The sequence below is a fragment of the Myxococcus sp. AM009 genome, from assembly GCF_013372605.1.
In the GTDB taxonomy this organism is placed as follows: domain Bacteria; phylum Myxococcota; class Myxococcia; order Myxococcales; family Myxococcaceae; genus Myxococcus; species Myxococcus vastator.
The window spans coordinates 1-45,904 of the sequence record NZ_JABXEP010000061.1 but is presented as its reverse complement, the minus strand read 5'-3'; the positions used below and the strand labels follow the sequence as shown (position 1 = coordinate 45,904).

At 70.2% G+C, this 45,904-nt stretch carries 45 protein-coding genes and 1 pseudogene; 14 read left to right on the top strand and 32 right to left on the bottom strand.

Annotated elements, in window-relative coordinates; all coding sequences use genetic code 11:
* The 5 genes and pseudogenes from HV824_RS17130 to HV824_RS17110 form a co-directional block, all read right to left on the bottom strand.
* Positions 1–395, bottom strand: a pseudogene (locus HV824_RS17130) (potassium transporter TrkA); the annotation flags it as partial.
* A gap of 13 nt (positions 396–408) precedes the next feature.
* The gene (locus tag HV824_RS17125) at positions 409–1,614 is read right to left on the bottom strand and encodes a twin-arginine translocase subunit TatC (protein WP_176419989.1); all 1,206 of its coding nucleotides are present in this window, start codon (positions 1,612–1,614) and stop codon (positions 409–411) included.
* A 48-nt stretch (positions 1,615–1,662) separates the two neighbouring features.
* Entirely contained in the window at positions 1,663–2,199 is a 537-nt protein-coding gene (locus HV824_RS17120; RefSeq protein WP_176419988.1) for a twin-arginine translocase TatA/TatE family subunit, read from the bottom strand.
* Between the two features lie 132 nt (positions 2,200–2,331).
* A complete protein-coding gene (locus HV824_RS17115) occupies positions 2,332–3,609 on the bottom strand; it encodes an MFS transporter (protein WP_176419987.1) in 1,278 nt (425 codons plus the stop codon).
* A 10-nt stretch (positions 3,610–3,619) separates the two neighbouring features.
* On the bottom strand, positions 3,620–5,668 hold the full coding sequence (locus tag HV824_RS17110) for a HAMP domain-containing methyl-accepting chemotaxis protein (RefSeq protein WP_176423771.1): 2,049 nt from the start codon (positions 5,666–5,668) through the stop codon (positions 3,620–3,622).
* A gap of 111 nt (positions 5,669–5,779) precedes the next feature.
* On the opposite strand from HV824_RS17110, the gene HV824_RS17105 reads away from it, so the two are divergent.
* The 3 genes from HV824_RS17105 (at position 5,780) to pyrF (ending at position 8,549) form a co-directional block, all read left to right on the top strand.
* The gene (locus tag HV824_RS17105) at positions 5,780–6,805 is read left to right on the top strand and encodes a histone deacetylase (RefSeq protein ID WP_255208104.1); all 1,026 of its coding nucleotides are present in this window, start codon (positions 5,780–5,782) and stop codon (positions 6,803–6,805) included.
* Positions 6,806–6,894: 89 nt separating this feature from the next.
* Positions 6,895–7,656 (top strand): SDR family oxidoreductase, encoded by a 762-nt coding sequence (locus HV824_RS17100; protein WP_176419984.1) that lies wholly within the window; start codon positions 6,895–6,897, stop codon positions 7,654–7,656.
* 26 nt (positions 7,657–7,682) lie between these two features.
* The gene (gene pyrF / locus HV824_RS17095; protein WP_176423770.1) at positions 7,683–8,549 is read left to right on the top strand and encodes an orotidine-5'-phosphate decarboxylase; all 867 of its coding nucleotides are present in this window, start codon (positions 7,683–7,685) and stop codon (positions 8,547–8,549) included.
* On the opposite strand, the gene HV824_RS17090 is transcribed toward pyrF, so the two are convergent.
* Together HV824_RS17090 and HV824_RS17085 are read right to left on the bottom strand one after the other, a co-directional pair.
* Positions 8,530–11,103, bottom strand: a complete 2,574-nt coding sequence (locus HV824_RS17090; RefSeq protein ID WP_176419982.1) for a penicillin-binding protein 1A — start codon at positions 11,101–11,103, stop codon at positions 8,530–8,532. The two genes, pyrF and HV824_RS17090, sit on opposite strands and share 20 nt — an antisense overlap.
* Positions 11,104–11,130: 27 nt before the next feature.
* Positions 11,131–12,087: an RluA family pseudouridine synthase gene (locus tag HV824_RS17085; RefSeq protein WP_163785589.1), complete on the bottom strand. Its 957-nt coding sequence runs from the start codon at positions 12,085–12,087 to the stop codon at positions 11,131–11,133.
* Between the two features lie 44 nt (positions 12,088–12,131).
* Here HV824_RS17085 and HV824_RS17080 point away from each other — a divergent pair, with 44 nt between their 5' ends.
* Positions 12,132–13,598 (top strand): pentapeptide repeat-containing protein, encoded by a 1,467-nt coding sequence (locus HV824_RS17080; protein ID WP_176419981.1) that lies wholly within the window; start codon positions 12,132–12,134, stop codon positions 13,596–13,598.
* Between the two features lie 98 nt (positions 13,599–13,696).
* On the opposite strand, the gene HV824_RS17075 is transcribed toward HV824_RS17080, so the two are convergent.
* From HV824_RS17075 to HV824_RS17060, 4 genes are all read right to left on the bottom strand, one after another.
* Positions 13,697–14,290: an MOSC domain-containing protein gene (locus HV824_RS17075; protein WP_176419980.1), complete on the bottom strand. Its 594-nt coding sequence runs from the start codon at positions 14,288–14,290 to the stop codon at positions 13,697–13,699.
* 37 nt (positions 14,291–14,327) lie between these two features.
* Entirely contained in the window at positions 14,328–15,305 is a 978-nt protein-coding gene (locus tag HV824_RS17070; RefSeq protein WP_176419979.1) for an MBL fold metallo-hydrolase, read from the bottom strand.
* A 119-nt stretch (positions 15,306–15,424) separates the two neighbouring features.
* The gene (locus HV824_RS17065; RefSeq protein WP_176419978.1) at positions 15,425–16,366 is read right to left on the bottom strand and encodes a DMT family transporter; all 942 of its coding nucleotides are present in this window, start codon (positions 16,364–16,366) and stop codon (positions 15,425–15,427) included.
* 116 nt (positions 16,367–16,482) lie between these two features.
* A complete protein-coding gene (locus tag HV824_RS17060) occupies positions 16,483–17,457 on the bottom strand; it encodes a GNAT family N-acetyltransferase (protein ID WP_176419977.1) in 975 nt (324 codons plus the stop codon).
* Positions 17,458–17,584: 127 nt separating this feature from the next.
* On the opposite strand from HV824_RS17060, the gene HV824_RS17055 reads away from it, so the two are divergent.
* Positions 17,585–18,127 carry a cytochrome c oxidase assembly factor Coa1 family protein gene (locus HV824_RS17055; protein WP_255208103.1) on the top strand — a complete coding sequence of 181 codons (543 nt, stop codon included), beginning with the start codon at positions 17,585–17,587 and terminating at the stop codon, positions 18,125–18,127.
* Between the two features lie 84 nt (positions 18,128–18,211).
* Here HV824_RS17055 and HV824_RS17050 read toward each other — a convergent pair whose 3' ends face one another.
* The 4 genes from HV824_RS17050 to fsa form a co-directional block, all read right to left on the bottom strand.
* Positions 18,212–19,177: an electron transfer flavoprotein subunit alpha/FixB family protein gene (locus HV824_RS17050; protein WP_176419975.1), complete on the bottom strand. Its 966-nt coding sequence runs from the start codon at positions 19,175–19,177 to the stop codon at positions 18,212–18,214.
* Between the two features lie 36 nt (positions 19,178–19,213).
* A complete protein-coding gene (locus HV824_RS17045; RefSeq protein WP_176419974.1) occupies positions 19,214–20,011 on the bottom strand; it encodes an electron transfer flavoprotein subunit beta/FixA family protein in 798 nt (265 codons plus the stop codon).
* A gap of 117 nt (positions 20,012–20,128) precedes the next feature.
* A complete protein-coding gene (locus tag HV824_RS17040) occupies positions 20,129–21,265 on the bottom strand; it encodes an acyl-CoA dehydrogenase family protein (RefSeq protein WP_176419973.1) in 1,137 nt (378 codons plus the stop codon).
* A 188-nt stretch (positions 21,266–21,453) separates the two neighbouring features.
* A complete protein-coding gene (gene fsa / locus HV824_RS17035; RefSeq protein WP_176419972.1) occupies positions 21,454–22,125 on the bottom strand; it encodes a fructose-6-phosphate aldolase in 672 nt (223 codons plus the stop codon).
* A gap of 132 nt (positions 22,126–22,257) precedes the next feature.
* Here fsa and HV824_RS17030 point away from each other — a divergent pair, with 132 nt between their 5' ends.
* Positions 22,258–23,316: an SIS domain-containing protein gene (locus HV824_RS17030; protein ID WP_176419971.1), complete on the top strand. Its 1,059-nt coding sequence runs from the start codon at positions 22,258–22,260 to the stop codon at positions 23,314–23,316.
* Between the two features lie 70 nt (positions 23,317–23,386).
* Here HV824_RS17030 and HV824_RS17025 read toward each other — a convergent pair whose 3' ends face one another.
* From HV824_RS17025 to mutM, 9 genes are all read right to left on the bottom strand, one after another.
* The gene (locus HV824_RS17025; protein WP_176423768.1) at positions 23,387–24,727 is read right to left on the bottom strand and encodes a hypothetical protein; all 1,341 of its coding nucleotides are present in this window, start codon (positions 24,725–24,727) and stop codon (positions 23,387–23,389) included.
* Positions 24,724–25,248: a 2-amino-4-hydroxy-6-hydroxymethyldihydropteridine diphosphokinase gene (folK, locus tag HV824_RS17020; RefSeq protein ID WP_176423767.1), complete on the bottom strand. Its 525-nt coding sequence runs from the start codon at positions 25,246–25,248 to the stop codon at positions 24,724–24,726. Before folK ends, HV824_RS17025 begins: the two co-directional genes overlap by 4 nt.
* On the bottom strand, positions 25,245–26,015 hold the full coding sequence (locus HV824_RS17015; protein ID WP_176419968.1) for a fumarylacetoacetate hydrolase family protein: 771 nt from the start codon (positions 26,013–26,015) through the stop codon (positions 25,245–25,247). The genes folK and HV824_RS17015 overlap by 4 nt, the downstream gene beginning before the upstream one ends.
* Entirely contained in the window at positions 26,012–26,827 is an 816-nt protein-coding gene (dapB, locus tag HV824_RS17010; RefSeq protein WP_176423766.1) for a 4-hydroxy-tetrahydrodipicolinate reductase, read from the bottom strand. The genes HV824_RS17015 and dapB overlap by 4 nt, the downstream gene beginning before the upstream one ends.
* 39 nt (positions 26,828–26,866) lie before the next feature.
* Positions 26,867–27,754 (bottom strand): 4-hydroxy-tetrahydrodipicolinate synthase, encoded by an 888-nt coding sequence (gene dapA / locus HV824_RS17005; RefSeq protein ID WP_176419966.1) that lies wholly within the window; start codon positions 27,752–27,754, stop codon positions 26,867–26,869.
* Between the two features lie 16 nt (positions 27,755–27,770).
* On the bottom strand, positions 27,771–29,012 hold the full coding sequence (gene lysA / locus HV824_RS17000; protein ID WP_176423765.1) for a diaminopimelate decarboxylase: 1,242 nt from the start codon (positions 29,010–29,012) through the stop codon (positions 27,771–27,773).
* Positions 29,009–29,257 carry a lipoprotein gene (locus HV824_RS16995; RefSeq protein ID WP_176423764.1) on the bottom strand — a complete coding sequence of 83 codons (249 nt, stop codon included), beginning with the start codon at positions 29,255–29,257 and terminating at the stop codon, positions 29,009–29,011. The genes lysA and HV824_RS16995 overlap by 4 nt, the downstream gene beginning before the upstream one ends.
* A 2-nt stretch (positions 29,258–29,259) precedes the next feature.
* On the bottom strand, positions 29,260–31,071 hold the full coding sequence (locus tag HV824_RS16990; protein WP_176423763.1) for a TIGR04551 family protein: 1,812 nt from the start codon (positions 31,069–31,071) through the stop codon (positions 29,260–29,262).
* Positions 31,072–31,147: 76 nt separating this feature from the next.
* Complete coding sequence (gene mutM / locus HV824_RS16985; protein WP_176419962.1) at positions 31,148–32,020, bottom strand: bifunctional DNA-formamidopyrimidine glycosylase/DNA-(apurinic or apyrimidinic site) lyase; 873 nt, start codon at positions 32,018–32,020, stop codon at positions 31,148–31,150.
* Positions 32,021–32,225: 205 nt separating this feature from the next.
* Here mutM and HV824_RS16980 point away from each other — a divergent pair, with 205 nt between their 5' ends.
* The gene (locus HV824_RS16980; RefSeq protein ID WP_176419961.1) at positions 32,226–33,050 is read left to right on the top strand and encodes a M48 family metallopeptidase; all 825 of its coding nucleotides are present in this window, start codon (positions 32,226–32,228) and stop codon (positions 33,048–33,050) included.
* 10 nt (positions 33,051–33,060) lie between these two features.
* Here HV824_RS16980 and HV824_RS16975 read toward each other — a convergent pair whose 3' ends face one another.
* A complete protein-coding gene (locus HV824_RS16975) occupies positions 33,061–34,107 on the bottom strand; it encodes a YihY/virulence factor BrkB family protein (RefSeq protein WP_176419960.1) in 1,047 nt (348 codons plus the stop codon).
* A gap of 122 nt (positions 34,108–34,229) precedes the next feature.
* Positions 34,230–35,117 carry an MTAP family purine nucleoside phosphorylase gene (locus tag HV824_RS16970; RefSeq protein WP_176423762.1) on the bottom strand — a complete coding sequence of 296 codons (888 nt, stop codon included), beginning with the start codon at positions 35,115–35,117 and terminating at the stop codon, positions 34,230–34,232.
* Positions 35,118–35,210: 93 nt separating this feature from the next.
* Between HV824_RS16970 and HV824_RS16965 the strand changes: the two genes are divergently transcribed.
* Positions 35,211–36,035, top strand: a complete 825-nt coding sequence (locus HV824_RS16965; RefSeq protein WP_176419958.1) for a hypothetical protein — start codon at positions 35,211–35,213, stop codon at positions 36,033–36,035.
* 6 nt (positions 36,036–36,041) lie between these two features.
* Here the strand turns inward: HV824_RS16965 and HV824_RS16960 are convergent, their stop codons facing one another.
* The 6 genes from HV824_RS16960 to HV824_RS16935 form a co-directional block, all read right to left on the bottom strand.
* The gene (locus tag HV824_RS16960) at positions 36,042–36,890 is read right to left on the bottom strand and encodes an ATP-grasp domain-containing protein (RefSeq protein ID WP_176423761.1); all 849 of its coding nucleotides are present in this window, start codon (positions 36,888–36,890) and stop codon (positions 36,042–36,044) included.
* 9 nt (positions 36,891–36,899) lie between these two features.
* Positions 36,900–37,553, bottom strand: coding sequence for a DNA oxidative demethylase AlkB (alkB, locus tag HV824_RS16955; RefSeq protein WP_176423760.1), 654 nt, complete (start codon positions 37,551–37,553; stop codon positions 36,900–36,902).
* A gap of 9 nt (positions 37,554–37,562) precedes the next feature.
* Positions 37,563–38,252, bottom strand: coding sequence for a 2OG-Fe(II) oxygenase (locus HV824_RS16950; protein WP_368738070.1), 690 nt, complete (start codon positions 38,250–38,252; stop codon positions 37,563–37,565).
* Between the two features lie 67 nt (positions 38,253–38,319).
* On the bottom strand, positions 38,320–39,297 hold the full coding sequence (locus tag HV824_RS16945; protein WP_176423758.1) for a DMT family transporter: 978 nt from the start codon (positions 39,295–39,297) through the stop codon (positions 38,320–38,322).
* Complete coding sequence (gene queG, locus HV824_RS16940; protein ID WP_176423757.1) at positions 39,270–40,289, bottom strand: tRNA epoxyqueuosine(34) reductase QueG; 1,020 nt, start codon at positions 40,287–40,289, stop codon at positions 39,270–39,272. Before queG ends, HV824_RS16945 begins: the two co-directional genes overlap by 28 nt.
* Entirely contained in the window at positions 40,286–40,864 is a 579-nt protein-coding gene (locus tag HV824_RS16935; RefSeq protein ID WP_176423756.1) for a cob(I)yrinic acid a,c-diamide adenosyltransferase, read from the bottom strand. The genes queG and HV824_RS16935 overlap by 4 nt, the downstream gene beginning before the upstream one ends.
* 148 nt (positions 40,865–41,012) lie before the next feature.
* Here HV824_RS16935 and HV824_RS16930 point away from each other — a divergent pair, with 148 nt between their 5' ends.
* From HV824_RS16930 to HV824_RS16905, 6 genes are all read left to right on the top strand, one after another.
* Positions 41,013–41,807 carry a thymidylate synthase gene (locus HV824_RS16930; RefSeq protein WP_176423755.1) on the top strand — a complete coding sequence of 265 codons (795 nt, stop codon included), beginning with the start codon at positions 41,013–41,015 and terminating at the stop codon, positions 41,805–41,807.
* Positions 41,804–42,283: a dihydrofolate reductase gene (locus HV824_RS16925; protein ID WP_176423754.1), complete on the top strand. Its 480-nt coding sequence runs from the start codon at positions 41,804–41,806 to the stop codon at positions 42,281–42,283. Before HV824_RS16930 ends, HV824_RS16925 begins: the two co-directional genes overlap by 4 nt.
* A 75-nt stretch (positions 42,284–42,358) precedes the next feature.
* A complete protein-coding gene (locus HV824_RS16920) occupies positions 42,359–42,592 on the top strand; it encodes a hypothetical protein (RefSeq protein ID WP_176419949.1) in 234 nt (77 codons plus the stop codon).
* A gap of 100 nt (positions 42,593–42,692) precedes the next feature.
* The gene (locus tag HV824_RS16915) at positions 42,693–43,052 is read left to right on the top strand and encodes a hypothetical protein (protein WP_176423753.1); all 360 of its coding nucleotides are present in this window, start codon (positions 42,693–42,695) and stop codon (positions 43,050–43,052) included.
* Positions 43,053–43,119: 67 nt separating this feature from the next.
* A complete protein-coding gene (locus HV824_RS16910; RefSeq protein WP_176423752.1) occupies positions 43,120–44,973 on the top strand; it encodes an FTR1 family protein in 1,854 nt (617 codons plus the stop codon).
* Positions 44,974–45,009: 36 nt separating this feature from the next.
* Positions 45,010–45,774: a GlsB/YeaQ/YmgE family stress response membrane protein gene (locus HV824_RS16905; protein WP_368738069.1), complete on the top strand. Its 765-nt coding sequence runs from the start codon at positions 45,010–45,012 to the stop codon at positions 45,772–45,774.
* The last annotated feature ends 130 nt before the right edge of the window (positions 45,775–45,904 follow it).

Sequence of the window (45,904 nt, the reverse complement as noted above, 5' to 3'; positions counted from 1 at the left end):
GCCCCACACACCACGACGTGGCCCTTCATCGTCTCGGAGACCACTTCAATCCACTCCTTGTCGTTCTTGTGCCGGGCAAAGAAGAGGTAGGCGAAGCGCACCACGCCGTCCGCCACCAGGACGATGCCCGCGGGTGGAATCACCAGGTTGAGCAACTCCAACAACCAGTCGTCCACGTAGGGCAGCGACGGCTCGCCGTAGAGCAGGAAGTAGGTGTGGTGCAGCGCCTCGCCAAACTTGAGTTGCTCGCCGCCCGGCCCCCGGAACCGCCAGTGGAAGAGCAGCGGCCCGCCCAGGAACAGCACGGCGGACAGCAGCAGCGTGGTGCGAAAGCGCCGCACCAGCGCCCGCAGGTAGCGCAGATTGGCCCGGAAGTGCCGGCGGGACGGCTTCATGGAGGCTCCTCGACTACGACGCCGGGGTGATGCCCGTCTCCGCCGAGCTCCGCGCGCGACGCCGCTCCACCATCCACACCAACAGCACGCCCAGCTCGTAGCAGAGCAGCATGGGGCCCGCCATCAGCGACAGGTTCACCACGTCTCCCGTGGGAGTGATGATGGCCGCCGCGATGAGGCACACCACGAAGGCGTGGCGCTGGTACTTGAAGAGCCAGGACGACTTCACCACGCCCACCACGCCCAGCAAGGCCATGACGAGCGGCAGCTCGAAGATGATGCCAAAGGCCAGGATGAGCAGCAGCACCAGCGAGAGCTGCTCGTGCATGGACAACATGGGCCGCGTCCACCGCGCCGCCTCGTGCGCCGCGTGCGCCGTGGCCAGCTCCTTCTCCAGCCGCCACAGCCCCGCCAGCTCCTCGGTGCGCGCGGGGGCGATGTCCGCCAGCCGGCTCGCCGAGCCGTCCATGGCCACCGCCGCCGCCGCGAAGTCCTTCTTCCCGTAGGCCGTCACGGCCTCCATGCGCTTCTCCACCGCCTGCCGCAGCACGCCACGGGACTGCGCGCCGTAGCCCACCGACGCCGCGTCCAGGAGCCGCCCCAGGCCCTCCAGCCGCCCCGTCATCTCCACGCTGGCGGCGGGCGCGGCCTCCGGCGCGGGCGCCTGCCCCTCGCCCTCCGCGCGCAGCTGGGTGCTCGTCTCCTTCGCGATGCGTCCGGCCTCCTCCACTTCACCCAGGCGCAGGAAGCGCAAGGCGTCGTCCGCGCGCAGCCGGGCCGTGTCCAGGCGCTGCTCCAGCGCGAGCGTCTCCTCCTCGTTGAGGAGGAAGGTGAACATGGAGGGCAGCACCGCGAAGTAGCAGAAGGCGGCGCCGAGGAGGAAGGCGATGGAGCCGAACGCCACGAAGGGCGCGGCGAAGCGGCGCTCCTCCGGATACAGGCCGGGCGAGACGAAGCCCCAGATCTGCATCAGGATGACGGGCGTGGTGAGGAAGATGCCGCAGTACACGCCCACCTTCATCAAGACGTTCAGCTCTTCGATGCCGGACGTGTAGATGAGCGAGCGATTCTCGGGCGGCAGCGCGTCCAGCACCGGCTGCATCAGCAGGCCGAAAATGGGCTTGGCGAAGACGAGCGAAATCGCCCCCAGGACGAGCACCGCGAGGGTGCACCGCACGAGGCGCGAGCGGAGCTCCGTCAGGTGGTCCGACAGGCTCATGCGCAGCTCGGAGTCGGCGCCGGGGTTGATGGGCGGGGGGCTCAGGGCTCAGCTCCGTTTCGGGGCGTTGCGCGCCACCGTCCCCGGGATGGGCGACAGCGTGGGCGAGGTGGCGGAAGAAGCAGCGGGCTCGGGCGACGGCTCGGCGGCGGGCTCCGCGCCCGGCTCCCCCGCCTGCACGTCCGCGGAGGACACCTCGCGAGGCCCCTGCCCGTCCAGCTCCAGCACCTGCGTGGACGACGAGGGCGGAGGGGGCGCCGCATCGGCCGGGGGCGCCGCATCGGCCGGGGGCGCCGCGCCGTCCGTGGCGGGAGGCAGGCTGGCCTCGGGCCCACCCACGGCCTGCGGCGGCTGAGGCGCGAAGCGCGTCCCGGGCCTCACGGGCGCGGTGGGAGGCTCTCCGATTTCCTGGTCCATGGCGTAGAACTCACGCTCCACGACGTTGCGGACCTCATCCGTCTGGCGGCGGAACTCGCGCAGGAACTTGCCGATGCCGCGCGCGAGCTCGGGCAACCGCTGCGGCCCCAGAATGAGCAGCGCGGCCACCAGGATGAACACCATTTCGCCTGCGCCGATGTTGAACATTTTTCCTGACGCGCTCCCCGGAGCAGCCCGGTTTATCGCGCCCCGGGGAGGCAGGCGCAACCGTTCGTCGCGCCAAAGCATCCGCCCGCCACCCGGAATGGGCGGCAGGCAACCCGAAGGCGCCCTTTCATACTACGCGTGAGGATCCGCTCCGGGCGAGAGCGGAACCGCCATTCCTCGCGGGGGAGCGACCGCCAACGCCCGCGCCTGCTCCCGGCTCTGCACCCGCCGCTCCACCACCCACAGCAAGACGGGCAGCAACAGCGTCAAAACCATGGACACTCCAGCCATCTGCGGGATGCCGCCCAGGGTGCCGTCTGGCAGGTCTGTCAGCAGCCGAGCGCTGAGGAAGGCCCCCACGGCGGCGGCCATGTGCTGGACGGCGGACTGGAGGGACATGAACCGCGCGCGCACCGGGTTGTCCGGCACCCGCGACGTCAGCGTGTTGTACGCGACGTTGCGCGTCCCCATGGCGACCATGAAGAGCGTGAAGATGACGGGCACGGGCATCCACCGAGGCAGGTGGACGAAGCCCACGTAGGTGGACAACAGCACCAGCGTGGAGCCCACCGTGCCCACCACGAAGGCGCCGTACCGGTCCACCATGGGCCCCGCCACCCGCAGCGTCGCGAAGCTGGCGATGCCGCCAATGAAGTACGGCAGCCAGAGCAGCTCGCGCGGATAGCCCACGTTCTGCTGCAGATAGGCGGACAGGTTGGGGATGAGGACGAAGCCCGCCATCATCACCAACGCCGTCATCACGTACGACAGCTGGATGTCCCGGTTGCCCAGCAGCTCGAGCACGCCGGCCTGCTGGCGGGGCCCCGCGTCCAGGTGGCCGCGCACGGGGGGCAGGGAGAAGATGGCGCCCAGCACCACCAGCAGGCCCATGGCGGCCACCGCGAAGAAGGGCACGCGCCAGCCGCCGAACTCGGCCAGCTTCAGCGCCATGGGCACCCCCGCCACCGAGGCCACGGAGAAGGCCCCCATCACCGCGCCTAGCGCGCGTCCGCGCCGCTCCACGGGGACCAGGTCCGCGATGATGGACAGCGACAGCGACGTGGCCGGCCCGCCGAAGACGCCCGCCACCACGCGCGCCAGCAGCAGCGTGGACATCCCCGTGGCGAAGCCGCCCGCCGCCGTGGCCACCACCAGGCCCAGCATGGACACCGCCAGCGCCTTGCGCCGGTCGAAGCGGTCCAGGAAGTAACCACCGGCCAGCCCCGCCACGCTGGCGGCCGCCGTGTACGCGCCGCCAATGACGCCGATGTGCGACGACGCGATGCCCAGCCCCTTCGCGAAGTCCGGGCCCAGCGGCATCACCATCACGAAGTCCAGGATGTTGACGAACTGGACCGCGCCGATGAGGGCCACCACGGCGCGCTCGGAGACCTGTCGTTGTGTCGGCATGAAGAGGTGTCTACACCCGGAAGCGGCGAACCTCCGCACGGAGGATTTCCGCCTGCCGCTGGAGGTTGTCGATGGCCTCCTCCAACTGCTTCACGGAGCGTGTCTGGTGCTCGGACACGCCCTTGATGGTCTCCACCGCCTTGAGCACCTGCTCGCTGCCCTTGGTCTGCTCCTTCTGGGCGCGGTTCAGGTGGGTGACCATCTCGTTGATGCTCTCGATGGAGCGGGTAATCTGCTTGCTCCCGTGCGCCTGCTCCTGGCTGCTGCGCTGCACGTGGGCGGTGAGCGCCTTCATCTTCTCCGCGCTCTTCATGATCTGCTCGCCGCCGCGGGCCTGCTCGTTGGAGGCCTTGGAGATCTGCTGCACCGTGTCGCTGATGCGGTGGATGGAGGCCGTCACCTGCTTGCTGCCGCGCGCCTGCTCCACGGTGGCCCGGGCAATGGCCTTCACCATCTGCGTGGACTTCTGGGTGCTGTCGTTGATTTTTCGCAGCGCCCCCTCCGCCTCCCGGCCCAGCTGCACGCCCTCCTCCACGCTGCGCACGCCCTGGTTCATCACCACCACGGCGTTGCGGCTCTCCTCCTGGATGCTGCGGATGAGCTCGGCAATCTCCTTCGTGGACGCGCCGGTGCGCTCGGCCAGGTCCTTGATTTCCTCCGCCACCACCGCGAAGCCCTTGCCGTGCTCCCCCGCCTGCGCGGCGATGATGGCCGCGTTGAGGGCCAGCAGGTTCGTCTGCTCCGCCACGTCGTCGATGACGTTGAGGATGTTGCCAATCTCGGAGATGCGCCGGCCCAGGCTTTCAATGACGCTGGCGGCGCTGCGGCTCGTGTCCTTGATGCGGTCGATGCCGGTGAGCGTCTTGCGCAGCGCCTCCACGCCCGTCTGCGCCTCGTCGAAGACCTGCTCGGACAGGCGGGCCGTCTCCTTCGCGTTGGCCTCCACCTGGCCAATGGCGGCGTCCATCTCACTGATGGCCGAGGACGTCTCCTCCGTGGAGGCGGACAGCTCCTGGATGTTGGTGGCCACCTCCTTGATGGAGAACGTCATCTGTTCGATGGCGCTGGTCGTCTCCTCCACGCTGGCGGCCATGGCCTGGACGTTCTCCGCCACCTCGTCGTTGGTGGCGGCCATCTCCATGATGGAGGAGCTGCTCTCCTCGGCGCTCTGGTAGAGGACCTCCACGTTCTCCGCGATGCCGCGCAGCGAGGCCATCATCTCCACCATGGAGGAGGACGTCTCCTCCACGCGCGCCTGCACCGTGCCCGCGCCGGACGACACCGTGGTGCCGGTGCGGTGAATCTGCTCCACCACGCCCGCCACCACGTCCGACACGCCGCGCACCCGGCCCAGCGTGTCGCGCCAGCTCTGGGCGATGCGGTTGAGCGCCTCGGCGAGCTGGCCCAGCTCGTCCCGCGTCCCCACGTCCACGCGGCCAGTGAGGTCCGCCTCCGCCAGCCGCCGCGCCATGCCCATCATCGCGTCCAGCGGCACCAGGATGAAGGCGCGGGAGATGAAGAAGGCCACCACCAGGAACAGCGCCAGGCCGATGCCGAACGCGAGCATCACGACGCGCTGGAGCTCGGTGACGACCGCGTCCAGCCCGGTGTTGTCGAGCACCAGCAGCACCTGTCCCACCACGCCGCCCGACAGCGTCACCGGGCGCGCCACGGAGCGGTCGCCGTTGGCGAAGCGGAAGCCATTCAGCGGTCGCCCCTGCCGGGCCTTCAGCTCCGCCTGGAACCACGCGGGCGGCTCGGCCGGGTGGGTGGCCAGCACCTGACCCTCGCTGGAGAGGACGGCCAGCACCTTGAAGTCGTCGTCGCCCGCGCGCAGCCGCTCCAGGCTGTCGGGCAGGGCCGCGGCGGGCTGGCTCGTGAGCATGCTGACGGCCTGGCTGGCACGGGCCTCGCCCCGCGTCTGCAGGCGCTGCTCCAGGTGGGCCTCCACGCGCGAGGGTACGACGAAGAAGAGCGTCCCCAGGATGAGGGCGAGGACGAGCGCGAAGGAGCCCAGCAGCAGGCTGCGCAGGCCGGGTTTCTTGAACCGGAGAGCCAAGACGAGGCACTGTAGGAAGGGAAACACCGGCAGGGCAAGAACAGGGCGCCGGCGCGGCCTGTCCCCCAGGGGTGCTGACTTCCCGTCTGGCGGATGCGTAAGGTCTCCTTGATGTCCTCCACCCTGCTCCTGACGGATCCGCTCTTCTTCCAGCACGACCCCGGGCAGGGCCACCCGGAGTCGCCCTCCCGGCTGCGCCGCATCCTCGGGGTGCTGGCCAGCGCGCCGGTGAAGGGCACGGTGATGACCGCCCCGCGCTCCGCCACGGAGGCGGAGCTGGCGGCGGTCCACACGCCGGAGCTGCTGGCGTACCTCGCGAGCCTGAGCGGGCACGTCTCGCAGCTGGACCCGGACACCCACGTGTCGCCGGACAGCATCGACGCGGCCCGGCTGGCGGCGGGCGCCTCCGTGCAGGCGGTGGAGGCGGTGATGAAGGGCGAGGCCCGCAACGCCTTCGCGCTGGTGCGCCCGCCCGGGCACCACGCCGAGCCCGACAAGGCCATGGGCTTCTGTCTGTACAACAACGCGGCCATCGCCGCGGAGGCGGGCCGGAGGCTGGGCGCCGAGCGCGTGCTGGTGCTCGACTGGGACGTGCACCACGGCAACGGGACGCAGGCGGCGTTCTGGTCGCGCCGGGACGTCATGTACCAGTCGGTGCACCAGTTCCCCTACTACCCGGGCACTGGCGCGGCCCAGGAGACGGGCAAGGGCGAGGGCGAGGGCTACACCGTCAACGTGGGCCTGCCGGGCGGCAACTCGGACGCGGACTACGGGATGATTTTCGAGGAGCTGCTGCTGCCCGTGGCGGAGGCGTACCGGCCCCAGCTCATCCTCGTCTCCGCGGGCTTCGACTCGCACCAGCACGACCCGATTGGCGGCATGGACGTCAGCGAGCGCGGGTTCGCGGCCATGTGCTCGGCGATGAAGGCCCTGGCCGACAGCGTGTGCCAGGGCCGGCTGGTCCTGCTGCTGGAGGGCGGCTACTCGCTGGAGGGCCTGTCCCAGTCCGTGCATGCCTGCGTGGAGGTGCTCGCCGGGCGCAAGGACGGCTTCCCCACCGGGGACACCCACGCGGACGCGAAGCACGCGCTGCGGGTGAGCCGCGAGGCGCTGCGGCCGTACTGGCCTCGCGTGTAGAGCGTTGGCTGGATGGCGCGCCGCGTCTCGCGCCGCTGTTCTTCCCCTGGCAACCGTGCGAGAAGCCCGGCAGCACACGGGAGGACTGCATGGTGGAGCTGAACTACCGGACGGCGTTGGTGACGGGTGCATCCAGCGGCCTGGGACGCGGGCTGGCGCTGTGGCTCGCCAAGCGGGGCGTCCGCGTGTTCGCCGCCGGGCGCCGCCTGCCGCAGCTCCAGGCCCTGCGGGACGAGGCCCAGGCGGCCGGCGTCACCGTGGAGCCCGTGGCGCTGGACGTCACCCAGGCGGACGCCACGCTGGAGCGCATCCGCGCGCTGGACGCGGAGGCGGGCGGGCTGGACCTGGTGGTGGCCAACGCGGGCGTGGGCGGCACGACGAACGCGAAGCGCCTCCCATGGGAGCGCGTGCGCGGCATCATCGACACCAACGTCACCGGCGCCGCCGCCACGCTGAGCGCCGTGCTGCCCCAGATGGTGGAGCGCCAGCGCGGGCACCTGGTGGGCGTCTCCAGCCTCGCGGGCTTCCGCGGGCTGGCCGGCCACGCGGCCTACTCCGCGTCCAAGGCCTTCCTGTCCACCTTCATGGAGAGCCTGCGCGTGGACCTGCGCGGCACCGGCGTGCGCGTCACCTGCATCTATCCCGGCTTCGTGAAGAGCGAGCTGACGGCCAACAACAGCTTCCCCATGCCCTTCCTCATGGAGACGCATGACGCGGTGGAGCTGATGGGCAAGGGCATCGTCCGGGGCGACGCGGAGGTGTCCTTCCCCTGGCAGCTCGCGGTGCCCACGCGCCTGGCGAAGGTGCTGCCCAACCCCCTCTTCGACGCGGCCGCGCGGCGGCTGCGCTGACCTTCCCCTTCCCACGGAGACGCCCGGTGACGACGCCACAGCCCTTCGCCCACCGCTTCAGCCTGCTGGCCGAGCAGCGCTCGCCGTTCTGCCTTGGCATTGACCCGTCGAGAGACTTGCTGACGCGCTGGGGCCTGCCCGACAACGCCCAGGGCCTGCGCGACTTCTGCGAGCGCGTGGCCGACGCGGCGAGGAGCGCCGTCGCCGTGGTGAAGCCGCAGAGCGCCTTCTTCGAGCGCCACGGCCCCGCGGGCCTCCAGGTCCTCCAGGAGCTGCTGCGCCGCTTCAAGGCCGTGGGCACCCTCACGCTGCTGGACGTGAAGCGCGGCGACATCGGCTCCACCATGGAGGCCTACGCCGAGACAGTCTTCGGCGAGGGCAGCGCCTACGAAGCGGACGCGGCCACCTTCACCGCCTACCTGGGCCTGGGCGCGCTGCGGAAGACGCTGGAGCGGGCGCGCGCGTCCGGCGCCGCCGCCTTCGTGGTGGTGCGCTCCTCCAACCCGGAGGGCAGCTCACTCCAGACGTCGCGCGGCGAGGACGGCCGCACCGTGGCGGAGGCCCTGGCGGACGGCTTGCGCGCCTTCAACGAACAGCCCGGCCAGGACGCGGCGCCGGTGGCGGGCGCCGTCATGGGCGCCACCCTCCCCGGCTCGGACCGCGGCGTCATCGAGCGGCTGGGCGGCGCGCTGCTGCTCACGCCCGGCATCGGCGCGCAGGGCGCGGGCTTCGACGACTTGAAGCGCCTGTTCGCCGGGCGCGAGGCGCAGGTCATCCCCACCGCCACGCGCTCGGTGCTGGAGGCGGGGCCGGACACCGCCGCCCTGCGCCAGGCGCTGGAGCGGCACCTGGCGCCGGCGCGCGCCTTCCGCGCTACTGCGCGCCCATCATGAACTGGTCGACGTCGACCGTGTTCTTGTCGGGCACCGCGTCCTTCGGCTCGGTGCCCTTCTTGAAGAACATCAGCTCCGAATCCCTGGCGCCCGCGGGGGCAATCTTCCCCGTCTTCCTGTCGATGTGGAGCCGCACCAGGTTCATGGACTGCCACGGGTAGAACTCGGACTGCGTCCGGTCCCCCAGCGCGCGCTTCATGTAGTTGAGCCAGATGGGGAGCGCGGCGCGGCCGCCCGTCTCGTAGCGGCCCAGCGGATGCGGGTTCAAGTCGTAGCCCACCCACGCCACCGTCACCAGGTCGCGGGTGTAGCCGGCGAACCAGGCGTCGAAGGAGTCGTTGGTGGTGCCCGTCTTCCCCGCCGCCGGCTTGCCCAGGCGCTGCGCCGGGCCACCGGTGCCCTGGAGCACCACGCCGCGCAGCAGGTGCGTGAGGATGAAGCCGGCCTCCGGGCTCATCACCTGCTCGCCCGGCTCGAAGAGGCGCGCGTAGCCAGCGGCCACGCGGTCCTGCAGGGGCGCCCACGCGTCGTCGAAGGCCGTGTGGTCCTCCAGCGTGCGGCCCCAGCGGTCCTCAATCTTGCGGATGAAGTACGTGGGCTTCTTGCGGCCGTAGCGGTTGAAGGTGGCGTAGGCGTTGGCCAGGTCCACCGGGTACACGCACGAGGAGCCGAGCGCCGCGGAGAAGTCCATGTTCATGGGCGTGGTGATGCCGAGCTTCGTGCTCCACGCGGCCATGTTCTTCACGCCCACCGCGCCGAACGTCTTCACCGCGGGCACGTTCAGCGAGTTGACCAGCGAGGTGCGCAGCAGCACCTCGCCCTCGAACTTGTCGCTGTAGTTGGCCGGCTTCCACGACACCTTGGTGTCCGGGTCGTGCTCGACGATGGGCGAGTCCACCAGCACGGTGGCCTCCGTCCAGTCCAGCTGCTCCAGCGCCGCCGAGTACACGAAGGGCTTGAAGGAGCTGCCCGGCTGGCGGCACGCCTGGAAGGCGCGGTTGAACTCGTTGTCGTCGAAGTCGTAGCCGCCCACCATCGCGGTGAGGTACTGGCGGTGGGGGTCGATGGAGACGAGCGCGCTCTGCGCCTCGGGCGTCTGCTCCAGGCGGAAGAGCTTCACGCCCTCGCTGGGGATTTCGTCCGCGAGCTTCTTGTCCCACTGCTCCTTGTCGTCCGTCAGGTCCTTCTTCGTGACGTGGCGCACCACGACGACGTCGCCCTCGGAGATGGCCCGCTTCACCGAGGAGATCATCATCGCCGGGTAGTAGCCCTCCGGGTTCACCTTGCGCGCCCAGCGCATGCCCAGCAGCGGCAGCCGGCCGGCGTGCCCGCCCACCTGCACGTCCGCGCCCTTGCCGTCCCCGTCAATGGACGTGACGACGGCGACGTAGAGCCGGTTCTCCACCAACTCCTGTGCGCCCATGAGCTTCTTCGAGCGGTCGATGAAGGCGCGGATGGCCTCCTTCGACGCGAGCTGCTCCACCGGGCCGCGCCAGCCCTGGCGCTTGTCCACCGACAGCAGGCCGTGGAGCACGGCGTCCTGCGCGGCGCGCTGGCGCTCGCTGTCCATGGTGGTGAAGACCTTGAGGCCGGCCTTGAGCAGCACGGGGTTGCCGTACCGGTCCACCACGTCCTTGCGCACCTGCTCCACGAAGTACGGCGCGAACTCGTGGAACACGTCCTCCACCGGGTACACCTTCACCTCTTCGGCGTTGGCGGTGTCGTGCTCCTCCTGCGAAATCATGCCCTCCACCAGCATGCGGCGCAGCACGTAGGAGCGGCGCTTGCGGGCCGCCTCCGGGCGCAGGAAGGGCGAGTACCGGCTGGGCGCCTGCGGGAGGCCCGCGATGAGCGTCATCTCGCCCAGGGTCAGGTCGCGCACGTCCTTGCGGTAGTAGTTCTCCGCCGCGCTCTGCACGCCGTAGCTGTGGTGCCCGAGGAAGACGTTGTTGAGGTAGAGGTAGAGAATCTCCTCCTTCGTCAGCGACTCCTCCAGGCGCCGGGCGAGGATGGCCTCGCGAATCTTGCGGGTAATCGTCTTCGCGGTGGCGGACTTGTAGCCCTCCGCGGAGATGAGCACCGCCTTCGCGGTCTGCTGCGTCAGCGTGGAGCCACCCTGGATGCCGCCCGAGCGCAGGCCCAGCTTCGAGCCCACCGTCTTGAAGCCGGCGCGCGCGGTGCCCAGCACGTCCACGCCGAAGTGGTCGAAGAAGCTGGAGTCCTCCGACGCGATGAAGGCCTGCACCAGGCGCTTCGGAATCCGCGCGTAGGGCACCACCTTGCGGCGCTCCTCGTAGAACTCGCCGGCGAGCACCGCGTCATCCGTGTAGACCTCGGTGACGATGGGCGGCCAGTACTCGTCCACCTTGGGGATGGCGGGCAGTCCCTCCGCGTACACATAGTACACGGTCGTCACGGCAATCACGGCGGCCGTGGCCCCCGTCAGCGCCAGCCATCCCGCGGTCTTCAGGAGGAACTTCCACCAGCGCTTGGAGGGGACGCCGTCGAGCACCAGCTTCGAGCGGCTGCGGTCAGCGGATTTAGGGTCGGACATACGCGTTTCTTTTGTGCCTCGCGGGCGTCAGGGCACCAATGCGGCCCGCTTGAGCACATCTCGGAGCTCGACGGCGAGGGGGGCCTCGACGACCACCTTCGCGCCGCCTTCGGGATGCGGGAATTCGATGCGCTCGGCGTGCAGGAACAACCTTTTGAGCCCCCAGCGCGCCCGCACGTCGCGGTTGAAGGCGAAGTCACCGTACTTCCTGTCCCCAGCCACCGGATGTCCGATGGCGGCCAGATGCCTTCTTATCTGATGCGTGCGCCCGGTCTCGATGGCGCAGGACAGGAGCGCCGCCTCGCCCGACTGCTTCACGACCTTCCACCGGGTGACGGCCGCCTGCATGTTCACCCCCCGACGGGCCTTGGACTCGGCCGTCTGTTGGTGTTCCGACAAGGGCAGGTCGATGACCCCGGAGTCCCGTGGCATCTTCCCCTTCACCAGGGTGAGGTAGCGCTTGCGGGACAGGCCGTGGGTGAAGACCTCGGTGAAGTGCACCATGGCCGGGCGCCGCTTGGCCACCAGGATGACGCCGGAGGTCTCCCGGTCCAGCCGGTGTGCGGGCGAGGCCGCGAAGTCGTTGCGGACGGCCTTGGGCCCCAGGTACGCGCGCACGTAGTCCACCAGCGTCCCGCCGGTGATGCCGCTGCCGGTATGGACGGCCATTCCGCTGGGCTTGTCCACGGCCATGAGCCAGTCGTCCTCTCGAAGGATGACCAACCGGCTGGGGTCCACCGGTGGCGGAGGCGGGTCCACTTTCGGACGTTCCGCGCCCACGAGCTGCTGCTCGTCGCCGCGGATGGTGAGCACGTCTCCTTCGGACAGCAACTGCTCGGGTTGCGCACGCTTCCCGTTCACCCGCACCTTCTTGGTGCGAATCATCTTGAAGAGGTGGCTCACCGGAACATTGGGGAGCCGTTTGCGCAGGTGCTTGTCCAGCCGCATCCCGGCGGTGTCGGCTTCGATTCGGTACTCGATCATTTGTGCTGGCGCACGGACCAGACCATACGAATAATCCCGGGTCCATGGCGAAAGCCCCCAGTATCGAGAAGCTTCTCCAGAGTGGCTCGGCGGAATGGAACCGGATGCGCAAGTCCGGCCAGGTCGCCACCGACCATACCGGCGCCACCTTCACTCAACTGTTCTCCGCCAACACGGACCTGTCCGGGCTGGGCCTCATCGGCTCGGAATGGGACCGGTGCGACCTGTCCAAGGTCAACTTCCGGGACGCGGACCTTTCCAATGCCTACTTCCACGGCGGCCGGCTCCAGGACTGCGACTTCCGGGGTGCGAACCTGGAAGGCGCGACGTTCGAAAAGCTGAAGCTGCTGCGGTGCGACTTCACGGGCGCCAAGGGGCTCGACGACGTCGAGCTCGACGATGTGGACATGGACCGCGTCGTCGGTCTGGACGGCGAGGAGGCCCCGCCGCCTCCGCCGCCACCCGCCCAGGGCATCACCGCCTTCACCCGTGAGCAAAGGGAGAAGGCGCTGGGCGCACAGGCGGCCACCCTGCTCCAGGGCGAGCCCGCCGGCGACGAGCTCCCGCCGTTCCGGCCCCAGGACCCTCCCGGCTCGCTCTTCTTCCGGGCGCTGAAGCGGATGGGCGTGCCCCCGCTGTGGGTGCTGGACGTGCCCGGCCTGCGCCCGCTCCTGCCGCAGCGGCTGCCTCCGGGCAGCTCGCTGGAGACGCTCTACCGCGAGGCGGTGAAGACGCGGCTGGAGAACAAGAAGCCCGCGGCGGACCCGGCGGTGGTGGACCGCGCGCAGAAGGCGCTCCGCATGGGCGCCAAGGACGCCCCGGTGGCGGCCATGTACCTGCGCGAGGTGGGCGTGCTGCCCCTGTTCCGCTTCTCCGCGGCCCAGGTGCTGAAGGGTGCGCTGCGGGAAGAGGTGGAGGTGGATGACCTGACGGGCGCCATCGACCCGCGCACCACGGGCGCGCTGCTGGAGCTGCGCTTGACGCACGAAGTCGTGGAGCACCTGCAGGAGGCGCGGCGCCGGCTGGCGGCCACGCAGCTCTACACGTCGCTGCTGGAGGCGGGCTTCAACCCGGAGAACAACTGGGACGAGGCGCTGGAGTCGAGCGACGCGTCGCTGGAGCTGGCGCATCTGGCCACGGGTGAGGACCGCAATGCCCTGCTGGAGGGCTTCCAGGTCTTCGCGGCGCTGCCGGACGAGGCCCGGCTGCGGCGGCTGGCCTACCTGGCCGAGTCCGTCACCCACCTGGAGCTGGTGAGCCGGCTGCCGGAGGGCATGGAGCCGTCGTGGCTCACCGGCCCCGAGACGCGCGAGTGCCACGAGCGGGAGATGACGTACGTCCAGTCGCTGAAGGCGGAGGAGATTCCGTCCAAGGTGGCGGCGCTGGCGAAGGAGGAGCTGGGCGTTCCCGAGGGTGAGGTTCCCGAGGAGAGCGACGGCGACCTCTTCGTCCACCTGCGCTGTGACGTGTGCGGCAAGGAGAAGCTCATCGTCCAATCACCGGAGGAGTAGCCGTCCGGTGCAGGTCGAGGCCCGCGGGGCCGCGGGGTCCGGGAGATGCTCCTGGACCTGGCGGCCCCGTGGTGTTCCTGGCGCGAGGGCTCGCGGCGCTACGCGCCGGACGAAGGCAGCACGTACGTCACGGGCCTGGGCAGCACCGCCCTCACGGTGTCCCCCGCGCGGATGATGCCGGGGCGCTCCACCCAGGCCACCAGTCCCCGGCGCTGCCACGCCGCCTTCACGAAGCGGCTCGCCAGCTTCTGCACGTCCGGATGATGCGCCTCGATGACGCGCCCCGGGCCCGTGCAGGGCTCGTTCTCCCCCTCCACCACCAGCGTCGCGTCCTCGGGGAAGAACAGCCGCGTGCCCGGAGGCAGGTGCGTCAGCCGCGGCACGCCCGCCACTTCCAGGTTCGCGCCCAGCCAGGACGCCAGCACGCGCGGAATGCCCAACGTCTCCGCGACCTGCGCCAGCTCCTCGCTCGACACCAGGGAGAGCTGCCGCGTGTTGCGGATGGGCGTCCCCTTGGGGAACCACGGTGTGCGCACGTCCGCCGCGCGCGTCAGGCCCGCGTGGCGGTCGCCCTCCAGGCCCTCGAAGGACACCCGCGCCTCGGGCAGCTCCTTCGTGACGAAGCTCTTGCGCTCGGTACACACGAGGACGCGCTCGATGCGTCCTTCACACTGCGGCGTCTTGCGGGCCATCGCCGTCTTTCTATCGAACCCTGCCTCCCGCCGCCTCTCAGAACAACCCGAGCTGCTGCGGCTTCCCACCCAGCGGGCGCGCGTCCATCCCCGCGTCGCGCAGCGCCTGCGCCAGCTCCTCCGCGAAGCCATGGCACGTCAGCACCTCCCGCGCCCCCGTGGACTTCGCGTAGGACACCAGCCCGGGGAAGTCCGCGTGGTCCGACAGCGGGAAGGCCACGTCCGCGCCGTACCGCCGCACCGCGCCCCGGTCCACCGCCCACCCCGTCAGCACCGCCGTCGCCCGAGGCCACAGCGGCGCCAGCGCCCCACCCCGCGCATGGTGTGGCGGGAAGAAGAGCACCTCACCCGGCTCCACCTTCCCGTCGTAGCAGCGCAGATTTTCAATCGGCACGCCCAGCTCCGCGTAGAGCCGCGCCACCTCGTAGATGGAGGAGTGCGCCACCAGCGGGAAGCCGCGCCCCGCCAGGTGCTTCATCGCCTCCTGGCTCTTGCCCAGCGGATAGCCCAGCAGCACCGGCACCGCGCCGCGCTCCAGCTGCATCCGCAGCCACGCCTCCACCTGCCCCAGCACCTCCGGACGCGGCGGGAAGCGGTAGCGCGGATGCCCGAAGGTGGACTCGATGACGAGCGTGTCGCACTCCGCCACCTCCGTCGCCTCGGCGGTGAGCGACGGCGCCACGTTGAGGTCCCCGGTGTAGACGATGCGGCGCCCATCCGGCCGCGTCACGCGGAGCTGCGCGCTGCCCAGGATGTGCCCCGCCGGTAGCAGCTCCAGCAGCAGCGGCCCCAGCTCGAAGGGCTGCCGGAAGGGCACCTCGCGCGGCTCACGCACCGGCCCCAGGCGATGCGTCATGAAGCGCAGCGTCGCCGCCGTGGCGATGGTGCTCTCGTGCCGGGCGATGTGGTCCGAATGCCCATGACTCACGAAGCACAATGGCGACTTGCGCTTCGCATCCAGGGACAGGGAGGTGCCCGTCAGGTGCATCCCGTTTCGCCGCAGCTCCACACTCATGGGAAGGGCCCCGGGTATAGCGCGTCCACCCGCCGGAGGCCGCCTCCTCTTCACCGCCCTGCCCGCCCGGCTGGTGGACAGGCCGCGAATGGCCCCACGCAGGCCCTGCGGCGGGGCCGCTACCGCGCTGGCGCCCTCGCGCGCCACCACACCCAGGCCGCCGCGCCCACCTCCGACATCAACACGCCCGACAGGATGAGCGCGCCGCCCAGCCACTCGCGAGGCCCGAGCGTCTCGTAGCCCAGCAGCACCGAGTACAGCGCGGCGAACACCGACTCCAGCGAGTAGATGAGCGCCGCGCGCACCGCCGTGGTGCGCGCCTGTCCCCACGTCTGGACGCTGATGGCCAGCGCGCTGGCGAACACGCCGCAGATGAGCACCGCCCCCACGAAGGACGAGTGCCACGCCACGCGCCGCTCCACGAAGGGCAGGCACAGCGCGGACAGCAGCGCCACCGTCCAGAGCTGCACCGCCACCAGCCCCATGACGCCCTGCTTCGGCGCATGCCGCTCCGTCATGAGGATGTGGCACGCGTAGGCCACCGCGCACCCCAGCGACAGCACGTCTCCGGACGACAGGCCACCACTGCCCAGCCCCACGTCCGGCTGCGTGAAGAAGAAGAGCCCCACCGCCGCCATGCCCACGCCCAGGAGCGAGGTGAACTTCGGCGCCTTCCGGTAGAGCACCAGCGACAGCAGCGGCACCAGCAGCACGCACAGCCCGGTGATGAACGCCGAGCGCGAAGGCGTGGTGGTGGTGAGCCCCACCGTCTGCAGGGAGAAGCCCAGGAAGAGGAAGGTCCCCAGCATCGTGCCGCTGCGCAGGTTGCGCGCCGTCAGCACCTGTCGTCCCGCCAGGGCGCTCAGCACCACCGCGCCCACGAGGAAGCGCAGCGTGAGGAAGCTGAACGGGTCTGCGTGCCCGAGCGCGTCCTTCACCACCACGAAGGTGATGCCCCAGAACGAAGTGATGAGCGCCAGCGCCCCATCCGCGCGGAGCCGCTGCGACCGCGACGGAGGCTCCGTGGCGCCCCCCAGCATGTCGGACGTCGAGGTGCTCATGTCGCGAGGGTCCACCGGAGAGGATGACGCCAGGCTCGCCAGGTGACGTCACGGCGGCCACGGCCGCGGGCTTTCTGACGCAGCCTGGGCGGCCGCGCAACTCTCCGAGCGCGCGCCTACAGGGTGCGCTCGACGACGACCAGCCGCTTGGAGCGGCCCGTGGCATCCCAGGCCGCGTTGGCCTGCTGGGTCAACGTGGCGTCCGCTCGCCGGAACGCCAGCCGCTCGAAGGTGCGCAGCGACGCCGTGTTGTCCTCGTCCACGTCCGCGAAGACGTGCGACTGCCCCTGCCGCCGGGCCTCGTCCATCAGGCACTCCAGCAGCCCCGTGGCCACGCCCATGCGCCGCACGCGGGGCGCCACCACCAGGGAGCGCACCCAGACGCCCTCCAGCTGCAAGCCCTCCTGCCGGTAGGAGTCCAACCAGGCGAAGCCGTGCATCCGTCCCTGCGCGTCGAAGGCGCCCGCCGCGGCCCCCCGGCGCCCCGCGTCCGGCAGGCCCCAGCGCTCGCGGAGCTGACGGCGCAAGAAGCCCGGAGAGACCACCAGCCGCTCACTGGCATAGGCCAGGAGCGGGTCCAGGTCGCCGGCCGTCAGGAGCCGCACCTCCAGCGGCCCCACCAGGCGGTGACGAAGCGGCAGCGACCATCCGGAGAAGAGGAAGTCCCACACGCCCCGAGACACTAGCCGGGTCCGGGGCCAGGCCCACGCCGTGGACGCGGCCTGCTGCGCCAGCCGCAGCGCCGGGCGCAGCGGCCTGGGCAGTGGAACCACCCAGCGCCCCCTGCGGATGGCCACCACCCGGCCCAGCGTCACGCCGCCCGGAGCGTCCTGAGGCCCCAGCAGCGAGGCCGTCCGCCATGGCCGCGTGGACACCACCACGTGCGCCACCAGCTCGCGCCCCTGCCGCATCAGCGCGACGTCCCCGGCCGCCAGCGAGCCCGGGCCACAGCGCATCACCCGCACCGAGTCCCCGGCCCGCAGCAGCGGAAACAGGCTTCGCCCCGCGCCCCGCACCCACAGCCGGTGCCCCGGAGGCAATGCCTCCAGCACGTCCAACAACACCTCTGCGGAGGAGGCTCGCGAAGGCACACGCGAAATCTACCTGTTGCCCGGTACACACACCAACCGCTGGCGGTGCCGGACGGCCTCCGCGCGTTCCCCGGGAGCCCCGGGAGCGAATAAGAGGAGGCCGCGCGCGAAGCGAGAGGAGGTGGCCATGGACACGACACGGGAAGGTTCAATGGCGCCCCGGCCCGGCTGGTGGAGCCGCCACTGGCGCTGGGTCCTTCCGCTGGGGTGCCTGGGGCTGCTCGCCTCGTGCGTCGGCCTGGGCGTGCTGGCCACGTACCTGGGCTTCTCCTCCCTGGGCCAGTCCGACGCGCACCGGGAAGCGGTGGCCATCGCCAGCGGCGACGCGAAGGTGCGGCGCGCGCTGGGGACGCCCTTTGAGAGTGGCCTGCCCCGGCGCAGCTCCGTGCAGAGCCGCAACGGTGTCTCTCGCGCGCAGTTCTCCCTCCCGCTCGAGGGGCCCGACGGCAAGGGCACGCTGCACGCGCAGGGCGAGAAACGCGGAGACGGGCCCTGGCAGTTCAACAACCTCATCGTCGCCCTGAGCGACGGCACGCTCATCGACCTGCTCCGCGCCGAACCGCTCAAGCGCCCCGAGCTGCCACTGCCCGCCGAACCGCCCTACGCGGACCAGGTCCCTGAGCCCGGAGAAGTGGCGCCGCGCGACGCGGGCCGCGACATCGAGCTGTGAGGTGGAAATGCGAAGGGGCGGCGCGGGGAAGCCCCCACGTCGCCCCTCGCTTCGTGTTTCAGGACACGTCCGTGCCCTTCGGCGCTACTTCAGCTTCGCCAGCTCCGCGCGCAGCTCGGGCAGCACCTTGAAGAGGTCCGCCACCATGCCGTAGTCCGCCACCTGGAAGATGGGGGCCTCGGGGTCCTTGTTGATGGCGACGATGGTCTTCGAGCTCTTCATGCCCGCCAGGTGCTGGATGGCGCCGCTGATGCCCGCCGCGATGTAGAGCGACGGCGCCACCACCTTGCCCGTCTGGCCGACCTGCAAGTCATTGGGAACCCAACCCGCGTCGCACACCGCGCGGGACGCGCCCACCGCGGCGCCCAGGTCGTCCGCCAGGCCCTCAATCTCCTTGAAGTCGCCCTTGGTGCCGCGGCCACCGGAGACGACGACGCGCGCCTCGGTCAGCTCGGGCCGCGCGCTCTTCACTTCCTTGAAGTCGACGAACTTCGTCTTGGAGGCCTCGACCTTCGGGCTGAAGGTCTTCACCTCGGCGGCGCCCTGACCGCCAGCGGCGGCGGGGAACTCGGTGGCGCGCAGGGTGAGCACCTTCACCGGCGTGGTGAGCTTCACGTCGGCGAAGACGTTGCCGGCCCACATGGGACGGGTGAAGGTGAGGTCCGCGCCGCTGCCGTTGATGGCCATGACGTCGGTGGCCATGGCGGCGCGCAGGCGGCCGGCCACGCGGGGCAGCAGGTCCTTGCCCTGCGCGGTGGACGCCATGCCGATGTAGTCCGCCTTCAGCTCCTGGGCCAGGGCGGCGATGGCGGGCGCGTAGGTCTCCGCGAGGTAGTGCTCCAGCTCGGCGGCGGCGCCCAGGTGCACGGCCTTCGCGCCGTAACCCTTGAGCTCGTCAGCGACCTTCGCGGGGTCCTTGCCCACCAGGGCGAGGTGCAGCTCACCACCGGCCTTCTCCGCGAGCTGCTTGCCGGCGGAGATGGCGTTGAGGGTGGCCTTGCGGAGGTTCCCGTCCGGCTGCTGCTCGGCGACAATGAGAACGATTGGCATTTGGATGACTCCGTAGAGAGTGTGCGGAAGGGCCGCTCAGACGACCTTCGCCTCGTTGTGCAGCTTCTCGACCAGGGCAGGGACGTCCGCGACCTTGATGCCGGCCTTGCGCGCCGGGGGCGCGGACATCTTCAGCACCTGGATGGCGGGGGTGACGTCCACGCTCAGCTTGGCAGGCGTCAGCTCTTCAATGGGCTTGCTCTTCGCCTTCATGATGCCCGGGAGGCTGGCGTAGCGCGGCTGGTTGAGGCGCAGGTCCGTGGTGACGACGGCGGGCAGCTGGCACTCCACCGTGGCGAGCCCGTTGTCGACCTCGCGAATCACCTGCACGCTCTTCTTGTCGGCGGAGACGACGATGGCGGGGACCTTGTTCTTCTCCTGCTCGCTCTCCATGGACTCCACCTTGGAGGCGAACGTGGCCTGGCCCCAGCCGAGGAACTCGGCGAGGTACTGGCCCACCTGGTTCTGGTCATCGTCGATGGACTGCTTGCCGAGGATGACGAGGTCCGGCTGCTCCTTCTCCACGACCTTCTGGAGCAGGGCCGCGATGCCGAGCTGGTCCACCGGGCCGGTGTGGTTCACCCACACGGCGCGGTGCGCGCCCATGGCCAGGGCGTGCCGGAGCTGCTCCTGCACCTCCTTGCCACCGACGGACACCACCACGACTTCGCCCTGGTGCTTCGCGACGAGCCGGAGTCCTTCTTCGACGCCGATTTCATCGAAGGGGTTGATCTTGTACTTCAGCCCCTCCTGAACGATGCCCGAGCCATCCGGCTTGACCTTGATCTTCGACTCGGGGTCTTCCACGCGCTTGGCGGTGACGAGGATCTTCACGGCGGTGCTTCTCCTTACGGGGAGGAGTTTGGAATCTGGAAAAAACGGTCTGGGTTAATAGGCATTGGCGCGTCGCGGCGGCAATGGGAAACGGCCGGCGGACGCGGTGCCGCGGCGCTACTTGAACAGTTCCCGCGCGATGACGAGCCGCTGGACCTGGCTGGTGCCCTCGTAGACCTGGATGAGCTTGGCGTCGCGCATCAGCTTCTCCACGGGGTACTCCTTGATGTAGCCGTAGCCGCCGTACACCTGCACGGCGTCGGTGGCGACCTTCATGGCCATGTCCGCGGCGAAGCACTTGGCGTAGCTGGACTGGAGGGAGTTGCGCTTGCCCTCGTCCAGCAGCCACGCGCTCTCATAGGTGAGCATGCGCGCCGCGTGGGTGTTCATGGCCATGTCGGCGATCATGAACTGGATGGCCTGGTGCTCGATGATGGGCTTGCCGAAGGTGCGGCGCTGGGTGGAGTACTCCATGGAGTGCTCCAGCGCGGCGCGGGCGATGCCCACGGAGAACATGGCCGTCAGGGGGCGGCTGTTGTCCAGCGTGGCCATGGCGATGGCGAAGCCCTGCCCCTCTTCACCAATGCGGTTGGCCACCGGGACGCGCACGTCCTCGAACGTCAGCGACACCGTCTCGCTGGCGCGCTGGCCCATCTTGTTCTCGTGCTTGCTGACAGACAGCCCCTCGGGGCGGCCCTCCACCACGAAGCAGGTGATGCCCTTGTGCTTCCTGCCCTTGTCCACCGAGGCGAACACCGTGTACTGGCTCGCCTGGCCGCCGTTGGTGATGAAGCACTTGGCGCCGTTGAGGACGTAGTGGTCTCCGTCCAGCCGCGCCGTGGTCTGCATGTTGGCCACGTCACTGCCGGCCTCGGGCTCCGTGAGGCAGAACGAGGAGAACTTCAGCTTCTCCGTGAAGGGCGTGAGCAGCCGCTTCTTCTGCTCGTCCGTCGCGTGGAGGATGATGGGGAGGTTGGCCAGGTCATTGGCGATGATGGACGTCGCCACGCCCGCACAGCCCCAGCTCAGCTCCTCGGCGACCAGGGTCTGCTCCAGGTGCGACAGGCCCACGCCACCGTACTCGGTGGGGATCGCCATGTTGAGCAGCCCCAGCTCCCACGCGGTCGTCAGCAAATCGAGTGGGAAGGTGGCCGTCTCGTCGTAGTGGGCGGCCTTCGGACGCACGACTTCGCGGGCGAACTTGCGGGCCGCATCCTGCAGCGCGCGCTGGGCGTCGGTGAGCTGGAATTCCATGGGGACCTCGTGACAGGTTCGGCTCGTTGACTCGGGAGTCAACGAATACATGCCGCGGCGCGAAATCGCCAGTCCAACCCACCGGGAAGCGGAGGAGGACCGGGTCCATTTTCTCAAAAAAACAGGCCCCAACCCCGCACGGGGATTGGAGCCCAGGAAGCTGCTTAAAGTCCGTATTTCCCGAGGAACTACTGGGCTGCGGGCGGCTTGGTGGCCTTGGGGACCTTCTCCCAGTCGGCCAGGAACTTCTTGATGCCGGCGTCGGTGAGCGGGTGGTTCGCCAGCTGGGTGATGACGTTGTAGGGCAGCGTGGCCACGTCCGCGCCCAGGCGCGCGGCCTGGAGCACGTGCACGGGGTTGCGCACGCTGGCCACCAGCACCTGCGTGTTGAAGTACTCGTAGTTCCGGAAGATCTCCAGGATGTGGGAGATGAGCTCCATGCCGTCCTGGGAGATGTCATCCAGCCGGCCCACGAAGGGCGACACGTAGGTGGCGCCGGCCTTGGCACACAGCAGGGCCTGGTTGGCGGAGAAGCACAGCGTGACGTTGGTGCGGATGCCCTCGGCGGTCAGCGCCTTGGTGGCCTTCATGCCCTCCACGCCCATGGGAATCTTCACCACGACGTTGTCGTGGATCTTCGCCAGGGAGCGGCCCTCCTTGATGAGCTCGTCCGCTTCCATGGACACACATTCGGCGCTGATGGGACCGTCCACGATGGAGCAGATTTCGCGGATGGTCTCCTCCAGGCCCCGGCCCACCTTGGCGAGCAGGGACGGGTTGGTCGTCACCCCGTCCACGCAGCCCATGGCGTGGGCCTTGCGAATCTCCTCCACGTCGGCGCTGTCGATGAAGAACTTCATCTCGTCCCTCTCTTGAAGGTGGAATGTGCCCCGGCCGAAGGAGGCCGGGCGAGCAGGCGCGTAACCGATGCCCCCCCATGCGTCAAGGGTGGCCACCGCGGGGGGGCGGAGGTAGAAGGCCGGACACTGAACATGGCCCGCCCTTCCCGCTCCGCCGCCAAGAAGCCCCGCCTGCGCGCCCTCCCCGGCCGTCCCGCCCAGGCGCCTGCCGTCCTCCCTGACGCGGAGGCCACGCTCGCCTACGCGCGGAGCGTGCTGGAGGCCGAGGCCCGCGCCATCCTCGGCGTGACGGAGCGTCTGGGAGCCGACTTCCTGCGCGCCGTGCAGCTGGTGCGCGACTGCGCGGGCCAGGTCATCGTCACGGGCATGGGCAAGGCGGGCCACATTGGCCAGAAGCTGTCCGCCACCCTGGCCTCCACGGGCATCCGCTCCGTGTACCTCCACCCCGCGGAGGCCGTGCACGGGGATTTGGGCCGCGTGGGCCGGGGCGACGTCATCCTCGCGCTGTCCAACAGCGGCTCCACGGAGGAGCTGATTCGCCTGCTCCCCTCCTTCAAGCGGATGGAGACGCCCGTCATCGCCCTCACCGGCGACGCGAAGAGCCCGCTGGGCCGCGGCGCGGACGTGGTGTTGGACATCGGCGCCATCGCGGAGGCGTGCCCCATGGGCCTCGTGCCCACGGCCTCCACCGCCGCGCTGCACGCGATGGGCGACGCGCTGGCGATGACCGTGCTGCGCTCGCGGCCCTTCGGCACGGAGGACTACGCGCTGCTGCACCCGGGCGGGAAGCTGGGGCGCTCGGTGCAGCGCGTCTTCGAGCTGATGCGGACCGGAAACGCCAATCCGCTGGTGCGCGACACCTCGCCCCTGTCCGCGGTGGTGGCGGTGATGACGAAGACGCCGGGCCGGCCGGGCGCCGCGTGCGTGGTGGACAAGGCCGGGAAGCTGGTGGGCATCTTCACCGACGGCGACCTGCGCCGCCGCGTGGAGGCGGGCCTCACCGACTTCACCGTGCCCGTGCGTGAGCTGATGGGGAAGAACCCGCGCTGCGTGACGCCGGAGACGCTGGTGCTGGCCGCGACCACGCAGATGCGCGAGCTGCGCGTGGACCAACTCCCCGTGGTGGACGTGGAGGGCCGCGCCGTGGGCCTGCTGGACGTGCAGGACCTGCTGGCCGCGAAGTTCGTCTGAGGCGTGGGCCGCGCGGTCCTGCTGAACGTGCAGGGCCCGCTGGCCGCGAAGTGCTTCTAGCGCTCGAGCGCTACTTCCCCAGCTTTGCCTGCAGGCTGGCCCTGTTGGGGTAGTCCGGCGCGTCGGTGGCGAGCTTCTCCCAGAGCGCCTTCGCGCCCTTGTCGTCGCCCTTGGCCTTGAGCGTGTCGCCCAGCTTCTCCACGGAGAGCGGGTCGCTCTGCACGGCCACGCCCCACACGCGCGCCGCCATGGGGCGCTCCAGGCCCACCAGGGCCCACGCCATGCCCGCCTTCGCGCGCCCATTCTCCGGCTGGAAGGGCACCACGCGGGTGTAGTTGGCGAGCGCCTCCTGGTAGCGGCCCTTCGCCAGGTGCTCCTCGCCCTCGTCCACCAGCTTCGCCAGGCCCTGCTCCAGCTCCGGCGTGCGCTCGGTGTTCTTCACCGCGTCCACCATCTCCTGCGACAGCGGCCGGGGCGCATCCGGCGCGGCGGCCGCGGGCGCCTGTGACAGGCGGATGCGGCGGTCCTCCGCGCGCGAGGCGAGCAGTTGCTTGCGGCCCCCCGCCTTCACCGTCTCCTCCACCAGCGCCACCATCCGCTTCGCCATGGGCGCGCGGAACGAGTCAGGGTACGTGGTGGCGACCGCCTCGAAGCCTTCACCCGCCTGCTTCAGCGCCGCCACGTCGTCGCCCTTCGCCTCGAAGAGCAGCGCCGCGCGCGCGTAGAGGGCGTCCTCGTGCCGGGGCTCCACCTCCAGCACGGCCTCATAGGCCACCAGCGCCTTGCCGCTGTCGTTGGACAGGTAGAGCGCGTTGGCCTGCATTACCGCCACGTCCAGCACCGGCGCCAGCGCCGCGCGCGCGCAGGCCGCCGCGCCCGCGGTGTCACCCTTCTTGGCGCGCGCCTGCGCGGCCGCGCCCATGTCCTCCACCGGCATGTTCGGGGTGAAGTCGCAGCCCGCCGCCTCCGCGGTGGGCACCGCGGCCTTGCCCAGCTTCTTGCGCTGCGCCAGGAACAGCTCCCGCGTGGGCTGCGCGCGCGCCAGGGCCTGCTGGAGGTACGTGCTGGCCTCCGCGTTGCGGCCGTTCACGTAGTACAGGCGGCCCAGCGACGCGGCGATTTCGAAGGTCTTCTCCCGGTCCGCCAGCCCCTCCGTGGAGTCGAGCTGGCGCAGCAGCTCCTCCGCGGACGGCGGCGCCCGGCCCGTGCCCGACATGGGCGGGTGGCCCGGGGGCAGCTGCTCCGGGTTGATGCTGGGGGCCACGCCCTCCGTCGGCGGGTGGCCCTCCGGCATGCCGGAGGTGGCGGGCGAGGCCGTGGTCCCCGGGGGGATGGCCGGATGATTGGGAGGCAGCGTCGAAGGCTCGGCGGTCAACAGCGCCGCGGTGGCCAGGGCAAGGGACAGATTCATGTGTCGTTGCTCGAGTAGCTCGCTTCGGGCCACCAGGTGGCCTCGCTCCTGCGGACATCCTGCGGGGCGAGTTTCCCGAGGAGCTCCTTCACCGGCATCCCCAGTACCGGATGACGCAGGTGGGGCGCCAGTTCCACGAGCGGCTCCAGGGCGAAGCGGCGCTTGTGCAGCTCCAGGTGGGGCACCTGGAGCGTGGGGTCGGCCACCACCTGTCCCTCCCAGAAGAGGATGTCCAGGTCGATGGTGCGCGGGCCCCAGCGCACGTCCCGGCGGCGGCCCAGGTCCTTCTCAATCTGCTGAAGGATGCAGAGCAGCCGCTGCGGCGGCAGGCCACACTCCAGGGCCACCACCGCGTTGAGGAAGCGCGGCTGCGGCGGCCCCACGGGGGCGCTGTCGAAGAGCGAGGAGCAGTGGAGCACCGCCACCGCGTCGATGCAGGACAGCGCGGCCAGGGCGGCGACGAGGTGATTCTCGCGCTCTCCCTCATTGGAACCCAACCCGACGTAGACGGTGTCGCTCACGGCTCCAGCTCAACAGGGTTCACCAGGGTCCCGATTCCCTCCAGCTCCACCTCCACCGTGTCCCCGGCCGACAGCTTCCCCACGCCCGACGGCGTCCCGGTGCTGATGATGTCCCCGGGCAGCAGCGTCATGATGTGGGAGATGAACGACACCAGGCGCGCGGGGCTGAAAATCATGTCGGACGTGCGGCTGTCCTGGCGCACCTGCCCGTTCACCCGGCACACAATCTGGAGGTCGTCGGGGGACAGGCCCGTCACCGCCCACGGCCCCGCGCACGCGAAGGTGTCGTAGCCCTTGGCGCGGGTGTGCTGAACCTCGCGGCGCTGGACGTCGCGCGCCGTCACGTCGTTGAAGCAGGTGAGGCCCCAGATGGCGCGCGCGGCGGTGGACGCGTCGGCGTTCTTCAGCTTCTCACCGATGACGAGCGCCAGCTCCGCCTCGTAGTGGACCTCCTGGCTCGCCTTGGGGATGCGGATGGGCGAGCCCGTGCCGTTGAGCGCCGTGGAGGGCTTGGTGAAGATGAGCGGCTCGGGTGGCACCGGCTTGCCCATCTCCTCCGCGTGCTTGCGGTAGTTCTGGCCGATGCAGACCACCTTGGACGCGTCCGAGGGCACCAGCAGCGTCAGCGAGGACAGCGAGCGGTGGATGCCCGTCTCCTTCGCGCCGGCCCAGGGCGCGGCGGTGAGGACCACCACCTCGGAGCCCTCCACCCGGCCGTGGTGCGCACGGCCTTCGTGCAGGAAGCGGCAGTAGCGCGCGGTCGTCATGAAGTCCTCTGGAAGCCGAGCACGTCGGCCATGTCATGGAGACCCGGCGCGCGCCCCGCCACCCAGCGCGCGGCCCTCAGCGCGCCCGCGGCGAACTGGTCTCGGTTGGTGGCACGGTGCGTGAGCTCGATGCGCTCACCCTCGCCAAGGAAGTACACGGTGTGCTCGCCCACCACGTCGCCGCCGCGGAGCGTCTGCACCCCAATCTCGCGCGCCGGCCGCGCGCCCAGCTGCCCATGCCGCGCGAAGGTGAGGTCCTCCTGGGTGCGCCCCAGGGCCTCCGCCAGCACGTCCGCCAGTCGCAGCGCGGTGCCGCTGGGCGCGTCCTTCTTCATGCGGTGGTGCGCCTCCAGCACCTCCACGTCGAAGCCCGACCCCAGCACCCGCGCCAGCTCCGCGGCCATGCGGATGACCAGGTTGACGCCCACCGACATGTTCGGCGCGGCGACGATGGGCACCTTCTTCGCGCTCTGGGCCAGCGCCGCGGACGCCTCCGGCGTGAAGCCGGTGGAGCCCACCACCAGGGCCACGCCGCGCGCGGCGCACACCTGCGCGTGCGCCACGCTCAGCTCCGCGCTGGTGAAGTCAATGACGACGTCCGCCCGCGCGGCGTCCAGCGCCCGCTCCAGGCTGTCCACCACCGTCACGTCCACCGGGCCCAGCCGCGTGGCCACCCCGGCGTCCTGGCCCACCGACGCGCTGCCCGGCCGCGCCGTGCCTCCCACCACCCGCAGGTCTCCCGAGTCGCGCGCCAGGCGGAGCAACGTGCTGCCCATGCGGCCGGTGATGCCGGTGATGACGGTGCGAATCATGTCTGCCGCGCTCCAGGTAACGGCGGGGTGCGAGAAAGCTCAGCCCGTGAGCAGGCCCAGGTGGCGCAAGGTGTCGCGAAGCTTCGCGGCGTTGGGCTCGGTCATCTGCACCAGGGGCAACCGCACTTCGGGCCCGAACAATCCCATCACGTGCAATCCCCACTTCACGGGCGCGGGGCTGGACTCGATGAAGAGCAGGCGGTGCAGCTCATTCATCCGCACCTGGAGGTCGCGCGCCACCGCGATATTCCCCGCGCGCGCCGCCGCCACCAGGTCCGCCATCATCCGCGGCGCCACGTTGGAGGACACGGAGATGACGCCCTTGCCACCGCACGCGATGAAGGGCAGCACGGTGAAGTCGTCACCGGACAGCAGCGTCATCCGGTCGCCGCACTTCTCCAGGATGTCGATGGCCCGCGGCATGCTGCCGGTGGCTTCCTTGAGCGCCACCACCTCGGGGATGTCACACAGCCGCAGCACGGTGTCGGGCAGCAGGTCCACGCCCGTCCGGCCCGGCACGTTGTAGGCGATGATGGGGAAGCCCGGGTGCGCCTTGGCCACCGCGCGGTAGTGCTCCAGCAAGCCCGCCTGCGTGGGCTTGTTGTAGTAGGGCGTGACGATGAGCGTGCCGTCCGCGCCCGCGTCGCGCACGCGGCGCACACCTTCAATGGTCTCCGCGGTGCTGTTGGAGCCGGCGCCGCCCACCACCGTCACGCGGCCCTTCGCCTCCTCCACCACCACCTTCACCGCGCGAGCCCGCTCGTCGGCCGTCATCGTCACGGCCTCGCCCGTGGTGCCCATGGGGACCAGCACGCAGGTGCCCCCTTCAATCTGCTGGCGGACCAGCGCCCGGTAGGCGGGCTCATCGAGCGCTCCGTCGCGGAACGGAGTGGCCAGCGCCGTCATGGAGCCTTCGAAGGTCTTCATGCCGGCGCTTATACGTTCAGGCCCGCTCGCCGCGCCAGAGATCCTCGACGCGCTCGCGCTCCCGGACCACGCGCCACGCCTCACCGTCCACCAGCACCTCGGCCGGGCGTGGCCGGGAATTATAGGTGGACGACATACTCATGCCGTATGCGCCCGCGCTCATGAAGGCGAACAACTCGCCTGCCCGCGGGAGCACCAGGGGCCGCGCCTTCGCCAGCACGTCGGTGGATTCACACACCGGCCCCACCACGTCTACCTCCACCGCCTTGCCCCGCCGCTTCACCAGGGGCTGAACGCCGTGGTGCGCCTCGTAGAGCGCGGGGCGCAGCAAGTCGTTCATCCCCGCGTCCACCACCACGAAGTGCCGCGCTGGCGTCTTCTTCCGGTACAGCACGCGCGTGAGCAGCACGCCCGCGTTGCCCACCAGCGCCCGGCCCGGCTCCAGGATGAGCGTGGCCCCGGTGGCTCCCGCCGCGGCAATCACGGTGCGGGCGTACGCGTCCGGAGACGGCGGCGTCTCATCCGAATAGGTGATGCCCAGCCCGCCGCCCACGTCCAGGTACGCCAGCGGGTGGCCCTGCGCCTTGAGCGCGGAGTACAGGCCCGCCACCTTGGACAAGGCCGCGCGCATGGGCGCCGTCTGGGTGAGCTGCGAGCCGATGTGACAATCCAGCCCAGCGGCCAAGAGGCCCTTCATCTTCTTCGCGCGCGCGTAGAGGGCCACCGCCTCCTCGAACGGCACGCCGAACTTCGACGTCTTCAACCCGGTGGAGATGTAACGGTGCGTGCGCGCATCCACGTCCGGATTCACGCGCAGGGCGAAGGGCGCGCGGCGGCCCAGGCGGCGGCCCACGGCGTCCAGCGCCTCCAGCTCCTCGGCGCTCTCCACGTTGAAGAGGAGGATGCCCGCGGCCAGCGCCGCCTCCATCTCCTCCTGCGTCTTGCCCACGCCAGCGAACACCGTCTTCGCGGCATCCCCGCCCGCGTGCCGCACCCGGGCCAGCTCGCCGCCAGAGACGATGTCGAACCCGCCGCCGCGCTCGGCGATGAGCCGGAGGATGGCCAGGTTCGAGTTGGCCTTCACCGAATAGCAGATGAGGTGCGGCCGGTCTCCGAAGGCCTCCGTCACCACCCGGACTTGCCGGCTGAGCGTGGCGGTGGAGTACACGTAGGTGGGCGTGCCCACAGAGTCGGCGATGGCCGCCAGCGGCACCTCCTCCGCGTGGAGCACGCCCTTGCGATAGGTGAAGTGATTCACGGGGCTCCCGCGTCCTCGGACGCCGGCGGTGACAGCGGCGTCTCCACCCCGGTCTCCGGCGTGGGAGACAGGGTGGGCCCTGATGGCGCCAGGGGCCCTCGCTCCGACTCGGGGGGCGGCGGCTGCGTCTGCGTCGCGGGCGCTGGCGGCGGCCCGGGTGGCCGAGGCGGCCCCTTGATGCCACACGCCGCCAGCGTCAATGACACGCTGGCGGCCACGCACAGCGCCGCGAGGACCTGACGCATGGCTAGAACTGCATCCCCAGCCACGCGCGGATGGTCTGCGGCGTGTCCAGGTCGTTGCGCAGCGTCTCGTTGAACTCCTGCAGGCCGCTCATCGGGAACAGGATGCCGTAGGCGAGGCCAGCGATGAACCCGTCCTCCGTCTTGTAGTCCGCGCCCACGTTGACCTCCAGGCCCAGCGCCTTGCTCGTGGTGGACGGCGTGGACTGCGCGTACATGGCCTGCGAGTAGATGACGCGGCCGTAGAGGTCGAAGCCCTCGGTGATGGTGTACTTCGCCGACGGGCGGACATAGAACGCGTCCGTCACCCCGACCAGCAGCTCGCGCCACAGGATGAGGTCGATGCGGTAGTCGCGGTTGAAGCGGAAGTTGCGGATGGCGTTGTCCGTGCAGCCGCCCGTGCCGCAGGCGTACTGCGGGCCCTCGAAGTCCCCCTCCGCCGTCTGGCCGTTGGTGCCCGAGCCCGGGCGGCCCGGCTGGTTGCCGAAGCCATACGCCTTGTCGCCGGAGGCGAAGCCCAGCTCCATGTTCAACGACAGCTTCTGGTTCAAGAGCCGCAGCTCGCCCTGCGCCACGCCGCCGAACTGGGCCACGGTGAGGCTCTGGTTGAGCGTGGGGTCGTTGATGCCGCCCACGTCCAGCGCGCGGTTGCCGATGCGGCCCAGTTGGGCGGCGGCCTCGAACTCCAGCCGCCAGTTCTTCTCCTCGTACTTCAGCCACAGGTCCGGCACGAACAGCGACGCGTCGCGCGGGATGAAGCCGGTGTTCTGGCCGTTCGTCGTGGAGCCGTCGTACTCCCACTTCTGGGTGCGGTAGGTGAAGTGCAGGCCGTACTGGAGCACGCCCTGGTTGTTGTCCAGCTTGGAGCGGATGACCTGGTCGGTGTCCCGGCGCGCGATGGCAATCACCCAGCTGTGCGCGTCATCGGACTGGGTCAGGTCGATGGGCTCACCCACGGTTCCGCGCGTGTCGGTGACGCCCTCCGAGTTGAAGTCCAGCATCGGCGTGACGTACCAGCCCTCGAAGGGGTTGGTGACGAACTGGACGCGGTCCACGGTGTCGCCGAAGTCGCAGTCGAAGCAGGTGCCGTCGTTGCGCAGCATGCCCAGGCCCCACTGGCTGCCCATGCGGCCGAAGCGCAGGATGCCCACCGGCGTCTTCACCTCGCCGTAGGCGCGGCGCAGCTTGATGGAGTCCTGGAGCGCGTCCGCCAACGGGTCCTGGCTCTCCGAGAAGATGCTGAAGAGGTTGCGCGTGTTGCCGGGCAGCAGCGTGTCCGGCATGGCGCCCATGATGAAGTTGTCCAGGCCGAGGACCTCCATCTTCAACGCCACCTGCTCGGAGATGTTGAAGGTGGGCTCCAGGCGCACGCGCATGGTGGCGAAGGACTGGGTGTTCTCCTGCGCGCTGCGAGGCGAGCGCGGGAAGAGCTCCCGGCCCGGCACCTTGCCCAGGTCGAACTTGTAGAAGAGCGTGGGGCGGACGCGGAAGTAGCCGTCGAGCGTGAAGACCTCGAGCTTGCGCTTCTCCTCCGGGAACTCCTCGGCCCACTCGTCCGTGGCGCCAATGGACTGCTTGGCGGCCTCGGCGCGAATCTCCTCGCGCAGCTCCTCCTTCAGCGCTTCCAGGTCGTCACGGCTGACGCCCTCGCGAGTGGAGGGCACAGGCGCGGGCTCCGCGAGAACAGGCTCCGCGGGTGCGGCGGGAGCAGCGGGTGCGGCTTCCGCGGGCGCGGGCGGGCTACCCTCGGGCACCGGCGTCTGAGCGGTGGCCGTGGACGAAGCGACGAGTAGCGCCGCCAGCAGGGCGTGAGACATGGGCAACGATCTCCAGGGCCACCTGGGGCGGCCGGGTCTGAAAGGCGGGCGATTCAAGCGACGGGACCAAGGGGTGTCAACGCTTACCAGGGCGGGCCTTCACGCCGTCAACGGCCGGCGCCCCCGCCTCACGACGGCGTCCATCCCCAGGCTGGCACCGGGGGCAGAAGTGGGTGGTACGGCCTCCCTGGGTGAAGGACTCGACCCGGGTGTCACACTGAGAGCATGGGCCCCCCGCGCGTCCGTATACCAGGAACGGATTCTCCGAACGCCCTTCCTCCAGGTACACCGGCTCCTCTCCCTCCTGCTCCTTGAGGCCGAAGTCGATGGAGGCGCGGATGGCCTGGACCAGGCGTTTCCACTCGTCCGGCGTCAGGGAGCCGGGCTGGCGCGCTGGGTGAAGTCCCGCGCGGAAGAGCGCCTCGGCGGCGTGGATGTTGCCCAGGCCAGCGATGCGCTCCTGGTCCATCAGCGCCACCTTCAGCTCCCTCCGGGAGGAGCCCACGGCCTGCTGGAGCTGCCCCGCGGTGAGGCCATCCGCCAGCGGATCCCTCCCCAGGATCCGCACCGCGTCCAGCTCCCGCAGGCGCGCGGCGGGCGCAGGCTCCAGGCGGCCGAACATCCGTGGATCGGAGAAGTGGATGACCTGGCCGTCGTCCAGGTGGAACCGGGCGCGGCTGTAGGGCTCCACTCGCGCCTCGGCGCGGCGGACGAACTTGCCCGTCATCCCCAGGTGCCCCATCAGCCCCCTGCCGCCTTCGAAGGCGAAGAGCAGGTACTTGCCCCGACGGACCAGCGACTCCAACCGGCCGGCCAGCGCGTCGAACTGCTGGCGCTCGGCGCCTCGGAAGATGCGGGTGTTCTCCGACTCGGCGCGCACGAGGCGCCGGTCGCTGAACCAGCGCACCAGGTTGCGCCGCGCGATTTCGACTTCGGGGAGCTCAGGCATCCTGCCGGGGCACATACACCGGCGAGCGGCCTCACGCACCGCCTACCTGCCGGGCAGCGAACACTGGCGCGGTGGCGGCGCGAAGGCCGGATGCCCGCAGGCTTGCACCACGCGGCCCTTGAAGGCAGGTGCCGATGTGGGCCACCGTCCCGCCTCCCGCGGAGCGACGCGGCGTAGACCTCTGGAAAGAAAGGCAGCACTCGGCATGCAGCGCATCCTCGTGGCGGTACTGGGAGTCACCCTGGCATTGGGCCTGTCGACGGGCTGCGCCAAGCAGCGCATCACCGCCGAGAAGGCCGTGGCCCGCACCCTCATCTCCGACGAGCAGGAAGAGCAGCTCGGCAAGCAGGTCAAGGCGGAGCTGGAGACGAAGGAGAAGATCAAATACGTGGAGGACGCGGCCGTCGTCGACTACGTGCGCGGCATCTCCGCCAGCATCCTGAACCAGGCCTCCAAGGACCGGCCCGGGGTGAAGTGGAAGATCCACGTCATCGACGACCCGAAGATGGTCAACGCCTTCGCCACGCCCGGTGGCTATCTGTACGTCTACACGGGCCTCATCCTGGCGGCGGACACCGAGGCGGAGCTGGCCGGCGTCATGGCGCACGAGGCGGGCCACGTCGTGGGCCGTCACTCCGCGCGCGCCATGGTCAACCAGATGGGCCTGCAGGCCATCACCCAGGCGGCGCTGGGGCAGAACCCGGGCACCGTGGCGCAGATCGCCGCGCAGCTGGTGAGCGGCGGCACGATGCTGGCCCACGGCCGCAGCGAGGAGATTGAAGCCGACGAGTACGGCGCTCGCTACGCCTCCGGCGCGGGCTATGACCCGCGGGGACTCATCACCTTCTTCGAGAAGCTCCAGAAGGAGCAGGGTGACACGCCCGCGCTGATGAAGTGGCTGAGCACGCACCCCACCAACCGGGACCGCATCACGAACATCCAGAAGATCATCTCGCAGAAGAACCTGCGGGGCAGCAACAACGCTCCGGGGGGGCTCCCCGCCATCAAGCAGTCCCTGGGCGGCAAGTAGTCCGGACGGCTCAGTGCATCGTGGAGGAGCGGGCGTCCTGCTCCTCCACGGTGGGCTCGGGCTCCTGGCCCCGGGCCACGCGGCGCCGCCACCGGAAGCGCGCCAGCTTCGAGCGCATGGCGCTGCTGGCGCTCTTGGCCGCGCCGGGCGTCTTCAGGGGCGGCTCCAGCGGCGCGGGCTCCCCGAAGCCGCGGGCGCCCTTCGACTTCCCCTCCACCGAGGCGTGCTCGAGGATGGCGTTGATTTCGCCTCCGACGATGAAGATGAGCCCGGAGAGGTAGAGCCACAGCAGCAGCACCATCACCCCACCGATGGAGCCATAGGTGACGTTGTACTTGCCGAAGTGCTCCACGTACTGCGTGAAGCCCCAGGTGCTCGTCAGCCACAGGCCCGTGCCCAGAACGGAGCCGGGGGTGATGTACTTGAAGCGCTGCTTCACGTCGGGCAGCAGGTAGTAGCAGCTCGCCAGCACCAGCATCACCAGTGACGCGGTGAAGGGCCAGCGCAGCCAGGACCACACGAGGTGGAAGGCGTCCACGAGTTGCAGCTTCCCCGCCAGCCACAGCCCCAGCCGCCCGCCGAGCAGGAACACGGCGAAGGACAGCGGGATGAGCAGCGAGCCCATCAGCGTCACCAGCATCGCAAGGCCCTGCGTCTTCCAGAGGGGCCGGGTCTCGGAGACGTCGTAGGCCAGGTTGAGCGCGGTGCGCAGCGCGTTCACGCCGCGCGAGGCGGACCAAAGCGTGATGACCAGACCGGCCGTCAGCAGCTTGGGCTGAGGCTGGTTGACCAGGGACTGCAGGTGCCCGGTGATGAGCCCCAGCGCGTCCCCCGGCACCAAGGGGCGGATGCGGTCCATCATCGCGTCCACCGCTCCCGGGGCGATGGGCAGGTACGCCACCAGCGTGACGAGGAAGAAGAGGAAGGGGAACAGCGAGAACAGCAGGTAGTACGACAACTGCGCCGCGATGTCGGTGACGCTGTCCTCCTGGAACTCCTTCACGAAGCGGCGGCTGAACTCGCGCCAGGACAGGTGCTTGAGTCTGGGCCGCCGCATGCTCGCCTCCTCGCTCCGAGTCGTACCGGGGCCCAGAAGGTGAAAACGGAAGCGCGCTTTGGCAGCGGGCGGTCAGGCGAGCGCACGGCGTGTGGCTCGGCCGAATGCTGGGTGAAGTGTCGTCAGGCGACGTTGGGCGGGAGGTATCTGCCCAGCAGTGGACGGAGGCGTCCGCGCACCTCGTCGGGGATGCGGGTGCGCTCGGTGCCGATGGCCAGGGCCAGCGCGGTGTCGCAGCGGCAGGTGGCGCGGGCCTCGCCGATGCGAGGCAGCGCGCGGCGGATGAGCGCGGCGCCGCTGGCGGTGACGGCCTTCCGGTTGTGGGAGATCTGCGCCAGCAGGTCGTCATGCGCCTGCCCCGGCGCGCGCTGCTGCCACGAGTCGTAGTCCGTGGGCAGGGCCACCAGGGCGTAGTGGAGCTCCGCCTCGCGGGCGAGCCGGGCCTCGGGCATGCCCGTCATGCCCACCAGGTCCCCTCCCCACGTGCGGTAGAGCATGCTCTCCGCGCGGGTGCTGAGGGACGGCCCTTCGATGCAGACGTAGGTGGCCTCGGGGTGCACGGTGGGCCCCAGCGGGTCCCTGGCGTGCTCGAGCACCTGGCGCAGGGTGCCGCAGAAGGGGCTGCCCAGGTCCACGTGGACGGCGACGTCGTCGTAGAAGGTGCAGGGGCGGCGGTAGGTGCGGTCGATGACCTGGTCTGGCAGGGCGAGCTGGAGCGGCTGGATGTGCTCGCGCAGGCTGCCCACGGTGCCGGTGGCGAGGACGTGGGTGACGCCCAGGACCTTCAGCGCGTACATGTTGGCGCGGTAGGGCGCGCGGGTGGCGTTGTAGACGTGGCCGGCGCCGTGGCGGGCGACGAAGGCGACAAAGACGCCGTTGAGCTCGGTGGTGACGATGGGGCCCGCGTGAGGACCGAAGGGTGTCTCCAAGATGTGGGAGTCGCCCTTGCCGGGGATGCCCAGCGCCTGGGCCAGCCCGGGGCTCCCGATGATGCCCACCCTGACAGCCATGTGCCTCCTCGTGGCGCGACCATCGCGCCAGGGGACCATAACGCGCCCCCCTGGCGCCGGAACCCCAGAAGACTGGTAGTTTTCGTAATCGCCATGCGAGCCCTCCTGATTCTTGGCCTGACCCTCGCCGCCGGCCCCGCCGCGGCCGCCGTCCCTTCTGGCTGCCAGGAGGACTACGCGACCTGCAAGGAGGACTGCTCCATCGAGTACGGCGGCAGCGGGCGCACCATCAAGCAGCTCACCCACTGTCTGGCCGAATGTCAGGAGAACGTGGGCCTGTGTGCGGACCGGCACTCGTCGCTGAAGGGCATGCCCGCTGGAGTGGTGGCGGATCCGCCGAAGCGGCGGAGGGGGAAGAAGCTGACTCGCGAGGAGGACCCGTTTGGTGACGGGGATGCGCAGCCCACACGCAAGCGCAGGAGCCGCGAGGACGATCCGTTCGGGGATGAGCAGTCCTCGGGCCGGCGGGACGGTTACCGCGCGTCGGAGTCCTCCGTGGCGGCGGAGCCTTCGCGCCGCGCGCCGGAGCCTGTTCCTCCGCCGCCTCCGTCCTCCGGTGTCGCCGTGGAGGCCACGCGGACGGGCGTGTACCGGGCGACGGAGTCGGATCCACCTCCGTCCCCGACGCCCGCCTCGGCCCCCGCGGACCCGACGTCACTGGGCGACCTGGACTCGCCGGATGACGAGCCCACGGTGATGGCGCCGCCAGAGCCTGCGCCGGCCGCGCCCGAGCCGGTGAAACCCACCCCGCCCGCCGTCTCCGCGAGTCCGGCGAAGAAGGATCCACTGCTCGATGAAGACGTGTCCGACGCCCGACCTCCGGCCGTGAAGAAGCCCGCGCCTAGCAAGTCCAGCCGACCGGCGCTGCCCCCTGAGCCCGAGTACGACATCTCCGACTGGGACCCGAACGGGGATTGAGGCGCGCTACGACGCTCCGAGTCCACGCTCGACGTCGAGGATGGCCCGCCAGAGCGCGAACGGGGAGATCCCCGCGTAGCCGCTCTCCTGGCCGTCGTTGCACTCAATGACAATCCACCGGCCCGATACCTCCTGGGCCACGTCCACCACGAGGAAGGGCACGTCCAGCCGACGCGCCACCTCACGCCCGAGCCCGAGCGCCTCGTGCTGCTCTGCCGGCGTCAGGGTGTACGGCGTGCCCTGCCACCAGTAGGGCCCCCACCCCACCAACTGGCCCTTCCACCAGAAGGTGCGGAACTCGAAGGAGCTGGGGATGCGGTCCGGCGCGCCCTCTTCGACTCGGCGCAAGGGCCTCAACTCCCGGCACACCACTCGCTGCCAGTGCAGGATGGGGTCCTCTGCGTAGGCCTGCATCGCCTGGCGGAACTGCTCGGGCCCTTCAATGATGGAGAGTGACTTGCGGTGCCGGCTGGTCTGCCGCTCACCCTTCACGAACACGGGCCATCCCAGCAGGTGCTCCACGGTCTCCGCGTCCGGCCGCTCATCGAACCAGACGCTGCGCGGCGTCAGGTCCGTGAGCTTCGGGTACCAATGAGGCAGCTCCGTGGCGAGCAGATGCTGCTCGGGCGTGTGCACCAGGTGGATGCCCGCGTCCGCCAGCTCGCGGAAGCGCTCGGCGTAGTCGTTCCAGACGCCGACCCGGGCCACCACGTCCATGGGCTCAGGCAGTACATACGGACGGCGGCACGCGAAGAAGCGGTCGAAGGCGAAGTCGTAGATGCCTTGCCCGGTCTGCGCGGTCAAAAGCCACAGCCGCTCTTCCACCTGGAGCAGGTCTTCACCCGGACGAAGCATGGGCACATTCTACTGCGCCTTGCGGAACGTCAGGTTGATGCGATGCCCACCCACCCGCGGATGGCGGCCCGGCTTGAGCGGCATGACGCCGTGGTAGCGCAGGCGGGCTGGCCCGCCCCATACGACCACGTCGCCGTGGCTCAGGCGCACCCGCGCCGACGAGTCCGCTCGCTCCGCTCCACCGAAGAGGAAGACCGCCGGGAGCCCCAGTGAGACGGAGACGATGGGCGCGGTGAAATCACGCTCGTCCTTGTCCTGGTGCAGCGACATCTTCGCGCCGGGCTCGTAACGATTCACCAGGCACGCATCGGGCGTGAACCCATCAAAACCGGCCTTCGCGGCGGCCATCCGCGCGAGTCGCAGGAAGACCGCCGGCATCTCCGGCCAGGGCCGCCCCTGCACCGGGTCCACGTCGGCATAGCGATACCCTGTCCGGTCCGTCACCCAGCCCCACGCACCGCAGTTCGTCATCGCCACCGACATGCGGAACCCGCCCGGCGTCTCCATGTGGCGGAACGGCGAAGCGAGCGCGACCTCGTGGACCGCGCTCAGCAGCTCCGCGTCCTGGGTCAGCGCGAAGCCCCGAAGCACCCTGGCACCAGCGCCCAGCGACTCCTCGCGAGGACCGGTGGCCCCCAGGCCGTCGAACAGGTCCATCGTCATGCGCGCACCTCAAGCCGCATCATGGAAGATGACGCCCACCGTATGGCGCTGCCCCGAGCGGATGCGGCTGACGCAGTGCCGGAGGTTGACGCGGTACACGCCTCGCGTGCCCTGCACCGGGCGATGATGGACGGCGAACACCACGGCGTCTCCCTGGCGCAGCGGGACGACCTCCGCGCGTGACTGCATGCGCGGACGCTGCTCGGTGAGGACGAACTCGCCTCCCGTGAAGTCCCGTCCGGGCTCCGACAGCAGAATCGCCACCTGGAGCGGAAAGACGTGCTCCCCATAGAGGTCCTGGTGCAGGCAGTTGTAGTCGTCCGCCGCGTACCGCAACAGCAGCGGCGTGGGCCGCAACTGCCCCGCCGCGTGGCAGCGTTCAAGGTATGCCGCATGGGACTCCGGATATCGCACCTCGATGCCCATGGCCGTGTTCCAGCGGTTCGCAATCGGCGCGAGCCGGGGGTACAGCGCCTCGCGCAGCCCGGCGACCACGTTCGGCAGCGGGTACTGGAAGTACTTGTACTCCCCTCTTCCGAAGCCGTGCCGCGCCATCACCACGCGGCTGCGGAACACGGCGTCTTCCGGGTACAGCGCCGCCAGGGCGTCACACTCCGCCGGCGTGACGAGCCGCTCCAACGTCGCGCAGCCTCGCGCGTCCAGTTCCTCCGAAATCCGTGCCCAATCGACGTCGGCCACCCGCTCCGGGACATGCATGACTGGAAACTAAAGGGCGGATACGGGCCTGGCACTCCGAGTCTTGCGGCTATCCGACGCTCGATGAGGCGGGAGGCTGCGCTGGCGCGGCCGGCGCCACAGCGGGCGGCCGGACATGCGCCGCCTGCGTAAGCCGCACCCCCAGGAGCACGAGCACACCGCCCACCGCGACCTCCCAGTGCAGCGCCTCATCCAGGATGGCCCACGCGGCCAGCGCGGTCGCCGCGGGCTGGAGGTTGGAGAACACGGCCACCTTCGACGCGGGCACCCTCGACAGCGCGAAGTACCAGAGCAGATACGCCACCACCGACGTCAGCAGGCCCAGGTAGACGATGGAGTACCGGGCCGCGGGGCTCGCCGCGAGCACCGCGTCCGGCTTCGCGAAGAACGGCGCCATCAGCAGCATCATCAACGTGGAGGCCACCATGCTCCACGCCGTCGCGCGAATCGGTCCGTGGATGGCGACGAACGGCTTGCCCTCCGTCGTGTACACCACCCACGACATCACCGCGCCCAGGATGAGCAGGTCGCCCGTCAACGAGCCACTCGCATCCGCCAGCCCGCGCCCCAGCAGCAACACCACCACGCCCGCGAACGCCGTGACGATGCCACCCATCGCCCGGAGCGAGGCCCGCTCATGCCCTCGTCCCAGGCTGAGCAGGTACACGCCCAGCGGCGTCAGCGCATAGAGCAGCGCCGCGTGCGCCGCCGTCGACTGGGCCAGGCCATGGAAGAAGAACACCTGGTTCACCGGCCCCGCCAGCAGGCCCAACAGCAGCACCCGCCCCCACTCGGCGCGCGGCGGCAGCCTGGGCCCGGGCAGGAACCACAAGAGCAGCACGAACACCGAGCCGCTCAACACGAAGCGCCACAGCACCACCGTGAGCGGCGCCAGCTCCGACATCGCGCGTTTGCCCGCCAGGTATGTCCCCGCGCTGATGAGGACCTGGAGGATGAGCCCGGCGTAGACCGGGCCCAGGGGCTGCGGAGAGGTGGACGTCAGGGGTCGAGCTGAAGGAGCGCCCATTGCGCGGCGGTACGTACCAATTCGCTCGAATCGCCGCAGAGCTTTTCCAGCAACGGTTTCGCATCCGCCTGCTTCGCCACCCCCAACGCATACACGGCGTTGCGGCGCAGCCCGTCGTAGCGTGCGCGCGCCAGCGCGGTGCCAGGTATTAGGTGCTCATACTGTTCCAGTGTGAGTCCCGCGAGTTCGCGCACACCCAACTCCGCCACCGCGCGAGGCGCGAAGCGCGGGTGCTCGGCGAACACCGGTCGGCGGTTCAGCGGACACACCTGCTGGCAGATGTCGCAGCCGAAAATCAGGTTGTCGAACTTGAGCCGGAACGCCTCCGGCACCTGCTGCTCGCGATTCTCGATGGTCTGGTAGGACAGGCACGCGCGCGCGTCCACGCGGCCATTGCCCACCAGCGCGCCCGTGGGGCAGGACACGAGGCAGCGGCGGCACGCGCCACACCGGTCCGCCGCGGGGCCGTTGCCATAGTCGTCGACCTCGGCATCCACCACGAGCGTGGCCAGCAGCACCCACGAGCCATAGGGCTCGGTGATGAAGCAGCCGTTCTTCCCCACGTAGCCGAGCCCCGCGCGCGCCGCCCACACCTTCTCCATCAGCGGGCCACTGTCCACGCCGCCGTAGGTGCCCAGCCCCGGGTACATCACATTGAGCGCCTTGCGGAACGCCTTCATCCGGTCGCGCAGCGTGGAGTGGTAGTCACGTCCCCGGGCGTACCGCGCGATGGGCGAGCCCACCGTCTCCGCGTCGTCGCGCCAGTAGTTGTTCGCGAAGGAGATGACCGTCTTCGCGCCCGGCAGCAGGACCGAGACGTCCAGCCGCTCGGCGGCCCGCTCGCCCATCCAGTCCATGTCCGCCGCGTAGCCCGCCGCCACCCAAGACAGCAGGAAGTCGGGCGGGATGGGCTCGGCGCGCGCGAACCCCACCAGGTCGAAGCCCACCGAGCTGGCGAGGTCCCGCAGATGGGAGGTGGGCAGCATGCTCACAGGGGCGCGTCCGACGACTTGGAGGGCTTCGCCGGAATCCACTTCACGTCTTCCACGCTCGCACGGTGGTTGACCACGCGCGCCAGGACGAAGAGCAGGTCGGAGAGCCTGTTGAGATAGACGACCACCGCCCGCGGAATCTTCCCTTCGCGCAGCAGCGGCACCGTGCGGCGCTCGGCGCGGCGGCAGACGGTGCGCGCCAGGTGCAGCGCGCTCGCGGCCTGCGTGCCTCCGGGCAGGATGAAGTGGGTCATCGGCGGCAGCTCCGCCTCGAAGCCGTCGATGGCGCGCTCCATGTCCTCGGCCCACTCGGCCTTCAGCTCTGGGATGTGCGCCGAGGCCTTCGTGCCCTCGGGCGTGGCCAGCACCGCGCCCACCGTGAAGAGCTGGTCCTGGAGCCGGTGGAGCAGCGCGTCCACGTCCGTGGGCCCCTCGAAGCTCCGCACCAGGCCGAGGGTCGCGTTCAGCTCGTCCACTTCCCCATACGCGTCCACACGCACGTCGTCCTTCGCGACGCGTCCGCCACCGAACAGACCGGTCTCTCCGGCATCACCGCTCTTCGTGTAGATTTTCATGTCCCGGCTTCTAACGGTGCGTCGCGACTGGCGTCCATGAGAAGCCGCAGGCTTGCAACACACGTGTGGGGGGCTCTACGCATTTCACTCCGAGCGGCGCGCCTGCTTAGGGCTTTGAGTCGGCCACCGGCTCAGTTACATGGGCCCCATGCAGCCCTATCTGTCCCTGCTCGACCACGTCCTGCACCACGGGGTGAAGAAGGGCGACCGTACCGGCACGGGGACGCTCAGCGTCTTCGGGCCCCAGCTCCGGTTCGACCTCACGCAAGGCTTCCCGCTCCTCACCACGAAGAAGCTGCACACGAAGTCCATCCTCCATGAGCTGCTGTGGATGCTCGCGGGGGACACCAACGTGCGCACGCTCCAGGCCCAGGGCGTCACCATCTGGGACGAGTGGGCCAACGCCGACGGCAGCCTGGGCCCCGTGTACGGGCACCAGTGGCGCTCGTGGACGGCGCCCGGCGGCGGGCACATCGACCAGATGAAGGCGCTGGTGGAGGGGCTGAAGAAGAACCCCGACTCGCGCCGCCACATCATCAGCGCGTGGAACGTGGCGGACCTGCCGTCCATGAAGCTGCCGCCCTGCCACGTCCTCTTCCAGTTCTACGTGGCCAACGGACGGCTGTCCTGCCAGCTCTATCAGCGCAGCGCGGACCTCTTCCTGGGGCTGCCCTTCAACATCGCCTCGTACTCGCTGCTGACGATGATGGTGGCGCAGGTGACGGGCCTGCAGGCGCACGAGTTCATCCACACCGTGGGTGACGCGCACCTCTACCTGAACCACGTCGAGCAGGCGAAGGCGCAGCTGTCGCGCGAGCCGCGTCCCCTGCCTCGCATGCGCCTCAACCGCGAGGTGACGGACCTCTTCGCCTTCAAGTACGAGGACTTCACGCTCGAAGGCTACGAGCCGCACCCCGCCATCAAGGCGCCCGTGGCCGTATGAAGCTGTCCGCCATCGTCGCCATGGCGGCGAACCGTGTCATCGGCGCGGGCAACCAGCTCCCGTGGCGGCTGCCCGCGGACCTCGCGCGCTTCAAGCGCATCACCATGGGCCACACCTTGGTGATGGGGCGCAAGACGTACGAGTCCATCGGCCGTCCGCTGCCGGGCCGCACCTTCATCGTCGTCACCCGTCAGCGCGGCTTCGCGCCCCCAGGCGTCCAGGTGGCGCACTCCGTGGACGAAGCGCTCTCCCGGGCGGAAGCCAGCGGCGACCCGGAGGTCTTCATCGCCGGAGGCGCGGACCTCTACGCCCAGACGATGGACCGCGTGCGGCGCCTCTATCTCACGCGCATCGCCCAGGACTTCCCCGGTGACACCCGGTTCCCTGACGTGGACCTGTCGGGTTGGACCTGCGTCGAAGAGGAAGCACACCCCGACGCCGAGCCGCCCCACACCTTCCTCACCTACGAGCGCTGACGCGCGCCTACATTCCTTCCCTCAAACGTTAAGCGCACAATCCGGACTTCACCCGTCAGTCCCAAGGAGCTCCGGATGCGCAAGACGTGGATGCAAGGACTTGGATTGGTTGCGGCGGTGGTGATGATGGCCTGTGGCGGCCCCGTGGAAGAGGCCCCCGTGGAGGAAATGGGCAGCGCCGAGCAGGAGCTGCGCATGTGTGACCTGCAGGGCCGGTGTGCCGCCAACGAGGTCTGCGTGGGCGGCCCCGGCGGCACCTGTTACCCGTGCAACCGCTTCCCGCAGTACTGCGACATCGTCATCGAATAGCGCGCAGGTGCAGCACTTTGAGGCGCCCGGCCATCCATCCGGCCGGGGGCCTCCCGTCCCGTCGCGTGGCACCTCCCGACGCCATGCACACCTCCACGGGATGCAGACCACCCTTTTGTCTCGTCCCATCGAAGTGCCCTGGCGGACCGCGGCCCTCTCCAGCGCCGCCGTGCTCACGGCTTCCAACGTGGTCGCGCTCGTGGCCAGCCTCCGGCTCGCTCCCTTGCTGCGCCACCGGCTGAGGCCGCGGCCTCGTGCCCTCCCCGCCCTGGCCGTCGGGGCCACCGCGCTGGGTGCGCTCGCCATCGGCGCGCTCAGCATCGGCACCCTGGCCATCCGCGCCCTGACCATTGGCAAGCTGCGGGGTGACGACTGGCAGGTGGACTCACTCCGCGTGGGCTCGCTCCAGGTCGTGGAGACGATTGGACCCTCGGGCTACTCCGACGTGAGCGCGACCTGACTCCGGCTGATTTTGAAGTTGCTTCGCAAGATTGAAAGGCCACCACCCCACTGGTAGAGGGGGTGGCATGACTCGCGCCGCCTCGCTGCTGGTGTTCCTCCTGCTTGCCCTGCCTGTGGCGTCCCGCGCGGACAACGGCGCCTCCGAGGAACGTACGTGGCACCGGCTCATCGGCATCCTCCAGTACCTGGAAGCGGACTATCCGCTCGCCATCGAGTCGCAGTCCGCGTTCGAGATGGAGGAGCAGAAGAGCTTCGCGGCGGAGGCGGTGGACGCGGCGCGCGGCCTGGGCCCCGCCGCGGCGGCCTTCCTGCCGCGCGTGGAGGCCATCCAGGCCCGCGTGGACAAGGGCGAGGACCCCCAGGGCGTCAGCCGCGACTGCGGTGAGCTGGTGGAGAACCTCGTCACGGCAGGAGGGCTGGCCCGCAGTCCGCGCCGCCCGCCGGACCTGGCGCTGGGCCAGTCGCTGTTCGCCACCAACTGCGCCGCGTGCCACGGCGCCGACGGCAGCGCGAACGTGGCCATCGCCGCCAACATGGAGCCGGCGCCCGCCAACTTCCAGGACGCGGAGCTGATGGAAGGCCTCACGCCGTACAAGGCCTTCAACACCACCAGCTTCGGCGTGCCGGGCACCGCGATGCCGGCCTACCCCACCCTGTCCGAGGAGGAGCGCTGGTCGCTGGCCTTCTACGTCTTCACCATGCGCCTGCCCGAGTGCGAGGGCACGCCGCCGCGCATCTCCCTGGAGCGGCTGGCCAACGCCACCGACGCGGACCTGGTGAAGGAGTTCGGCCAGGAAAACCTGGCCTGTCTGCGCCGGAAGATGCTGGAGGCGGACGAGGAGCGCTCGCTGCTCGCCGCCCGGGAGAACGTGCAGCAGGCCATGCGCCTGGGCGCCGCGGGAGACTTCGCGGGCGCGAAGGGGGCGCTGCTGGACGGCTACCTCAACGGCGTGGAGCCGGTGGAGCCCAAGCTCAGCGCGCGCGACTCGGCGCTGACGCTGAAAATCGAGCAGGGCTTCCTCAAGGCCCGCATGGCGGCGGAGCGCGGCAGCCCGCACCTCCAGGACGAGGGCCGGGAGCTGCTGGCGCTGCTGGACCAGGCGCGGCGTGACTCAGGCACCACCGCGAGCCTGCTGTCCACGATGTGGCTGACGCTGCTCATCCTGCTGCGCGAGGGCTTCGAGGCGACCATCATCGTCGCGGCGCTGCTGGCCGCGCTGCGGAAGATGAAGGCCACCGAGCACGCCCGCGTGGTGCACTTCGGCTGGATTTCCGCGCTCATCGTCGGCGCGCTGTCCTACGTGCTCGGCCGCCACCTGCTGGCCGGTGCCCAGCGCGAGTGGCTGGAAGGCATCGCCGCGCTCGTGGCGGTGGCCATGCTGCTGTACGCGGCGCTGTGGCTCAACGCCCGCTCCAACATCAGCCAGTTCATGGGCGAGCTGCGCGAGAAGCTGCAGGGCGCGCTGGGCCGCGGCAGCATGCCAGGCCTGTTCCTCATCGCCTTCACCGCCGTGCTGCGCGAGAGCTTCGAGACGGCCATCTTCCTCCAGGGGCTCGCGCTGGACTCGCCGGAGGGCGTGGCCTGGGGCGCGCTCGCCGGCGCGGTGGCCCTGGTGGCCCTGGTCCTCTTCATCAACCGGCTGGGGTACCGCCTGCCGATGAAGACGCTCTTCAACGCGTCCACCGTCATCCTGGTCCTCACCTCGGTGATGCTGCTGGGCAAGGGCCTGCACTCGCTGCAGGAAGTCGGCGCGCTGCCGCTGGCGCCCGTGCCCTTCGTCACCGTGGACCTCCTGGGCATCTATCCGGACGCGCTCTCGCTCGTTCCCCAGCTCCTGCTGGGCGGCGTCCCGCTGGTGCTCGTCCTGCTGCGCCGCAAGGGCCGTGCCCAGCCTGTCTCCGAGGCCTCCGCGGGCTAGGCGACGCGCGCCCGTCGTTGCGGTAGCGTGCCCCAGGTGAAGGTTTCGCGAGCGCACTCCATCGGGTTGGCCATGCTGGTCCTCTCCTCGGGGCAGAGCGCCGCCTGGGCGCAGGAGCCCCCCGCGAGTGAGCCCGCCCGGGCGCCCGCCTCCGAGCTGACGCCGCCGCCCCTGGTTCCAGCCCCGGGCGACTGGGACGTGCCCACACGCAGCGACGTCGACGCGGAGGGAGCCTCTCGTCCAGGACAGGAGCCGGAGGGCACGACCTCCGTCAACGAACAGGCCCTTCCTGGCAAGGCCCGCGCCCGCCCCGAGGACCCCGTGCCACGGGTGGCGGTGGAGTTCGTGGCCGGCGCCGGTGGCGGCCTCATCGCGGGCACCGTGGGCATGCTCACCGGCTTCATCGTGGGTGCGTCCACGGTGGGCTGCGACGAGTGCGGCATCGTCGCGGGTGTCGGTGGCTTCACCGGCGTGGTGGTGGGAATCCCCGCCGGGACGTGGCTGGGCGGCAGGCTCATGGGCGGCCGGGGCACCCTCCTCGCCACCGCGGGTGGCAGCCTCGTGGGCTGGGGGGGGGCGCTGATTGGCTCCGCGCTGCTGGGCATCGGAGACAACGAACCCGGCGGCGCGGTGTTCCTGCTGCTGCTCCCCGTGGTGGGCGCCGTCGCGGGGTATGAGCTCTCATCGCCGGAAGAGGAGCGCCCCGCGCTCACCCGCAAGGCCCCGAGCACGTTCCAGGTGGTCCCCGTCGCGGGGATGGGTGAACGCGGGCCGCGCCTGGGCCTCGCCGGCAGCTTCTGAGGCAACGCCCCCGGGGCAGCCGCGCGCCGTCCGTTCAGCGCGAAACCCGCCACGGAGGCGATGGCATCCGTGCCCGAGCCGTGCTCTCACTCCGGGCATCAGCGCCATGCCCTCCCATCCGCCCCGCCCC

Coding starts and splice junctions, on each gene's coding strand:
- HV824_RS17090 (WP_176419982.1), bottom strand. CDS start 11,103: ATGTCCGACCCTAAATCCGCTGACCGCAGCCGCTCGAAGCTGGTGCTC.
- HV824_RS17105 (WP_255208104.1), top strand. CDS start 5,780: ATGTCCTCCACCCTGCTCCTGACGGATCCGCTCTTCTTCCAGCACGAC.
- HV824_RS16965 (WP_176419958.1), top strand. CDS start 35,211: ATGCGAGCCCTCCTGATTCTTGGCCTGACCCTCGCCGCCGGCCCCGCC.
- HV824_RS16980 (WP_176419961.1), top strand. CDS start 32,226: ATGCAGCGCATCCTCGTGGCGGTACTGGGAGTCACCCTGGCATTGGGC.
- HV824_RS16935 (WP_176423756.1), bottom strand. CDS start 40,864: ATGAAAATCTACACGAAGAGCGGTGATGCCGGAGAGACCGGTCTGTTC.
- HV824_RS17065 (WP_176419978.1), bottom strand. CDS start 16,366: ATGAGCACCTCGACGTCCGACATGCTGGGGGGCGCCACGGAGCCTCCG.
- HV824_RS16920 (WP_176419949.1), top strand. CDS start 42,359: ATGCGCAAGACGTGGATGCAAGGACTTGGATTGGTTGCGGCGGTGGTG.
- HV824_RS17125 (WP_176419989.1), bottom strand. CDS start 1,614: ATGAGCCTGTCGGACCACCTGACGGAGCTCCGCTCGCGCCTCGTGCGG.
- HV824_RS16925 (WP_176423754.1), top strand. CDS start 41,804: ATGAAGCTGTCCGCCATCGTCGCCATGGCGGCGAACCGTGTCATCGGC.
- dapB (WP_176423766.1), bottom strand. CDS start 26,827: ATGATTCGCACCGTCATCACCGGCATCACCGGCCGCATGGGCAGCACG.
- HV824_RS16910 (WP_176423752.1), top strand. CDS start 43,120: ATGACTCGCGCCGCCTCGCTGCTGGTGTTCCTCCTGCTTGCCCTGCCT.
- HV824_RS16990 (WP_176423763.1), bottom strand. CDS start 31,071: ATGTCTCACGCCCTGCTGGCGGCGCTACTCGTCGCTTCGTCCACGGCC.
- HV824_RS17080 (WP_176419981.1), top strand. CDS start 12,132: ATGGCGAAAGCCCCCAGTATCGAGAAGCTTCTCCAGAGTGGCTCGGCG.
- HV824_RS16970 (WP_176423762.1), bottom strand. CDS start 35,117: ATGGCTGTCAGGGTGGGCATCATCGGGAGCCCCGGGCTGGCCCAGGCG.
- HV824_RS17115 (WP_176419987.1), bottom strand. CDS start 3,609: ATGCCGACACAACGACAGGTCTCCGAGCGCGCCGTGGTGGCCCTCATC.
- alkB (WP_176423760.1), bottom strand. CDS start 37,553: ATGACGATGGACCTGTTCGACGGCCTGGGGGCCACCGGTCCTCGCGAG.
- HV824_RS16930 (WP_176423755.1), top strand. CDS start 41,013: ATGCAGCCCTATCTGTCCCTGCTCGACCACGTCCTGCACCACGGGGTG.
- mutM (WP_176419962.1), bottom strand. CDS start 32,020: ATGCCTGAGCTCCCCGAAGTCGAAATCGCGCGGCGCAACCTGGTGCGC.
- HV824_RS16960 (WP_176423761.1), bottom strand. CDS start 36,890: ATGCTTCGTCCGGGTGAAGACCTGCTCCAGGTGGAAGAGCGGCTGTGG.
- HV824_RS17075 (WP_176419980.1), bottom strand. CDS start 14,290: ATGGCCCGCAAGACGCCGCAGTGTGAAGGACGCATCGAGCGCGTCCTC.
- HV824_RS17055 (WP_255208103.1), top strand. CDS start 17,585: ATGGACACGACACGGGAAGGTTCAATGGCGCCCCGGCCCGGCTGGTGG.
- HV824_RS16915 (WP_176423753.1), top strand. CDS start 42,693: ATGCAGACCACCCTTTTGTCTCGTCCCATCGAAGTGCCCTGGCGGACC.
- HV824_RS17100 (WP_176419984.1), top strand. CDS start 6,895: ATGGTGGAGCTGAACTACCGGACGGCGTTGGTGACGGGTGCATCCAGC.
- HV824_RS17120 (WP_176419988.1), bottom strand. CDS start 2,199: ATGTTCAACATCGGCGCAGGCGAAATGGTGTTCATCCTGGTGGCCGCG.
- dapA (WP_176419966.1), bottom strand. CDS start 27,754: ATGAAGACCTTCGAAGGCTCCATGACGGCGCTGGCCACTCCGTTCCGC.
- fsa (WP_176419972.1), bottom strand. CDS start 22,125: ATGAAGTTCTTCATCGACAGCGCCGACGTGGAGGAGATTCGCAAGGCC.
- HV824_RS17025 (WP_176423768.1), bottom strand. CDS start 24,727: ATGAATCTGTCCCTTGCCCTGGCCACCGCGGCGCTGTTGACCGCCGAG.
- HV824_RS16995 (WP_176423764.1), bottom strand. CDS start 29,257: ATGCGTCAGGTCCTCGCGGCGCTGTGCGTGGCCGCCAGCGTGTCATTG.
- HV824_RS17030 (WP_176419971.1), top strand. CDS start 22,258: ATGGCCCGCCCTTCCCGCTCCGCCGCCAAGAAGCCCCGCCTGCGCGCC.
- HV824_RS17050 (WP_176419975.1), bottom strand. CDS start 19,177: ATGCCAATCGTTCTCATTGTCGCCGAGCAGCAGCCGGACGGGAACCTC.
- HV824_RS17070 (WP_176419979.1), bottom strand. CDS start 15,305: ATGAGTGTGGAGCTGCGGCGAAACGGGATGCACCTGACGGGCACCTCC.
- HV824_RS17085 (WP_163785589.1), bottom strand. CDS start 12,087: ATGATCGAGTACCGAATCGAAGCCGACACCGCCGGGATGCGGCTGGAC.
- HV824_RS16945 (WP_176423758.1), bottom strand. CDS start 39,297: ATGGGCGCTCCTTCAGCTCGACCCCTGACGTCCACCTCTCCGCAGCCC.
- HV824_RS16975 (WP_176419960.1), bottom strand. CDS start 34,107: ATGCGGCGGCCCAGACTCAAGCACCTGTCCTGGCGCGAGTTCAGCCGC.
- HV824_RS17040 (WP_176419973.1), bottom strand. CDS start 21,265: ATGGAATTCCAGCTCACCGACGCCCAGCGCGCGCTGCAGGATGCGGCC.
- HV824_RS17015 (WP_176419968.1), bottom strand. CDS start 26,015: ATGACGACCGCGCGCTACTGCCGCTTCCTGCACGAAGGCCGTGCGCAC.